This window comes from Cobetia sp. (genome assembly GCF_983723665.1).
In genome coordinates, this window is sequence record NZ_CFDJES010000001.1 from 1 (window position 1) to 53952 (window position 53952).

39 protein-coding genes and 3 tRNA genes are annotated in these 53952 nt (G+C 63.1%); 16 read left to right on the forward strand and 26 right to left on the reverse strand.

Going from position 1 to position 53952, the window contains the following annotated elements; genetic code table 11:
* Positions 1-147 precede the first annotated feature (147 nt).
* Complete coding sequence (locus tag AC4FAH_RS00005) at positions 148-3078, forward strand: sensor domain-containing diguanylate cyclase (protein ID WP_153636575.1); 2931 nt, start codon at positions 148-150, stop codon at positions 3076-3078.
* 107 nt (positions 3079-3185) lie between these two features.
* Here the strand turns inward: AC4FAH_RS00005 and AC4FAH_RS00010 are convergent, their stop codons facing one another.
* Complete coding sequence (locus AC4FAH_RS00010; protein WP_234368090.1) at positions 3186-3467, reverse strand: hypothetical protein; 282 nt, start codon at positions 3465-3467, stop codon at positions 3186-3188.
* A gap of 273 nt (positions 3468-3740) precedes the next feature.
* On the opposite strand from AC4FAH_RS00010, the gene AC4FAH_RS00015 reads away from it, so the two are divergent.
* From AC4FAH_RS00015 to AC4FAH_RS00030, 4 genes are all read left to right on the forward strand, one after another.
* Complete coding sequence (locus tag AC4FAH_RS00015; RefSeq protein WP_153636576.1) at positions 3741-5075, forward strand: MATE family efflux transporter; 1335 nt, start codon at positions 3741-3743, stop codon at positions 5073-5075.
* 168 nt (positions 5076-5243) lie between these two features.
* On the forward strand, positions 5244-6554 hold the full coding sequence (locus AC4FAH_RS00020) for a short-chain fatty acid transporter (protein WP_153636577.1): 1311 nt from the start codon (positions 5244-5246) through the stop codon (positions 6552-6554).
* A gap of 272 nt (positions 6555-6826) precedes the next feature.
* Positions 6827-7351: an acyl-CoA thioesterase gene (locus AC4FAH_RS00025; RefSeq protein ID WP_043332919.1), complete on the forward strand. Its 525-nt coding sequence runs from the start codon at positions 6827-6829 to the stop codon at positions 7349-7351.
* A 114-nt stretch (positions 7352-7465) separates the two neighbouring features.
* Entirely contained in the window at positions 7466-8797 is a 1332-nt protein-coding gene (locus AC4FAH_RS00030; protein ID WP_490245533.1) for a methylated-DNA--[protein]-cysteine S-methyltransferase, read from the forward strand.
* A 13-nt stretch (positions 8798-8810) separates the two neighbouring features.
* On the opposite strand, the gene AC4FAH_RS00035 is transcribed toward AC4FAH_RS00030, so the two are convergent.
* On the reverse strand, positions 8811-10259 hold the full coding sequence (locus tag AC4FAH_RS00035; protein WP_490245534.1) for an aminotransferase-like domain-containing protein: 1449 nt from the start codon (positions 10257-10259) through the stop codon (positions 8811-8813).
* A gap of 157 nt (positions 10260-10416) precedes the next feature.
* Here AC4FAH_RS00035 and AC4FAH_RS00040 point away from each other — a divergent pair, with 157 nt between their 5' ends.
* The 6 genes from AC4FAH_RS00040 to AC4FAH_RS00065 all read left to right on the forward strand — a co-directional run bounded on the left by AC4FAH_RS00040 (position 10417) and on the right by AC4FAH_RS00065 (position 14467).
* Positions 10417-11019, forward strand: a complete 603-nt coding sequence (locus AC4FAH_RS00040) for a LysE family translocator (protein WP_043332923.1) — start codon at positions 10417-10419, stop codon at positions 11017-11019.
* A 133-nt stretch (positions 11020-11152) separates the two neighbouring features.
* Positions 11153-11758, forward strand: coding sequence for a glutathione S-transferase family protein (locus tag AC4FAH_RS00045; protein ID WP_288990044.1), 606 nt, complete (start codon positions 11153-11155; stop codon positions 11756-11758).
* A 44-nt stretch (positions 11759-11802) separates the two neighbouring features.
* Positions 11803-12246, forward strand: a complete 444-nt coding sequence (locus AC4FAH_RS00050; RefSeq protein WP_107335943.1) for a GNAT family N-acetyltransferase — start codon at positions 11803-11805, stop codon at positions 12244-12246.
* Between the two features lie 66 nt (positions 12247-12312).
* Entirely contained in the window at positions 12313-12717 is a 405-nt protein-coding gene (locus AC4FAH_RS00055; protein ID WP_043332928.1) for a DoxX family protein, read from the forward strand.
* Positions 12717-13301, forward strand: coding sequence for a DNA-3-methyladenine glycosylase I (locus AC4FAH_RS00060; RefSeq protein ID WP_153636582.1), 585 nt, complete (start codon positions 12717-12719; stop codon positions 13299-13301). Before AC4FAH_RS00055 ends, AC4FAH_RS00060 begins: the two co-directional genes overlap by 1 nt.
* A gap of 50 nt (positions 13302-13351) precedes the next feature.
* On the forward strand, positions 13352-14467 hold the full coding sequence (locus AC4FAH_RS00065; protein ID WP_153636583.1) for a metal-dependent hydrolase: 1116 nt from the start codon (positions 13352-13354) through the stop codon (positions 14465-14467).
* A gap of 85 nt (positions 14468-14552) precedes the next feature.
* On the opposite strand, the gene AC4FAH_RS00070 is transcribed toward AC4FAH_RS00065, so the two are convergent.
* The 3 genes from AC4FAH_RS00070 to AC4FAH_RS00080 all read right to left on the reverse strand — a co-directional run bounded on the left by AC4FAH_RS00070 (position 14553) and on the right by AC4FAH_RS00080 (position 18250).
* Positions 14553-15872, reverse strand: a complete 1320-nt coding sequence (locus tag AC4FAH_RS00070; protein WP_131432760.1) for a sodium ion-translocating decarboxylase subunit beta — start codon at positions 15870-15872, stop codon at positions 14553-14555.
* Positions 15873-15942: 70 nt separating this feature from the next.
* A complete protein-coding gene (gene oadA, locus AC4FAH_RS00075) occupies positions 15943-17778 on the reverse strand; it encodes a sodium-extruding oxaloacetate decarboxylase subunit alpha (RefSeq protein ID WP_287020546.1) in 1836 nt (611 codons plus the stop codon).
* A 205-nt stretch (positions 17779-17983) separates the two neighbouring features.
* Complete coding sequence (locus tag AC4FAH_RS00080; protein WP_153636585.1) at positions 17984-18250, reverse strand: OadG family protein; 267 nt, start codon at positions 18248-18250, stop codon at positions 17984-17986.
* Between the two features lie 256 nt (positions 18251-18506).
* Between AC4FAH_RS00080 and AC4FAH_RS00085 the strand changes: the two genes are divergently transcribed.
* Positions 18507-19565 (forward strand): tRNA dihydrouridine synthase, encoded by a 1059-nt coding sequence (locus tag AC4FAH_RS00085; RefSeq protein WP_153636994.1) that lies wholly within the window; start codon positions 18507-18509, stop codon positions 19563-19565.
* 294 nt (positions 19566-19859) lie between these two features.
* Here AC4FAH_RS00085 and AC4FAH_RS00090 read toward each other — a convergent pair.
* From AC4FAH_RS00090 to AC4FAH_RS00130, 9 genes are all read right to left on the reverse strand, one after another.
* A tRNA-Arg gene (locus tag AC4FAH_RS00090) sits at positions 19860-19936 on the reverse strand.
* A gap of 96 nt (positions 19937-20032) precedes the next feature.
* Positions 20033-20109 (reverse strand) — tRNA-Arg (locus AC4FAH_RS00095).
* A gap of 22 nt (positions 20110-20131) precedes the next feature.
* Positions 20132-20224, reverse strand: a tRNA-Ser gene (locus AC4FAH_RS00100).
* A 462-nt stretch (positions 20225-20686) separates the two neighbouring features.
* Positions 20687-20878 (reverse strand): carbon storage regulator CsrA, encoded by a 192-nt coding sequence (gene csrA, locus AC4FAH_RS00105; protein WP_043332937.1) that lies wholly within the window; start codon positions 20876-20878, stop codon positions 20687-20689.
* Between the two features lie 358 nt (positions 20879-21236).
* A complete protein-coding gene (locus AC4FAH_RS00110; protein WP_043332939.1) occupies positions 21237-22484 on the reverse strand; it encodes an aspartate kinase in 1248 nt (415 codons plus the stop codon).
* Positions 22485-22593: 109 nt separating this feature from the next.
* Entirely contained in the window at positions 22594-25197 is a 2604-nt protein-coding gene (gene alaS, locus AC4FAH_RS00115; RefSeq protein WP_153636586.1) for an alanine--tRNA ligase, read from the reverse strand.
* A gap of 242 nt (positions 25198-25439) precedes the next feature.
* Positions 25440-26084 carry a regulatory protein RecX gene (locus AC4FAH_RS00120; protein WP_463079452.1) on the reverse strand — a complete coding sequence of 215 codons (645 nt, stop codon included), beginning with the start codon at positions 26082-26084 and terminating at the stop codon, positions 25440-25442.
* Positions 26085-26256: 172 nt separating this feature from the next.
* Positions 26257-27324 (reverse strand): recombinase RecA, encoded by a 1068-nt coding sequence (gene recA / locus AC4FAH_RS00125; RefSeq protein ID WP_043332943.1) that lies wholly within the window; start codon positions 27322-27324, stop codon positions 26257-26259.
* A 215-nt stretch (positions 27325-27539) separates the two neighbouring features.
* Positions 27540-28076 (reverse strand): CinA family protein, encoded by a 537-nt coding sequence (locus tag AC4FAH_RS00130; protein WP_404813635.1) that lies wholly within the window; start codon positions 28074-28076, stop codon positions 27540-27542.
* Between the two features lie 166 nt (positions 28077-28242).
* Between AC4FAH_RS00130 and mutS the strand changes: the two genes are divergently transcribed.
* The gene (gene mutS, locus AC4FAH_RS00135; protein WP_153636588.1) at positions 28243-30822 is read left to right on the forward strand and encodes a DNA mismatch repair protein MutS; all 2580 of its coding nucleotides are present in this window, start codon (positions 28243-28245) and stop codon (positions 30820-30822) included.
* Between the two features lie 279 nt (positions 30823-31101).
* On the forward strand, positions 31102-31425 hold the full coding sequence (gene fdxA, locus AC4FAH_RS00140) for a ferredoxin FdxA (protein ID WP_043333067.1): 324 nt from the start codon (positions 31102-31104) through the stop codon (positions 31423-31425).
* A 1262-nt stretch (positions 31426-32687) separates the two neighbouring features.
* Here the strand turns inward: fdxA and eno are convergent.
* The 12 genes from eno to pilM all read right to left on the reverse strand — a co-directional run bounded on the left by eno (position 32688) and on the right by pilM (position 50106).
* A complete protein-coding gene (eno, locus tag AC4FAH_RS00145) occupies positions 32688-33977 on the reverse strand; it encodes a phosphopyruvate hydratase (protein WP_043332946.1) in 1290 nt (429 codons plus the stop codon).
* Between the two features lie 102 nt (positions 33978-34079).
* Positions 34080-34931, reverse strand: a complete 852-nt coding sequence (gene kdsA, locus AC4FAH_RS00150; RefSeq protein ID WP_153636589.1) for a 3-deoxy-8-phosphooctulonate synthase — start codon at positions 34929-34931, stop codon at positions 34080-34082.
* 131 nt (positions 34932-35062) lie between these two features.
* The gene (pyrG, locus tag AC4FAH_RS00155) at positions 35063-36703 is read right to left on the reverse strand and encodes a CTP synthase (RefSeq protein ID WP_043332948.1); all 1641 of its coding nucleotides are present in this window, start codon (positions 36701-36703) and stop codon (positions 35063-35065) included.
* Between the two features lie 194 nt (positions 36704-36897).
* A complete protein-coding gene (locus AC4FAH_RS00160) occupies positions 36898-38313 on the reverse strand; it encodes an FAD-dependent oxidoreductase (RefSeq protein ID WP_043332950.1) in 1416 nt (471 codons plus the stop codon).
* A gap of 77 nt (positions 38314-38390) precedes the next feature.
* Positions 38391-42842, reverse strand: a complete 4452-nt coding sequence (gltB, locus tag AC4FAH_RS00165) for a glutamate synthase large subunit (RefSeq protein WP_054556504.1) — start codon at positions 42840-42842, stop codon at positions 38391-38393.
* A gap of 507 nt (positions 42843-43349) precedes the next feature.
* A complete protein-coding gene (gene aroB / locus AC4FAH_RS00170; RefSeq protein ID WP_054556505.1) occupies positions 43350-44456 on the reverse strand; it encodes a 3-dehydroquinate synthase in 1107 nt (368 codons plus the stop codon).
* 69 nt (positions 44457-44525) lie between these two features.
* Entirely contained in the window at positions 44526-45068 is a 543-nt protein-coding gene (gene aroK / locus AC4FAH_RS00175) for a shikimate kinase AroK (protein WP_054556506.1), read from the reverse strand.
* On the reverse strand, positions 45068-47125 hold the full coding sequence (locus AC4FAH_RS00180; RefSeq protein ID WP_153636590.1) for a type IV pilus secretin PilQ: 2058 nt from the start codon (positions 47123-47125) through the stop codon (positions 45068-45070). The genes aroK and AC4FAH_RS00180 overlap by 1 nt, the downstream gene beginning before the upstream one ends.
* Positions 47126-47277: 152 nt before the next feature.
* Positions 47278-47829 carry a pilus assembly protein PilP gene (locus AC4FAH_RS00185; protein WP_107335934.1) on the reverse strand — a complete coding sequence of 184 codons (552 nt, stop codon included), beginning with the start codon at positions 47827-47829 and terminating at the stop codon, positions 47278-47280.
* On the reverse strand, positions 47826-48458 hold the full coding sequence (locus tag AC4FAH_RS00190; protein ID WP_153636591.1) for a type IV pilus inner membrane component PilO: 633 nt from the start codon (positions 48456-48458) through the stop codon (positions 47826-47828). The genes AC4FAH_RS00185 and AC4FAH_RS00190 overlap by 4 nt, the downstream gene beginning before the upstream one ends.
* The gene (locus AC4FAH_RS00195) at positions 48455-49045 is read right to left on the reverse strand and encodes a PilN domain-containing protein (RefSeq protein ID WP_153636592.1); all 591 of its coding nucleotides are present in this window, start codon (positions 49043-49045) and stop codon (positions 48455-48457) included. Before AC4FAH_RS00195 ends, AC4FAH_RS00190 begins: the two co-directional genes overlap by 4 nt.
* Positions 49042-50106, reverse strand: coding sequence for a type IV pilus assembly protein PilM (pilM, locus tag AC4FAH_RS00200; RefSeq protein ID WP_107335932.1), 1065 nt, complete (start codon positions 50104-50106; stop codon positions 49042-49044). The genes AC4FAH_RS00195 and pilM overlap by 4 nt, the downstream gene beginning before the upstream one ends.
* 248 nt (positions 50107-50354) lie before the next feature.
* On the opposite strand from pilM, the gene AC4FAH_RS00205 reads away from it, so the two are divergent.
* Both AC4FAH_RS00205 and AC4FAH_RS00210 read left to right on the forward strand, forming a co-directional pair.
* Complete coding sequence (locus AC4FAH_RS00205; protein WP_287020549.1) at positions 50355-52871, forward strand: penicillin-binding protein 1A; 2517 nt, start codon at positions 50355-50357, stop codon at positions 52869-52871.
* A gap of 224 nt (positions 52872-53095) precedes the next feature.
* Positions 53096-53857, forward strand: a complete 762-nt coding sequence (locus AC4FAH_RS00210; RefSeq protein ID WP_043332961.1) for a DUF481 domain-containing protein — start codon at positions 53096-53098, stop codon at positions 53855-53857.
* Positions 53858-53952 lie beyond the last annotated feature (95 nt).

Below are 53952 nucleotides of genomic sequence, written 5' to 3' on the forward strand. Positions count from 1 at the left end.
AACCTGCTCTCGGCCCCTGCCTAAACGGCTACGCAATTAATACCAAACGCTACGCCAGGTTATTTTCTGTTAGGGCAATGTAAACAATCTATTCTATCCTGTAGTGATAAAGTCACTGTCGTACCCTTTCACGCGCACGGATTGCCCATGTCCTCTCGCTCTCTCTCTACCGTTCTCAAGCGCCCCTTCCTGGGGACACGCACACAGCTGCCCAATGCCGGCACGGGGATGCTGCTTGTCATGCTGGCGATCATGGTGGTCTTGATCGTGGTGCCGCGTCCGCAGCTGTTCAGCTCGGTCGGACAGTACCTCGTCCCGCATTCACTGCTGGAAATGGGCGCGATACTGGTCGCTCTGATGTCTGCCGTCTCCATCTTCCAGGGGCACCGTCGGACGCTGCCGACCAGCTTTCTGGTCATGGGGTGCGCCTTCATGCTCTCCGCCTTCTTCGACATGGTGCATATCTTCAGCTATGACGGCATGCCCGACTTCGTCAGCGAAGCCTCCGTCAGCAAGGCCATCCATTTCTGGCTGGCAGGGCGGACCGCCTTCATCATCGCGCTGCTGGCCCCCTGCCTGCTGACGGCCCGCCCCGTACCGCGCCGCTATCTGCCCGTGGCCTTTGGCTTGACGCTCGCCATCGGGCTGGCGGTGAGCTGGATAGGCCTCTTTCATCTCGACTTCCTGCCAGAGACCTTCATCGTCGGCAGCGGTTTGACCGCCTGGAAGATCGGCTACGAGTGGGCCCTGGCGCTGAGCGCTGTGCTGGCCGCGGTACTTCTGCTCGGCGCGCGCCGACTGCCTGAAGGCACCAATGCCGGCTGGCTGGCGGTCGCGGCGCTGGCCACGGGGATTTCCGAGCTGTGCTTCACGCTCTATGCCACTGCCTTCGATGTCTTCAATCTGCTCGGCCATCTGTACAAGGTGGTGGCCTACGCGATGATCTATCACGCCATCTATTCATCGCGCATGGTCTACCCCTATCAGCAGCTGCAGAAGATGAGTGACGCCCTGGGCGAGGCCGAACAACGCTGGCAGTTCGCGCTGGAAGGCTCAGGCGCCGGCGTCTGGGACTGGAAGCAGGATACCGATCACGTCTTCTACTCTCCGCAGTGGAAGGCGACGCTCGGCTTCCAGGAACACGAGATCGGCAGCAGCTTCGATGAATGGAAGTCACGCATCCACCCGGATGACATGCCGCGCACCCTCGACGACCTGAAACAGCACTTTGAAGGCCACAGCGCAGAATATCGCAACGAGCACCGCATGCTGACGCGCAACGGTGAATGGAAGTGGATTCTCGATCAGGGACGCGTGGTGGAACGTGCCGAGGATGGCAGGCCCCTGCGCATGATCGGTACTCACAGCGATATCGACTGGATCAAGGAGCAGCAGCAACGCCTGATCAGCAGCCGTGCCCGCCTGCGCTCCATCTATCACTCCGCCCCGGTGGGCATCATCGTCGCCGACCGGGATGGCACCATCGCGGATGCCAACTCGGCCATGCATGCCCTGCTGGGCAAGAGTGATGCCGAGCTTTTCCAGCAATCGCTGTGGGGGCTGTTCTCACTGGACGAGATCAGTCGCATGAAGCGTGCCTGGGGCCAGCTGCAGCGCGAAGGCGGCAGCTTCCAGGACGAATACCACATGCAGACCGACACGGGGCAGATGTTCTGGGCGGAAGTCACCCTCACACCGCTGGAGGGCGAGGAGCGCACCCTGGTATTGATCAACAATATCGAGGACCGCCGTCGCGCCATCGAGTTGCTCGAGGAGAACGCGACCCTGTATCAGGAAGTCTTCAGCACCGGCAACGCCATCAAGCTGCTGATCGACCCGGAGCTTGCCGAGATCATCGATGCCAACCCGGTCGCCGCCGACTTCTATGGCTACAGCATCGGCGAGATGTGCGGCATGCCACTGGGCCGTATCAACGTGCTGGCCAGCCAGTCGCTCTCCAAGCGCATCCGTGCGGTCGTCAACCGTACCGACAACCACTTCGAGGCCAGCCATCAGCTTGCCAACGGTGAATTGCGTGATGTCGAGATCTTTACCGGCCCGGTGGACCTGAACGGCCGCACCCTGCTGTTCTCCATCGTTCACGACATCACCGATCGCAAGCGTGCCCAGCGCGACCTGCAGGCCGCCAACCTCAAGCTGTCGCGACTCTCCGAGAGCCGCAGCCAGATCCATCACCTCGCGGAATGCCTGCTGACCTGCTCCCAGCTCGATGAGATCATCACCCAGCTCAATGTTCGTCTGCCCAGCCTGTTCGCCGGCTGCGAAGGCAACGTGACCCTGCATGACCCGAATGACATCAATCAGACGATGCATATCAACTGGGGGTCACCGCCCACCGACGCTCGTCACCTCAAGCAGACGCTGACGGTCGGGGATGGCCAGGTGGGGGAATTCGTGCTGCTGATCCCGCCGGAAGAGGACAGCCTGGAGCGCCTGCAGCCCCTGGCGGAAGATGTCAGCCACCTGGTGATGCTGGCACTGGCCGACCTGCAGCTGAAGCGGGGTCTGGCACATGAGGCGCGCAAGGATACGCTGACGCGCCTCTTCAATCGTCGTCACCTCGATGAGGTGCTGCCCCAGAAACTGGCCGAGGCCAGCATCGGCAACCCGCTGTCCCTGGTGGTGCTGGATCTCGACCATTTCAAGCAGGTCAACGACACCTACGGACACGAGATGGGCGATCAGGTCCTCACGCGCCTGGCCAACCTGATACGTGAGTCGCTGCGCAGCTCCGATGAAGCCTGTCGCTACGGTGGCGAAGAGTTCGTGATCCTGATTCCCGGTGCCAGCGCAGCGGTGTCACGCGCACGTGTCGAAGCCATTCTCGAAGCCTTCCACGAAGAAGTCTTCGAGCATGAGACGCTGGGGCCGCTGACCGGCTTGAGCTTCTCCGCCGGGGTCGCCAACGCGCCGCATGACAGCCAGGCCACCGACGCGCTGTTCAACATGGCCGACAATGCGCTCTACCAGGCGAAACGCGCCGGACGCAAACGCGTGCTGTGCTTCAACTCACTGCCGCCTGCAGCCGATAACCACGCCAGGCAAACCGCGCACTAACAGCCGCTTTCACCACCCTTCAGATACGACAACGCCGACCCTCAAGGTCGGCGTTGTCGTGTCCAGCCATGAGCGGCGCGTGCTCACCAGCCGCGATCAGGACATCCTCAATCCCAATCGACACGCGTGGTCTTGCAGCCGAGGCAGCGAGCGAAGGTCGCCTGCGCCGGAGTCGCGACCAGTACGCGCGCCGTCTCATCGATATTCTGCCCCATGGCCGCGAAGGGAGCCGACACGACAAAGATGGCAGCACCGACGACGGTCGTGGCCAGCAACAGTGGACGCCCGATAAGGGCATCGGCCACCATCATGCCTGCGCTGGGTGTGTCGTCACCCTGCTCGCTGGGCAGCTCGATGGCCTGCACCGGCGTCGCCAGCACCAGCGTCATGCCAGCTGCTGCAAGCCCAGTGCGCAATCGCGTGCTTCGCTGAAGAATCGTGCGTTTCATAGTCAGTTCCCTTGCGTCCGGACGCTCCATGCGTCCCTGTTATGGGTCTTCGCGCCAGTGGAGCTCTCTGCTGGCGCATGGCAGGCCTTGCCATCAAGTCACCAGAACTAGATTAGCGCTCCAGCGCCATTACGCCCAGCCCTGCCAGGCCTTATCCTGATCAACGCGACCGCTCCCGGCTGACGTTACCTTCACCCCTCATTCGGACCCAACATGCCCGCACCTTCCCTGAAGACCGCCACACTGCCTTCCGCCGATCGCCATATGTGGCGCCTGGCCTGGCCCATCATCCTTTCCAACATTTCCGTGCCGTTGCTGGGGCTGGTGGATACCGCCGTGGTCGGGCATCTCGAGGATGCGGTGTATCTGGGCGCGGTCACGCTGGGCGCGGTCCTCTTCAGCTTTCTGTACTGGGGCTTCGGGTTCCTGCGCATGGGCACGACAGGCATGACGGCACAGGCCCATGGCCGTGAAGACCACGATGGCCTGCGTACCTTGCTGGGCCAGGGCATCGGGCTGGCACTCGCCATAGGGCTGGTGTTGATCATCGCCGGCTCGCCGCTGATCACCCTGGGACTATCGCTGATGGAGGCCAGCGAGACCACGCGCGCCCTGGCCCATGACTACGCCAGCATCCGGCTGTGGTCGGCGCCGGCGGTGCTGATCAACTACGTGATTCTGGGCTGGTTCCTGGGGCTTGGTAATTCGCGCGTCACGCTCGGCATCCTCGTGCTGACCAATGGCGTCAACATCCTGCTCGACCTGGCCTTCGTGCCCGGGCTGGGCATGACCAGCGATGGCGTGGCGCTGGCCAGCGTGATCGCCGACTACTGTGCGCTGGCCACGGGCCTGTGGCTGGTCGCCCGCCAGCTCAGACGCATGCCGGGGCGCAGTGACCGCGCAGCGCTGCTGTCTCTCCCCGCCTGGGGCGCGCTGATCCGCGTCAATCAGCATCTGTTCGTGCGCACCCTGTGCCTGCTGGGCGCGACGGCCTATTTCACCTCGCAGGGTGCCAGCTTCGGGGATGATGTTCTGGCGGCCAATGCGGTGTTGCTGCAGTTCGTGATGATGACGTCCTATGCACTGGATGGCTTCGCCCAGGCGGCGGAATCAGAGGTCGGGCGAGCCGTCGGCCAGAACGACTGGCAACGCTTCGCGCGCAGCGTGGGCGCGGCAACCCGCTTCTCCTTGATCACCGCGACAGCGGCCAGCGGCCTGCTCTGGCTCTGCGGGCCGGCGTTGATCCACCTGCTGACCGACATTCCCGAAGTCCGCGCCCTGGCCACCGTCTATCTGCCCTGGATGGTCGCCATGCCCCTGGTCGCGGTGTGGAGCTACCTGCTGGACGGCATCTTCATCGGCGCCACGGCGACGCGTGAAATGCGCAATACGCTGGTGGTGTCCCTGCTGGCCTTCATCGGCCTGTGGCCGCTGCTCGAAGGCTTCGGCAATCATGGACTGTGGCTGGCCTTCCTGCTGTTCACCAGCGTGCGCTCTGCCGTGCTCGGCGGCTACTACCTGCATCATCGCCGCCATCATTGGCGCTGATGCCATGCCAGTTGACGCCTCCAGCAGGTTGATGCAGCGCTGAAAGGCTTGCCGCTGGCATTGGCGTGCCACTCGACCATCGCGCGATATTCTCCTGATAGCGAATGGACTAATGTGAGCGTGCCAACCCGTTTCCCATACTGATAAAAAGCCAACAGGGACTCTCACATGCTGCAATCGCTATCACGGCCAGCCGTCAAGCTGGTTGAGCGCTATCTGCCTGACCCCTATATCTTCGTCTTGTTGCTGACCGTCGTTGCAGCGGCAGCCGCCATGCTCATCGAACAGCGCTCCCCCACCGAGGTGATGCGCTATTGGGGCGATGGCTTCTGGAATCTGCTGACCTTCTCGATGCAGATGCTGCTGGTGTTGATCTCAGGCTTCATGCTCGCCAACACCCCGCCGGTGAAGAAAGGCCTGGCCAGCATCGCCTCGCTGGCCAGAACGCCCGGCAGCGCCATCATGCTGGTCACCTTCGTGTCGCTGATCGCCAGCTGGATCAACTGGGGCTTCGGGCTGGTCATCGGGGCACTGTTCGCCAAGCAGCTGGCCAAAATGATCAAGGTCGATTACCGCCTGCTGATCGCCAGTGCCTACTCCGGTTTCGTGATCTGGCATGCGGGCATCTCGGGCTCGATTCCGCTGACCATCGCCACCGCGGGCCACTTCACCGAGGACAGCATCGGCATCGTGCCCACCTCGGACACCATCTTCGCCTTCTTCAATATCGCCATCGTCGCGGCGCTCTTGATCATCATGCCGCTGGTCAATCGCGCCATGATGCCCTTCGAGAAGGAAAGCGTGTACGTGGACCCGGCCCTGCTCGAGGAGAAGCACACCGAGATCAGCGACCAGCCTCGTCCCGCCGAGCGTCTCGAGAACTCGCCGATTCTCGCCTGGGTCGTCGGGCTGTTCGGCCTCGCCTGGCTGGTGGATCACTTCGTGATTCGTGGCGGCGGACTGAACCTGAACGTGATCAACTTCAGCTTCCTGTTCCTGGCCATCGTGCTGCATGGCACGCCGCGCAAGCTGCTGGACAGCCTGAATGAAGCCATCAAGGGTGGCGCAGGCATCGTCATCCAGTTCCCCTTCTACGCCGGCATCATGGCGATCATGGTGCAGTCGGGGCTGGCCGCCACGCTCTCCGAAGGCTTCGTGTCGATTGCCACCGCCGACAGCCTGCCGTTCTGGTCCTTCATCAGTGCCGGTATCGTCAATCTGTTCGTGCCCTCCGGTGGCGGTCAGTGGGCCGTGCAGGCACCGGTCATGATTCCCGCCGCCCAGGCATTGGGTGCCGACCTGTCACGCGTTGCCATGGCCGTCGCCTGGGGCGATGCCTGGACCAACATGCTGCAGCCCTTCTGGGCATTGCCGGTGCTAGCCATCGCCGGCCTCAAGGCCAAGGACATCATGGGCTTCTGTCTGGTGCAGCTGCTGGTGACCGGCATCATCATCTCGCTGGGTCTGACGCTGCTCTGATACCTGCCTGACGGCGGCGTCAGCTAGCCTTTTCAGCCAGCGATTCAGTAGCCTTACCGATAACCCCGCAAGCTTCCTTGCCCCCACAGGTGACTGTGGGGGCAAGGTCGTTTATAGATAGCTGATATGCCGCTCACGGGGTGCCAAGATGTCACGAATCCCGCAGACTAGCCATTATCCCTCTCTGCGCGGCAAGCCAGAGCCATTGCTTCACCTGAGAGCCCCTGACAGCTCCCACTCACCTGACAGGCCCGTGCCTGAAGGACGCCCCAATGAGCGAGAACCAGCCAGAACAGACCGCCCTCAACGAAGCTCTGCCCGGCCAGCATCAGTTGATCATGACCGAGCTGATGACCCCCGACATGGCCAACTTCAGCGGCAAGGTGCACGGTGGCGCCATCCTCAAGAAGCTGGATGAAGTCGCCTACGCCTGTGCCAGTCGCTACAGCGGCAGCTACGTCGTCACTCTCTCGGTCGATCAGGTGCGCTTCAAGCAGCCGATCCACGTCGGCGAGCTGGTGACCTTCCTGGCCTCGGTCAATCACGTCGGCCGCTCCTCGATGGAAATCGGCATCAAGGTGGTCGCCGAATCCATCCAGGGTCGCCTGATTCGCCATACCAACAGCTGCTATCTGACCATGGTCGCGGTCGACTCCAACGGCCAGCCGGTGCCGGTGCCGCCACTCAACCTGGAAACCCAGGAACAGAAGCTGCGCTTCCACAAGGCCGCCATCCGCAAGAAGCTGCGCAAGCAGGCCGAAGAAGAAGAGAAGCGCCAGGAATCCATCGAGTTCTGAGCGACTCCCGGCAAGCGCTGCGAGCGCAATCCTGACAGTCAGCACAAGATACGGAGTGCACCGCCCCGAGCGGATGGCGATACTGATCGTGAACCTTGCACAGCGAGATGAACGATGACATCAGTGTCCGGCGAAAAGACAGCGGCAGGCATGACGGCACCACCTGCCGCTGGCGACGCTCAAGGGTGCGATGAGGCCATCTGGCAGCGCCTGCTGGCGCGCCACCCGATCGCCGGGGAGGCACTGCGCTACGGCGTGATCACCACTGGCATCTTCTGTCGCATCGGCTGCCCATCCCCGGCGCCACGCCGCGACAACCTGCGCCTGTTTGCCGACGCCCACGCGGCGCGAGCCGCAGGCATGCGCGCCTGTCGGCGCTGTCATCCTGAGCAGTCCGAAAAGCCTGATCGCCCTCACGCCGACAAGCAGGCTCGCCATCCCGTCAGGGCCACGCCTGGAGCACCGACGATGCCGGAATCGAACACACCACTTTCACGCGCCTCCACTGCCGCCCGCTCGACATCTGTAGAAGCTGCCCCAGCCCCCGTCTCGCCCTGGCCGCTGGCGGTGTGTCGGCAGCTGGAGCGGGCCGTCGCCGCAGGCGAGCCCACCCCGACACTCGCAAGCCTGGCGGCGGAGCACGGGATAAGTGCCTCGCATCTTCAGCGCCGCTTCACGGCGCTGCTGGGCCTGTCACCTTCCGAGTACTCGGCGGGTCTGCGTCAGATGCAGTTCCATGCGCTGCTGGAGGAAGGCCATGGCGTGACCGAGGCGATCATCGCCGCCGGCTATCGCTCCAGCAGCCGCGCCTATGCGCGCAGGGACGGCATCACGCCCAGTGCCCGCCGCTCCGGCGGCAAGGGAGAAGACCTGCTGGCCCTGCATTGGCCGTGTCGCTTCGGGATACCGGAGCAGTCCTGCTGGCTGAGCGCAGGACTCAGCGCGCGTGGCGTGGTCGTCATTCAGCTCAGCGACAGTCGTGAGGCGGGCCAGCAGGCGCTGGAAGCACGCCTGCCCAAAGCCAATTGGCAGCAGATGGAGACAGAGACAGACGAGCAGGACGGCAACGCTCATGCGGCCAGTCGCCTGCTGCATGCCTCACTGGGGGCACGGTTGCTCGCCCTGTGTGAGCAACCGGAGACCAGTCATGCACTGCTGCTCGAACTGCCGCTGGATGTGCGTGGCACCGCCTTTCAATTGAGCGTCTGGCAGCGGCTCAACGCCACCGTGAGTGGCGATACCCTGACCTACCGCCAGCTGGCCGAGGCGCTCGAGCGACCGACCGCCAGCCGCGCCGTCGCCAATGCCTGTGGCGCCAATCCGCTGGCTCTGCTGACGCCTTGCCATCGTGTGGTACGCGGCGATGGCGGACTCGGCGGCTATCGCTGGGGCGTGCCGCTCAAGCAGGCCCGATTGGCGCAGGAGTCCGGCACCCGCCGGGAGTGAGAGCGGCGATGTGCTAGAGCGTCATGGGGCGCAGCGCAGGCGGCGCCTGCAGCTGCTCGCGCACGATTTCCAGCGCGTGGGTCAGCGCCTCACGGCTCTCGGCAGCGCTCAGGCACAGCCGGATGGCCTGCGGTGGCGGCTCATTGCCGACACAGAAGGGCTCGGCGCTGGTGACGTGCACCCCCCGCTCGGCCAATGACGCGACCATCGCCTGAATGCGCTGCCCTTCGGGCAACTCGAGCCACAGATCGAACGAGGACGGCCGCGCCGCCGGCGACCACTCCGCCAGCAGCGTGCGGGCCAGTCGCTGGCGCGCGCGCATCTCCTCCATCTGCCACTCCACCAGCTGTGTCGCGTTGCCGCTGGTCAGCCAGGCACAGACCGTCTCCATCAACAGCGGCGCCACCATCCAGCTGTGGCTGCGCAGCACTGCGCCGATGCGGGTCAGTACCTCCACCGGCGCCCGCAATACGCCCAGGCGCAGGCCGCCAGCCAGCAACTTGGAGGTGCTGAAGACATACAGGGTGCGCTCCGGCGCCATCTGATAGAGCCGCGTACCGCACTCCTCGTCGGGCAGATATTGCACCCCATCTTCCAGAATCCAGAAGTCATGCTGGCGTGCGAGGGCGACCAGGGCCTCGCGCCGTGCATGAGACAACTGCGCCGCGCCCGGATTGTTCTGCTCGGCCATCACATAGACCATTCTGGGTGCCTGCTGACGACACAGCCGCGCCAGTGCCTCGACATCCATGCCGTCATCATCCAGCGGCACCCGCAACAGCTTGAGGCCACGTTCGGCGCTGGCGACGATCAAGCCGGGATAGGTCAGCGCGCCGGTGACCACGGCATCTCCGGGCGCCAGCAGCGCCGACAGCGCCAGCGTGATGCCATTCTGGCCGCCCTGGGTCAGCATCAGCTCCTCGGGGTCGACCGGCATGCCGAGCTCGCCCATCCAGCTCGCCAGCAACTGCCGGTGGCTGACGTCCCCGAATTCATTCTGATACTCGACACTGCGCAGCAAGGCCTCGGGTGACTGGCTGATCGCGGTCAGCGCCGCCGCCATTCCCTGCTGCCGCGCGGGGTGAGGCGGTGGCAGGCTCATGGTGAGATCGATCACGCCGGATGCCGGCAGCGCGCCCTCCTGTTCTGGCGCCAATCCATAGGCCTTGCTGGCACGCAGGGCATGCCCGAAGCTGCTGAAGGACCCATGCGCGCTTCGGGTGGCGCCGTTGATGTAGGTGCCGCTCCCGACACGCGCCGACACCAGGCCACTCCGCTCGGCCTCGGCGTAGCCTCGCGTCACCGTGCCGATGGTCACGCCCAGCGCATCCGCCAGCCGCCGTTGAGGCGGCAGTCGCTCGCCTTCCTTGAGTTGGCCCGCGGCGATATCGAGGCGGATGGCCTCCGCCAGCGCACGGTAACGCGGCATGGCGGGGTCCAGGGTCGGAATCCACATTGTCATGGTGACAAAAAACCTGTTGACGGTAATTGTCATCAGATTATGCTCAAAACATGCCGCCAACAAGCCACAAAACACAGGAATGTGCCGGCATCCGAAAATTGAATCCATACAATCAGACACGCCACCTCGACAACGCCCACCACGCTGAAGGACACCCATGGAATCCCTCGCCTTTCTGGCCCCCGCCACGCTTTTCATGCTGTCGATGACCCTGACACCCGGCCCCAACAACGTGATGTTGACGGCCTCGGGGGCCAACTATGGTTACTGGCGCACCCTACCGCATATCTTCGGCATCCTGATCGGCTGCCTGGTGCTGTTCATCGCCATCGCGCTGGGGCTGGGGCTGGTCTTCGAGCGTTATCCCATCGTGCAGACGCTGCTGAAGGTGCTGGGCAGTGCCTACCTGCTCTACCTAGCCTGGAAGATCGCCACCGCTCCGCCCCCTGACTTCGCCAGCCAGCAGGATGCGCGTCCGATGACCTTCCTCGCGGCGTGCCTGTTCCAGTTCGCCAATCCCAAGGCCTGGGTGATGGGCATGGCGCTGATGGCAAGCTTTCTGCCCGAGGAAGGCCCGGCACTGCTCAACGCCGTATTGCTGGCAGGCTTCGCGGAACTGGTCGCGCTGCCGTGCATCTCGCTGTGGGCGGGCTTCGGGACCGCCATCGGGCGTCTGCTGAATACCGAGCGCGCCTGGAAGATCTTCAACCGCGTGATGGGCGTGCTGACCGCTTCCTGCGTGGTGATGATCCTCGGCTGATCCACAGCCTGCGCCTGGAGCACGCGAATGACACCGGAGCGTCGAACACTGTTCGAATAATCACTGTTCATGCAGGCGAGGTTGGTTAGACTGTCGAGACGCCAATTCCACGCTCGCACAGGACGCTCCCTGCATGCTGACACTCTACGGTGATCGCCGCTCCGGCAACTGCTACAAGGTCGAGCTGCTGCTGCACCTGCTCGAACGCCATCATCACTACATCGAGGTCGATATTCTGGCCGGCGACACCCGCACGCCGGAATTCCTGACCCGCAACGTCAATGGCAAGATTCCGCTGCTGGAGCTGCATCGCGGCGAGACACTGTCAGAGTCGAATGCCATCCTGAATTACCTCGCCGATGGCAGCGACTACCTGCCGAGCGACCCCTTCCTGCGCGCCAAGGTGCTGCAGTGGCAGTTCTTCGAGCAGTACAGCCATGAGCCGTACATCGCCACCGCCCGCTTCATCAATCGCTACCTTGGCCTCACCGATGAGCGCCGCGCCGAGTACGCCGCCAAGCAGGATGGCGGCAAGCGTGCCCTGCGCGTGATGGAGCACCATCTCGCCGAGCATGACTGGCTGGTCGGGGACCGATTCACGATCGCCGACATTTCCCTTTATGCTTATACGCATGTTGCCGATGAAGGCGGCTTCGCGCTGGATGACTATCCCGCCATTCAGGCGTGGCTGGCAAGTGTCGCGGCGCAGCCGGGGCATTTCGATATCCCGCGGGACTGATAGGATATGGCATCCCCGACGACCGCCGCTTGCCAGGACACACGATGCCAACCTTGACCTATCGCCCGATGACACCGGAAGACCACCCTGCCTTCATCGCCATGATGGAGGCGACTCCGGGCGTGGTCATCCGCGATGCCGACCGCCATGCCCCTGTCGCCCGCTATCTGGCGCGCAATCCCGGCATGAGCCACCTGGCCTTTCTCGATGAGCGCCTGGTCGGCTGCGCCATGGCGGGCCATGACGGCAAGCGCGGCTACCTTCAGCATGTGATGACGGCGCCGGACATGCGTGGCCAGGGCATAGCCAGCACGCTGGTCGACCGCTGTCTGGCAGCCTTGGCCAGCGAAGGCATCGACAAGGTGCATCTGGATACCCTGCACGACAACCATGACGCTCATCGCTTCTGGGAGCGCCTTGGCTGGTCCAACCGCAATGCCGAGATCGTGCGCTTCTCGCGCATTCTGGTGGACAACCCCAACGCCTGAGACAGCCGCCTTCTATCCCGACGACCGCTGAGCAAGCCCGACGACCGCTGAGCAAGGAGCTCTACCGTGCAATTTCTCGAAAATGACGACCTCGGCAAGCTGATACTGCGCCTGATGCTGGGCCTGCTGTTGCTGTTTCATGGCCTCTCGAAATTGCTCGGTGATGGCGGCACGCTGAGCTGGATCGCCGGCGAGCTCGAGAATCTGGGCATCCCGGGCGTGGTGGCCTATGGCGTCTACATTGGCGAGATCATCGCGCCCATCATGCTGGTGCTCGGCGTGCACTCGCGCATCGCCGGTCTGATCGTGGTCGCCAACATGCTGTTCGCCTTTGCCGTGGCGCACATGGGCCAGCTGTTGAGCCTGTCGCCCTCCGGCGGCTGGGCGCTGGAGCTGCAAGGCTTCTTCCTCGCCAGCGCCCTGGCCATCGTCTTTCTCGGCAGCGGCCGCTTCGCGGTACAGGAGGACTGATGGCCGACGTCGTCACCGCCAGCACCTATTGCGAGAATGCTCCCCGGCACCCGATTCATGGCCCATATCATGATCATGAATACGGCTTTCCGGTCAGCGATGACCGGGTGCTGTTCGAACGCTTCGTGCTCGAGATCAATCAGGCCGGCCTCTCCTGGCTGACGGTGCTCAAGAAGCGCGCGGCCTTCCGCGAGGCCTTCGAGGATTACGATATCGCGCGCATCGCCGCCTACGGGGACGAGGACCGCGCGCGCCTGCTCAGCAATGCCGGCATCATTCGCAACCGACTCAAGATCAATGCCGTGATCCACAACGCAGGCGTGGTGATGCAGCTCAAGGACTCCCACGGCAGCTTCAGTGCCTGGCTGGATGCCCACCATCCACAACCGCTGTCAGCCTGGGTCAAGCTGTTCAAGAAGACCTTCCGCTTCACCGGCCCCGAGATCGTCAACGAGCTGCTGATGAGCTGCGGCTATCTGCCCGGCTGTCATCGTGATGACTGTCCGGTGCAGGCACGCGTGCTGGATGCCGGCCCGCGCTGGGCCGAGCCGGGCGCCCTGGCGGCGATCCGCGCAGATGACTGACGCCTGCTCCCACGCCTCCCGCTCTCTTCTTCCTCACAGGTAGCCCACGCATGGACTCCCTCACCCAGATCTGTCTCGGGGCCGTCGTTGGCGGCGCCGTCATGACGCCGGCCATTCGCCGCCTGCCCGGCCCGAAACGCGGCGCGGCCATCCGCTATGCGCTGCTCGGCGGTGCGGCACTCGGCACCCTGCCCGACCTCGACGTGATGATCGACTACGGCGACGCGGTCGCCAATTACACCCATCACCGTGGCTTCAGCCATTCCCTGCCGGTGCTGGCGCTTTTGGGCATCGTGCTCGGCTGGCTGCTGGCGCGCCTGCCACGTCTGGCGAGCCTCGGCCGTGGGCGGCTGATCGCCTACTGCGTGCTGTGCCTGGTCACCCACCCGCTGCTGGACAGCTTCACCACCTACGGCACCCAGCTGCTGTGGCCGTGGCCCAGCCGTCCCATCAGTCTGGCCAGCATCTTCATCATCGACCCGCTCTACACCCTGCCGCTGCTGATCACCGGCCTGTGGGTGGCGATTCGTGGTCGCACCGGGCATCTGTTGAGCGCGGGCCTCATGCTCTCGAGCCTCTATCTGGGCTGGGGACTGGCCGCCAAGAGCTGGGTCGAACATCGCGTGGCGCCGCTGCTGGCCAGCCAGGGCTTCGCCGACGCTCCGCGCATGGTGCAGCCGACTCCCTTCAACAGCCTGCTGTGGCGTGTCAGCGCAACCACGCCGCAGGCGGATCACGAATGGATGGTCAGCGTGTTCGACTCCGACGCGCAGCTGGCGTCTCTCGCACGCCGTGATTATCCGCGCCATCCGACGCTGGATGCCGAGGTCGCGAAGCTGGAGGACGGCCAGCGTCTGCGCTGGTTCGCGGCGCCCTATCTGCGTGCGAGCCGCGAGCGGACCCCAGAGGGCGAGACGCTGCTGGCAGTGACCGATACACGCCTGGGCTCACCCGGCTATCACCCCTTCCGCTTTGCCCTCGCACGCCAGAGCGCCCAAGGGGAATGGCAAGGGCTCGAGGACAGCCAGCGGCTGCCCAGCCGGCCTGTCGATCGCGCCGCCCTGCTAAGCCTCTGGCAGGCCGTCCACGACCCGCAGACGCGCATGCAGCCGAATCAGCGCACCGTCTCTGCCACGCCCTCAAATCCCTCGGCCGAGACAAGATAAAGCGCCGCTGATGAAGGCCCGAGATACGACAACGCCCGCCATGGTAGCCATGGCGGGCGTTGTCGTATCAGTGCTGCAAAGACGATCAGCCGAGGTACTTGATCATCACCCCCGCGGCAACCGCCGAGCCGATCACGCCGGCCACGTTCGGCCCCATGGCATGCATCAGCAGGAAGTTATGCGGGTTGTACTCGAGCCCGACCTTGTTGGAGACACGTGCCGCCATCGGCACCGCCGAGACACCGGCCGACCCGATCAGCGGATTGATCGGTGTCTTGGAGACCTTGTTCATCAGCTTGGCCATCAGTACCCCGCAGGCCGTGCCGATACCGAAGGCAACCACGCCGAGGGCCAGAATGCCCAGCGTCTCCACCGCCAGGAACTTGTCGGCCTGCAGCTTGGAGCCCACTGACAGTCCCAGGAAGATGGTGGTGATGTTGATCAGTGCGTTCTGGGCGGTATCCGACAGACGCTCCACCACACCACACTCGCGCATCAGGTTACCGAAGCAGAACATGCCCAGCAGCGGTGCGGCGTCCGGCAGCAGCATCGCCACCATGATCAGCAGCACCAGCGGGAACAGGATCTTCTCGGTCTTGGACACCGGCCGCAGCTGGGTCATGACCAGGCTGCGCTCCTTGGCGGTGGTCAGCGCGCGCATGATCGGCGGCTGGATCATCGGCACCAGTGCCATGTAGGAGTAGGACGCCACGGCGATCGCGCCCAGCAGCTCCGGCGCCAGCAGACTGGCGACGTAGATGGAGGTCGGACCGTCCGCACCGCCGATGATGCCGATGGCCGCCGACTGTTGCAGGCTGAAGTCCATCAGGCCCATCGAGGTCATCGCCACCGCGCCCAGCAGGGTCGCGAAGATGCCGAACTGCGCCGCCGCGCCGAGGAACAGGGTCTTGGGATTGGCCAGCAGCGGGCCGAAGTCCGTCATCGCGCCCACGCCCATGAAGATCACCAGCGGCGCGATGCCGGAAGCGATCGCCACACTGTAGAAGCTGTAGAGCATGCCGTTGGAGAAGCCGCCATCCAGCGCCATGTTGCTGGCCTGCTGCTTGAGCGCGGCGGGAATCTCGCCATGCAGCGCCTGCTCCACCGCGTGGCGCGCCTCATCCAGCGGCAGGCTGGCGATGTTGACGTTGAGCAGATTGGCCATCGAAGCCAACAGCTCCGGCTTGCCGAGATGGGCCGCCTGCTCGGCGGCAGACAGCGCCAGCCCGGCTTCCGGGATGTTGGCCAGAATGCCGCCGAAGCCGATCGGCACCAGCAGCAGGGGTTCGAAGTTCTTGCGGATCGCCAGATAAAGCAGGCCAAGGCCGATGACGATCATCGCCAGCTGGCCGAAGCTCATGTTGTAGAGCCCCGAGCCGTGCCAGAGGTTGAGTATCTTGTCCATGTCGTGTCGCCTTGCAGAGGAGCATCACCGACCGGCCCGCCGTGCATGACGACGGGCCGGACACACCGGCTCAGAGGGTGATCAGAACGTCGCCGACACTGACACTGTCGCCTTCCTTGACCTTCACCGCGGAGACGGTACCGGCCTGGTGGGCACGGATCTCGGTCTCCATCTTCATCGCCTCGAGGATGATGACCACATCGCCTTCGGCCACGCTGTCACCGACACTGACATTGACCTTGAAGATGTTGCCCGCCAGCGGCGCACTCACCGGCTCACCGGAGGCGGCCTGTGCGGCAGGTGCCGCCGCTGCGGCTGCCGGAGCAGGCGCCGCTGGCGCACTGGCCTGCACCTGGGTGATGTCTCCGCCTTCGGCGACCTCGACCACATACTGCTTGCCGTTGACGTTCAGGGTGTAGGTCTGCGGACCGCTGGACGCGGCTTGAGCACTGACGGCTGGAGCATTGGAGACCGGCGCACTTGCAGCCTTGGACGCCTTGTCATCGACAGCCTGCGGGGCGGGCTCGAAGGCATCCGGGTTGCCACGGTTGCGCAGGAACTTGAGGCCGATCTGCGGGAACAGCGCGTAGGTCAGCACGTCATCGGTCTCGCGCTCGCCGCCTTCCAGGGTGATGCCCTCTTCACTGGCCTTGCCCTTGAGCTCCTCACGCAGACGCTCCATCTCCGGCGTCAGGTTGTCGGCCGGGCGGCAGGTGATCGGCTCGCCGCCTTCCAGCACGCGGAACTGAAGCTCGCTGTCGAAGGGCGCCGGCGCCGCGCCATATTCGCCCTTGAGCAGCGCCTGCACTTCCTTGGAGATCGACTTGTAGCGCTCGCCCATCATCACGTTCATCACCGACTGGGTGCCGACGATCTGTGAGGTCGGGGTCACCAGCGGGATATAGCCCAGGTCCTTGCGTACACGCGGAATCTCGGCGAGCACGTCATCCAGCTTGTCACCGGCGCCCTGCTCCTTGAGCTGGCTTTCCATGTTGGTGAGCATGCCACCCGGCACCTGCGCGACCAGGATGCGCGAGTCGATACCGCGCAGGCTGCCTTCGAAAGCCGCGTATTTCTTGCGCACTTCGCGGAAATAGCCGGCGATATCCTCGAGTTTCTCGAGATCGAGCCCGGTATCGCGCTCGGTTCCCGCCAGCATCGCGACCACGGATTCCGTCGGGCTATGGCCGTAGGTCATCGACATGGAAGAGATGGAGGTGTCGACGTTGTCGATGCCCGCCTCGATGGCCTTGAGGGCCGTGGCGGTGGAAAGCCCGGTGGTGGCGTGGCACTGCATGTGGATCGGGATCGACAGGCTCGCCTTGAGGCGCGAGACCAGTTCAAAGGCGGTGTACGGCGTCAGCAGGCCTGCCATGTCCTTGATCGCCAGTGACTGGGCACCCATGGACTCGATCTTCTGTGCCAGCTCGACCCACATCTCCAGGGTGTGCACGGGGCTGACGGTGTAGGAGATGGTGCCCTGGGCATGCTTGCCCTGATCCAGCACCGCCTTGAGCGGACGCTCGAGGTTGCGCGGGTCATTCATGGCATCGAAGACACGGAAGACATCGACACCGCTGGTCGCGGCACGCTTGACGAAGGTATCCACCACATCATCGGCGTAATGACGATAGCCGAGCAGGTTCTGGGCGCGCAGCAGCATCTGCTGCTGGGTCTTGGGCATCGCTTCCTTCAAGGCACGAATGCGCGCCCAGGGGTCTTCGCCCAGGTAGCGAATGCAGGCGTCGAAGGTCGCGCCGCCCCAGCTCTCCAGCGACCAGAAGCCGATGTCGTCCAGCTTGGCGGCGATCGGCAGCATGTCATCGAGGCGCATGCGCGTGGCCAACAGTGACTGATGCGCGTCGCGCAGTACCACATCCGTGATGCCCAGCGGTTGCTTGTCCATGAGTGATCCCTTGTTCTTTATATTGTGGATATCGAGTTCTGCGCGCGCTGCAGGCAGCCTGTTGCGTCAGCCTGCAACACAGAATATTGCACTCGGGGGGAGGTCTACCCACCGTACTGCTCGTGATAGAATCGCCGCCTGCTATTCTCGGCAGTGGTCAGACGCTCGGCAGAGCCCAGACGCTATAGGCGAAGCTGCGAAAGCGTCAGTGCCGGTGCTGGTCCTGCCGGAAGCGGTGAATCGCCGCGGCCATGACGGCCGTCAGTTCGCTGTCGTCCTCTGCCGCAGGTGCCGGGGCAGCCGGCGCCCGCGCAGCACCTGGCGCAGCGGGCACTGGTGCAGGCGCGAAGCGATCCACCAGCCTGGCCATCGCCATCATGGCGACCACCAGCAGACTTAGAAACACGAACACGAACCCCATCCCGAACACCATCAGGTTCAAGCCTTCACCGAGCAGATCATTCTCTTGCATGCCAGTGTCCTCGAGTCTTTCTCGTTATCGAGCCGCACTACGGCGCAGCGCCTGCGCTGAACGCCAATGTCTTCGGTCACGCCGGACACGGCACGACGGATAGGCTCCGCCGCCGATAGCCTCTGTCGGTATGCCCATGCAGCTGCATTCAATGCTTGTTGGTCGCTCTAAAGTGCCTGATTCCACGGCAATTGCAATGACACCATCGTTGACCCCACAGGCCCTCGCGCGGGCCGGCCGCATCGGCATCGCGCCGATGGAAGGCGTGATAGATGACATCACGCGCGAATGTCTCACCGGCCTTGGCGGCTACGACTGGTGCGTGACGGAATTCGTGCGCGTGACCCACGTCAAGTTACCGCCGCGCGTCTTCAAGCGCATCTGTCCGGAGCTGCTCGACGCCTCCCCGACACAGACGGCACAGACACGACACGAGACCCCGGTCGCCCTGCAGCTGCTGGGGGCCGACCCCGAGGCACTGGGCATCAATGCCCGGGTCGCTGCGCGTCTGGGTGCGCCAAGCGTCGATATCAATTTCGGCTGCCCGGCCAAGACCGTCAACCGACATGATGGTGGCGCGGCACTGCTGCGCTCGCCGGAACGCGTCTTCCGCGCAGTGGAAGGCGTGCGCAAGGCACTCGAGGGCACGGGCGTACCGGTCACCGCCAAGATTCGTCTCGGCTTCAATGATCGGCGCCTGGCGCTGGCCTGCGCTCAGGCAGCCGAGGCAGGCGGTGCGACCCAGCTGGTGGTGCATGGGCGAACCAAACAGGAAGGCTATCGCCCACCTGCGCACTGGGAATGGATCGGCAAGATCACCTCCGAGCTCTCCATTCCGGTGGTCGCCAATGGCGATATCTGGGATATGCACTGCTACTGGCGGGCGCGCTCCCTGTCCGGCTGTCGCGATGTCATGCTGGGGCGTGCCGCCCTGGCTGACCCCTTCCTGGCGGCGCGCATCAAGCATTGGCAGGCGACCGGAGAGCTGCTGCCCGAGACGGACTGGACGCAGCGTGCGCAGGTGCTGCTCTCCCATGCTGAGCGCTGCGCCCACCTCCCCGACAAGGTGATGGTGCCGCTGCTCAAGCAGTGGATGAACATGATGCGCCAGAGCGGCAACGCGGAAGCCGAAAGCCGTTTCCAGGCCATCAAGCGCCACAAGGGGCGCGCCGAGTTCTTCACCGGCCTGGTGGCCGGCACTGCGCTGGAGCTGGCGCCAAGCCTTCTGACGTCGGTGACTCGCATGCCGGAACCGACTCAGACATCGGGATCGCCCCAGGCATCGGAAACGGAAGCCGCGACCACCCCGGCCTGAGCCTGAACCTGAACATCAGCACCGACCAACACCCGATCCGTTCGCTGCCCCGATCAGTGAACCAAAAAAAGGGCGCCCCTCGCGAAAAGGGCGCCCTGGCGATCGTCCGCCCGAAGGCGTGACATCACAGTCAAGGAAAGCGGTAGAACACTCAGATCGTCAGCAATGCGGGGATCGGGGCCGTGCAGGCGGCGATCACTCGGCACTGATCTTGCCTCATAGCCTGGCTTCTTTCATTGCCTGACTTTTCTTCAGACGAAGAAAAACCCGCTTCAGTGAAGCGGGTTTTTCAATTGGCGCGCCCTGGAGGATTCGAACCTCCGACCGCCTGATTCGTAGTCAGGTACTCTATCCAGCTGAGCTAAGGGCGCATAAACCTTGAAATCTGTGGCCTGAGCATTTCAAATGACTTCAGGACTTTATCGTGCGAGTACTGCGTCTTTCCAACTTCATGTCTTGCGTTGCAGTGGCGCGCCCTGGAGGATTCGAACCTCCGACCGCCTGATTCGTAGTCAGGTACTCTATCCAGCTGAGCTAAGGGCGCATCTTACTGCATTTGTACCTAATGGCGGAGAGAGAGGGATTCGAACCCTCGATAGGGCTATAAACCCTATACTCCCTTAGCAGGGGAGCGCCTTCAGCCACTCGGCCACCTCTCCTCATCAGGTACGGCGCATATCTTACTCATTTGATTGGGCTTTGTCCAGCCCCTGTGTCGATTTTTTGGCTTCGATGCTGAACATCTCATCACCACTCGACAACAGGCTCGAGGCTGCGCGCCCCCAAGCAATCTCCCCGCATGAACCAGAACATGACGATGGCTAGCCTGTCGTCGCGTCTCGTTCGAGGGAGCGGGCATATTACCGAACCAGAATCGGCTTGTCTCCCCCTTTTTGAGAAAAAAGCCAAATTTTTCCCTTACGGAACACAGACTTGAACAAGCTACCCTCTCATCACCCCGCATGAGCCGCTGCTCATGGAGTAAGTACGCCGTTGTTCATGAAGTAGGCGGGCCACCCTCGCCTGCGCCAGGCCCACACACGCGAACGCCAGCCATGGGGACAATGGCTGGCGTTCATCGGGTCGTGCAGGGTCGTGCGACGTGCAGGCGCAGCATGCCGTCAGGCGATGGCATCGCCATTGTCTTCTTTCTCACGCTGGATGCGCTGATAGATCTCTTCTCGATGGACGGCAACGTCCTTGGGCGCGTTCACACCGATACGCACCTGATTACCTTTCACTCCGAGAACGGTGACAGTGATGTCGTCTCCGATCATCAGAGTTTCACCCACTCTACGGGTCAGGATGAGCATGACTGATCTCCTTGTCAGAAATTCAAAACAGCTGGGACTTCAACGGGATGTGGAGGCGGCGATCGACCGGGACAAGTCGACCACCCTGATGCATGAAGCTCGAATTATGCGCTATGCATGCTCCGACGGCCAATGCCATACCTTCATCACACCCGATAGACACGTTGAATGAAAGCGCCCGATGCACAGACTGACATTCAGAAGAATGACAGAAAATGCATCGGGCGCTATCGACTTCACGTGCCGCACGTCTGCCAGACCAACATCCCCGGCCTGGGCACCGACGCTTCACGACTTGGCCAAGTCATTGATTGTCGGTGTCTTTACGACTTCCTTGCTGCACGCTCCGTGGTGAGACTCAGGCAGTCTCGTCGCTGATCGCTTCTGCATCCAGCCCGAAAGCGGTGTGCAGGGAGCGAACCGCCAGCTCCATGAATTTCTCGTCGATCAGGACGGAAATCTTGATCTCTGAAGTGGAGACCATGCGGATATTGATGCCTTCTTCCGCCAGTACGCGGAACATCTTGGAGGCGACACCGGCGTGAGAACGCATGCCGACACCGACCAGCGAGACCTTGGCGATGTTGTCATCACCGCGCATCTCACCACCACCGACGGACGGAATCACCGTCTCGGTCAGGATGCGCTGGGTCGCCTTGAAGTCGGTCTTGGCGACGGTGAAGGAGAAGTCAGTGGTATTGCCGTCCGGAGAGACGTTCTGGACGATCATGTCGATTTCGATGTTGGAATCGGCGATCGGGCCCAGAATCTTGGAAGCGACACCCGGGATATCCGGCGTGTTGAGCAGAGTCAGCTTGGCTTCGTTGACATTGAAGGCGATGCCGGAGATCAGCGGTTCTTCCATGTTGTCTTCTTCCTCAGCGACGATCAGGGTACCCGGGCCATCCTCGAAGGAAGACAGCACACGCAGGGGAACATTGTACTTGCCGGCGAATTCCACCGAACGGATCTGCAGGATCTTGGAGCCCAGGCTCGCCATTTCCAGCATTTCCTCGACGGTCACCGTTTCCAGACGACGTGCCTTGGAGCACACGCGCGGGTCAGTGGTATAGACACCATCGACATCGGTGTAGATCTGGCACTCATCCGCCTTCAGTGCGGCAGCCAGGGCGACACCGGTGGTGTCAGAGCCACCACGACCCAGCGTCGTGATGTTGCCCTCTTCATCGACACCCTGGAAGCCTGCCACCACGACCACCTTGCCATCGTCGAGGTCTTCACGCAGGTCATCGGTATCGATGTGCTGGATACGCGCCTTGGTGTGCGCGCTATCGGTGCGGATTCCCACCTGCGCCCCTGTGTAGGAGGTCGCGTCGACGCCGATCTTCTGCAGCGCCATGGCCAGCAGGGAAATGGTGACCTGCTCGCCAGTGGAGACCAGCATGTCCATCTCGCGCGGTGTCGGGTCATCATTGATCTCGCTGGCGAGACCGATCAGTCGGTTGGTCTCGCCACTCATGGCAGAGACGACCACGACAATCTGATGGCCTTCATCGCGGAATCGCTTGACCTTCTCGGCGACGGCCTTGATCCGCTCCACCGAGCCGACCGAAGTGCCTCCGAACTTCTGAACGTATAGCGCCATGTGCGTTTCCGTTATCCGTGTCCGTTTGCGTTGTCCCCACATGAAGCTCATGTGAGCCCAAAAAGAGGCCGGGTCTCCCCAAGAGGAGCCCGGCCTTCATCTTGTACTGTCAGCCCAGCTGGGCGTCTACCCATGATGGCACACCGGCCAGTGCGCCCGGAAGCGAGGCGGCGTCACTGCCACCGGCCTGGGCCATGTCAGCACGACCGCCACCCTTGCCACCGACCTGCTCGGCCACGTGGCGCACCAGGTCACCCGCCTTGACGCGCGAGGTCAGGTCGTCGGTGACACCGGCGATCAGGCTGACCTTGTCACCGTCCGCGACGCCGAGCACCAGGATGCCGGAGCCGAGCTTGGACTTGAGGTCATCCATCAGGCCACGCAGCTCCTTGCCGGAGACGCCTTCGACCTGCTTGGCCAGCACCTTGATGCCCTGGACATTGGCGATGTCGCTGAGCATGTCGCTGGCCGAAGCGGACGCCAGCTTGGCCTTGAGGCGTTCAAGCTCCTTCTCGAGGCCGCGGTTGCGCTCCAGCAGGCTGCCGACGCGCTCCTCGACCTGCTCCGGCTTGGCCTTGAGACGCTCACCGAGGCGAGCCAGAGTCGCTTCCTGCGCGAGCAGGAAGTCACGCGCGGCGCGACCGGTGATGGCCTCGATACGACGCACGCCGGACGCGATGCCGGTCTCGGCGAGAATGTGCATCTGGCCGATGTCGCCGCTGCGCTTGACGTGAGTCCCGCCGCACAGCTCGATGGAGAAGGCATCCTGACCGATGGTCAGCACGCGGACTTCCTCACCATACTTGGCATCGAAGAGTGCCGCTGCGCCGCGCGCCTTGGCCTCATCGAGACTCATGAACTCGATGGTGGTCTCGGCGTTGGCCAGGATCTGCGCGTTGACGATGCGCTCGACCTCGGACAGCTGCTCGGCCGTCATCGCCTCAAAGTGGCTGAAGTCGAAGCGCAGACGCTCGGCCGTGACCAGCGAGCCCTTCTGCTGAACGTGCTCACCCAGCACCAGACGCAGCGCTTCGTGCAGCAGGTGCGTGGCGGAGTGGTTGCGCACGGAAGCCGCGCGCAGCTCGGCATCGACCTGCGGACGCACCTTGTCACCGACCTTGAGAGCGCCTTCGATCAGCACACCGTGGTGCAGGTGATGGCCGGTCTGCTTCTGGGTATCGCTGACCTGGAAGCGGCCACCATCCAGATGCAGATAACCGGTGTCACCGGCCTGGCCGCCTGACTCGCCGTAGAACGGGGTGGTATCGAGCACCACGATGCCCTTGGTGTCCACCTCGAGCTGCTCGACGGCATTGCCTTCGGCGTCGAACAGCGAGGTGACGGTGGCTTCCCCTTCCAGCTGGTCGTAACCGGTGAAGACGGTCTCGCCTTCCAGCACCAGGTTGGCGGAGTAGTCGCCGCCGAAGTTGCTGGCGGCACGGGCGCGATCACGCTGTGCTTCCAGGGCCGCCTGGAAACCTGCCTCATCGAGGATCAGCTCGCGCTCGCGGCAGATGTCGGCGGTCAGGTCATACGGGAAGCCGTAGGTGTCGTAGAGCTTGAAGATGGTCTCGCCGTCGAGGGTATTGCCCTCGAGGTCAGCGATGGCTTCTTCCAGAAGCTTCATGCCATGTTCCAGCGTACGCGCGAACTGCTCTTCTTCCTTGAGCAGCACACGTTCGATCTGCTCGCGTGCGGCGCGCAGTTCCGGATAGGCATCGCCCATCTCGCTGTCGAGAGCCGCGACCAGCTTGTAGAAGAAGCTGCCACGCGCCCCCAGCTTGTGACCGTGACGCACGGCGCGACGGATGATGCGACGCAGCACGTAGCCACGGCCTTCGTTGGAGGGCAGCACGCCATCGGCGATCAGGAAGGCACACGAGCGGATGTGGTCAGCCACCACGCGCAGTGACGGCGTGGCGATGTTGTCGTGACCGATGATCTCGGCCGCGGCGGCCAGCAGATTCTGGAACAGATCGATCTCGTAGTTGGAGTGCACGCCCTGCATCACGGCCGCGACACGCTCCAGGCCCATGCCGGTATCGATGGACGGCTTGGGCAGCGGGTGCAGCGTGCCCTCGGCGTCACGGTCGAACTGCATGAAGACCAGGTTCCAGATCTCGATGTAGCGATCGCCATCCTCGTCCGGGCTGCCCGGCGGGCCACCGGCGACATCTTCGCCGTGGTCATAGAAGATCTCGGAGGACGGGCCGCACGGGCCGGTGTCGCCCATCTGCCAGAAGTTGTCCTCGTCGAGACGCGAGAAGCGGTTCTGATCGATGCCGACCTCGTTGAACCAGATGTCACGGGCTTCATCATCGCTGACGTGCACGGTGACCCACAGCTTCTCCTTCGGCAGGCCGAGTTCTTCGGTCAGAAACTTCCAGGCAAACTGGATGGCTTCGCGCTTGAAGTAGTCGCCGAAGCTGAAGTTGCCCAGCATCTCGAAGAAGGTGTGGTGACGGGCGGTATAGCCGACGTTGTCCAGGTCATTGTGCTTGCCACCGGCGCGCACGCAGCGCTGCGCAGAGGTCGCACGGCTGTAGCCACGCGGATCACGGCCCAGGAAGACATCCTTGAAGGGCACCATGCCGGCGTTGGTGAACAGCAGGGTCGGGTCGTTGTTCGGCACCAGGGAGCTGGTGGGAACGATGGTATGGCCCTGCTTCTCGAAATAGGTCAGGAAGGCGTTTCTGATTTCTGCGCTTTTCATAGAGGTTCCGTAGCGATGTGCGTAAAGACGCTCCGGGGGTCTTCTGCATGACTTCCGCATGGTTTCTGCATATTCATCCATGTGGGTATGCATGGAGGTGCAATGAAAAGCATGAAAGAAGGCGCCTGCCCCGTGCCGTCGCAAGACGACCTAGTATAACGCCTGTTCGCGCAAGCTAAAGGGGGGGAAATGTCCTGAAGCGCCGGTTTGCGCGTCATGAGAGCCAAACAGTCGCCCGCCAGCTAGCCTTCCTCCCCCTCATCACTCCAGGCGGACTCCATGGCATAGCGCAGCTGCTCATAGTCGAAGCCACGCTGGAGCAGAAATCGCTCGCGCCGTGCGCGCTCCTTGTGTCCCTCGCCGGGGCCGGTAAAGCGCCTGGCCAGCGTATCGCGCGCCAGTTCGAAGAAATCCACCGCCTCGACATGACCGAAGGCATCCGGCGTCGGGTCACTGGCGGCACGCATCACGGCATTGAGCGTCTCGCTATCGATACCACGCTGGCGCAGCTCCTGCTGGATACGCCTCGGCCCCTGCCCGCGCAGCACTCGCGTCCGCAGGAAGCTGGCGGCAAAGCGCTCATCGGATTGCAGGCCCTCCTCGGCCATGCGCTCCAGCACCTCCTCGATCAGCAGCTCGACCTCATCGCGACTCAAGGCCGCCTGTGCGCCCTCCTCGCCCGCGGCTTGCCGCTGTGCCAACTCGTCATCGCTGACCGCCCGCAGGTAGTCACGCTCCTTGAGATAGTCGTGCAGCTCGCGGCGGCTATGTTCGCGGCGCGCCAGACGCGCGATGGCATCATTGCGCGCACGCCGTTGCGGCGTCATCGCGCCTGAGTCGAGCGGTTGATACTCAGGCCCACCCATTTCAGCGCTGTCATCGTGCATGGTCATGCTCCCCGGGGTTGAGCAGAAGGACATCGATGGACGTGAACGCAAGGCGCCCGCCTCCGAGTCATCGGGGCGGGCGCCTTGGGATCATCGCACCGGGTCGGAAACGACACGGTGCGATGACGCCAGCCTGGCGGCTGGCGCTCTTGCTCTTTCTTCTGGACGAACCTCAGTCGAGATCGATATCCAGGTCGTCTTCACTCTCGGCGGCCGCGGTCTCTTTCGGCTCTTCCTTGGCTTCCGGCGCTGCCAGCAACTGGGCACGGATCTGGGTTTCAATCTCCTCCATGATGGCGGGATTGTCTTCCAGGTACTGGGCGGAATTGGCCTTGCCCTGACCGATCTTGCTGCCCTGATAGCTGTACCAGGCGCCTGACTTGCCGACCAGACCACACTGCACGCCCAGATCGATCACCTCACCGGCGTGATAGATGCCCTTGCCGTAGAGAATCTGGAACTCGGCCTGACGGAACGGCGGCGCGACCTTGTTCTTGACGACCTTGACGCGGGTCTCGTTACCGGTGACTTCATCACCGGACTTCACGGAACCGGTGCGACGGATATCCAGACGCACACTGGAGTAGAACTTCAGTGCGTTACCGCCAGTCGTGGTTTCGGGGCTACCGAACATCACGCCGATCTTCATGCGGATCTGGTTGATGAACACCACCATGCAGTTGGCGTTCTTGATGTGACCGGTCACCTTGCGCAGCGCCTGGGACATCAGACGCGCCTGCAGGCCGACGTGGGAGTCGCCCATCTCGCCTTCGATCTCGGCACGCGGCGTCAGTGCCGCCACGGAGTCGACGATGATGACGTCAACGCCGCCGGAGCGTACCAGCATGTCGACGATCTCGAGCGCCTGCTCACCGGTGTCCGGCTGGGAGACCAGCATCTCGTCCAGATTGACGCCCAGCTTCTCGGCGTAGGACGGATCCAGTGCGTGCTCGGCATCGATGAAGGCACAGACCTTGCCCTGCTTCTGCGCCTGGGCGATGACCGAGAGGGTCAGTGTCGTCTTGCCCGAGGATTCCGGGCCATAGATCTCGACCACGCGCCCGAAGGGCAGGCCGCCGATGCCGAGTGCGATATCCAGCCCCAGAGAACCGGTGGAAACCGACGGGATGGCCACACGCGGGGCATCGCCCATGCGCATGACGGCGCCCTTGCCGAACTGGCGCTCGATCTGGGACAGCGCCGCGTTCAGCGCCTTGGTACGATTGTCGTCCTTTGCCATGTGGCCTCCTGTCGAACGGCGGAGCCACACGGGCTGCCACCTGGAATAGAGAATTCTATCACTGAGAGCTGAGCAGACACCGTCAGACTAGCGGCTGAGGTGTCGTGGCAAAACCCTGTATACATGGACAGTATAATGCCGCAAGTTGCGTCACTCTGCCAGTCCGGTGATGCGCTTTTTCAGGCAGCACCCTCAACGCGGGGCTTGCATCGGGCTCATGCGTCTTCGGTGCCGATCTGCAAGGCCTCCACGCGCTCGATCAAGCCCTGCAATGCCTCCCGCACCGCGGCGTCGCGCACGGCCTGCCGGTCGCCGGGAAAGTGACAGCAGCGTGCCTGCTGGCGCGCCTCGCTCCCCCACGCCAGCCATACGGTGCCGACGGGCTTCTCGTCACTTCCCCCGCCGGGGCCGGCCACACCGCTGATCGCCACCCCCAGCTCAGCGCCACTTTCGCGACAGGCGCCCCGCACCATCTCGCACACGACCGCCTCTGAGACGGCACCGAATGTTTCAAGCGATGTCTCACTGACCCCCAGCAGGCGCTGCTTGGTGGCATTGGAATAGGTCACGTAGCCCGCATCGAAATAGCTGGAGCTACCGGCAATCGCCGTGATCGCCGCACTCACCCCGCCCCCGGTGCACGACTCGGCGGTGGTGATGCGCACGCCGCGCGCGACTGCCAACGCCTGCAACTGCTCAGCCAGGGCATTCGCGCACGCAGCCTCGGGGGTCGTACCAGTCAATCGGCTCACGAACTTTCTCCTTGTGGAGGTCATCGGGTGAAAAGGGCAGCGAGCATGAGACATCACAGGCATTGGAGCCGGCCGCGCCAGTCCGTAGAATATCGCGCATCCCGCATGCCGTGCTCTCGCATGTGTGCTTTTTCCCATTGCAGTGCAGTCAAGGAAGTCCATGGCCATGGCCAAGAACAGCGCGCCCCAGATGACGCCGATGATGACGCAGTACATGAAGATCAAACGCGAGCACCCCGGCGTGCTGCTGTTCTATCGCATGGGCGACTTCTATGAACTGTTTCATGAGGACGCCAAGCGCGCAGCACAACTGCTCGATATCACGCTGACGGCGCGCGGCAGCTCCGGCGGTTCCCCGATCCCCATGGCAGGGGTGCCCTACCACAGCGCCGAAGGCTATCTGGCACGCCTGGTCAAGATGGGCGAATCGGTAGCCATCTGTGAGCAGATCGGTGACCCGGCGACCAGCAAGGGGCCTGTCGAGCGCAAGGTGGTACGTATCGTCACCCCGGGAACGCTGCATGATGAGGCGCTGCTGGATGCCAGCCGCGACAACCTGCTGGTGGCGCTGCATCGTGATGGCGAGACCTGGGGCCTGGCCGCTCTCGAGCTCTCCTCCGGTCGCTTCAGCGTGCTCGAGGTCAATGGTGATGACGAGCTGCTGGCCGAGATCCAGCGTCTGTCGCCTGCCGAAGTCATGGTCGGCGAAAGCCGTACCCTCCCCGCCAGCCTGGCCTCGCGCCCGGGCCTGACCCGCCAGAGCGATTGGCACTTCGATCACGAGACTGCCTTGCGCCTGCTGTGCGATCAGTTCGGCGTCCAGGACCTCAACGGCTTCGGCTGCAGCCACCTGACGCGCGCCGTCACGGCAGCCGGTGCCCTGCTCGACTACGCTCGCGACACCCAGCGTACCGGCCTGCCCCACGTGACCGCGCTGGCCGTCGAGAGCCGCGATGACTCGGTGGTGATCGATGCCGCCAGCCGTCGCAACCTCGAGATCGACACCAACCTGGGCGGCACCAGCGACAACACGCTGGCCAGCGTGCTGGACGTCACCGCGACCGCGATGGGTTCACGCCTGCTCAAGCGCTGGCTCAACCGCCCGCTGCGCGATCAGCTCCAGATCGGCCAGCGTCAGGCGGCGGTGCAACGTCTGCTGGATGGCGACTACCCCTTCGAGCTGCAAGGCCTGCTCAAGCGCATCGGCGATGTGGAGCGTATCCTCGCCCGTGTCGCGCTGCGCAGCGCACGCCCCCGTGACATGGCACGCCTGCGCGATGGCCTCAACACTCTGCCCGAGCTGCGCGCCGTGCTCGCCAGCGTCGAAAAAGGCAGCGCCATCGATGACCTGCGCGATGCCATCCGCCTGTTCCCGGCACTTTCCGCGATGCTCAGCGAGGCGCTGGTCGAGAATCCGCCGGTGGTGCTGCGCGATGGTGGCGTGATCGCCGATGGCTACGACGATGAGCTGGACGAGTATCGCGGCCTGTCCGAGAACGCCGGCCAGTATCTGGTCGCACTCGAGACCCGCGAGCGCGAGCGCACCGGCCTGAGCAACCTCAAGGTCGGCTACAACCGCGTGCATGGCTACTTCATCGAGCTGCCGCGCTCGCAATCGGCCGAGGCCCCGCCGGAATACATCCGTCGCCAGACCCTCAAGAATGCCGAGCGCTTCATCATCCCCGAGCTCAAGGAGTTCGAGGACAAGGCGCTGTCTGCCAAGTCCAAGTCACTGGCGCGCGAGAAGCTGCTGTACGAGCACCTGCTGGATGACCTGAATACCGAACTGGATGGCCTGCAGCAGACGGCCCGCGCACTGGCGTCACTGGATGTGCTGACCGCCTTCGCCGATCGCGCTGCCTCGCTCGATTTCGTGCGCCCCGAACTCAGCGAGACCCCGGGCATCGATATCGAAGGCGGACGCCACCCGGTGGTCGAGCATGTCAGCGATCATCCCTTCGTTCCCAACGATGTGCGCTTCGATGATGCGCGGCGCATGCTGGTGATCACCGGCCCCAACATGGGCGGTAAATCCACCTACATGCGCCAGACGGCACTGATCGCTCTGCTCGCGCATACCGGCAGCTTCGTGCCGGCGTCGCGCGCCTGCATCGGCCCGCTGGACCGCATCTTCACGCGCATCGGCTCCTCGGATGACCTGGCCGGCGGCCGCTCGACCTTCATGGTCGAGATGACCGAGACCGCCAGCATCCTGCATAACGCCACTGATGAGAGCCTGGTGTTGATGGATGAAATCGGCCGCGGCACCTCGACCTTCGATGGCCTGTCACTGGCATGGGCCAGCGCCGAGCATCTGGCGCGCACGCGTGCCTTCACCCTGTTCGCGACCCATTACTTCGAGATGACGGCGCTGCCCGAGCATGCCGATGCCGTCGCCAACGTGCACCTGACGGCCGCTGAGCACGGCGATGGCATCGTCTTCATGCACCGTGTCGAGGAAGGCCCTGCCAGCCAGAGCTATGGCCTGCAGGTGGCCCAGCTGGCCGGGGTGCCGCAGAGCGTCATCCTGCGCGCGCGCGAGAAGCTGACCAGCCTGGAGCAGCAGGAAGTCGATCGTCCGCAGGTGGCGCGCGAGGATGCGCTGGGCCAGCCGGTACCGCAGCAGAATGACCTGTTCGCGGCACCGCCGCATCCGGTTGTCGAGGCCCTCAATGGCCTAGACCCGGATGATCTGAGCCCCAAGCGAGCGCTGGAGCTGATCTACGAATGGCACCGTCAGCGCTGAGCGCCGTCACACCGAGCCAGCGTTGGCGTGCCCGGCCCGAGAATGAGTGGCAAGGCCCGAGAATGCGCGGCAAGGCTCGACAGCAACCTTCGGGCATAGCACCATTCCAAAACGATCCGCCCCTGCTGATTGCGGGGGCGGCAGAGCGCCACTAGAATAACGCCTTATAACATCTGCGCCGCTTATAACCTGAAGACCATGATGTCGCCGAGATGACACATGGTGGGCGCCTGGACCACGACCTACGAGAGAGACGCCAATCCGCGTCAGGAGACCTGCATGGCATTCATCGTCACCGAGAACTGCATTCGCTGCAAATACACCGACTGCGTGGAAGTCTGCCCGGTGGATTGCTTCTACGAAGGCCCGAACTTCCTGGTGATCAACCCGGATGAGTGCATTGACTGCGCGCTGTGTGAGCCGGAATGCCCCGCCGAAGCCATCTTCTCCGAAGATGAAGTGCCGGAGAACCAGAAGGAATTCATCGAGCTGAATGCCGATCTGGCCGAAGTCTGGCCGAACATCAGCGAGAAGAAGGACGCCATGGAAGACGCCGAGAAGTGGGATGGTGTCGATGGCAAGCTTGAGTATCTGGAGCAGTAAGCCCCTCAAGCAACCCGCATCTCACGTGGCAAGCGGCTTGCCCGCCCTGACCGGGCAAGCCCGGGTCTCACGACAGAAACGGCAGCGATTCCCTCGGGAGCCGCTGCCGTTTCTGTCTCTGATGCTTGAAGTCGGTGCCTGAAGTCGGAGACTCAAGCTCATGTCAGGAGCTCAGCCCCCTGACATCCGGGCATAAAAAAGGGCGACCCCGTAAGGTCGCCCGCTCCAAGCGTGTCCCTGTCGATCCATCCTGGATCGCACTCCTGAGTGCTGTCCCTGCCCTTCACGACATCCTGTCATTCGGGGCGCACCGTCACGCGTGGCGGGCATTGCAGCACTGCTCGCGCAGCTGTCCCACCGCAATGCCCGTTAGTGCAGATATTTGCCTGTCCTGCTGTCCTGCCCATGCATTGCCCGGCGTCCTGCCTGTACCGCTCCCTGCCTGTGCAGCTGACAGCCTCACGACATTCCTTGTCCGACCATCCTTGTCGTGGCTTCCTGCCACTTGATGCTGCCGCTTTCTGCCCCATCATTCCTGACGCGGATGATGTCCCGTCATCCGTCACTTCCTGTGAAGGGCAAGCTTCCTGACTGCATATCAGAGCCTGGGGCTCTTCGACACTCCGTGTCGTTATCGTGCTTCCTGCCTGTGTGGCGCTTCCCATCGCCGACGGATCATCCTGATCCTGACACACTCCGGTGTCATGCCCGCTATCCTTGCTTCCCTAGCATTTCTCGCCTGACTCCTTCAAGCGAAGATATGCAGCTCTCTGCTACCGACGTCCATGTCAGGTCCTTTTCCGCCGAGCGTCCTGCTCAGCGGGGCGAAACGTCCTGTCTCGCCATCAAGTCTTTTCTGATCATCCCGTTGGCATCCTGCCGAGACTGCGGTGTCCCGCCGCACCCTCACGTCCATGCAGCCATTCTGGGCAGCATTCGCCGGCGAGGCAACTAGCCAAACCGCTTAACCCGCTATATCTGAACAGGCCGTCAAAGAAAATATCATCAATAAAATCAAATAGATATTGAAGAACATACGTTCATGTCCGCAGGCGACTCGCAGCCAGTGTCTCGATTGTCCTGCGGGATTTGTAAGAGATGGCTTACACGAAATCAGTGCCTGAAAGCGGCCTGTTTCCTGCATCCCCCTCAAACGCACTCAATCATCGCCTGCAATGCACAACGGGGCCGTGCCAGAAGGCACGACCCCGTTGCAAGTTACCTCTGCGATGCTGGGCGCTGAGCCCTCACATCACAGGCGATTACTGACCCTTGATCTCTTTCAGGCCGTTGTAAGCCACGTCACCCAGCTGCTGCTCGATCACCAGCAGACGGTTGTACTTGGCGACACGGTCAGAGCGGCACAGAGAGCCGGTCTTGATCTGGCCAGCACAGGTACCGACGGCGAGGTCAGCGATGGTGGTGTCTTCGGTCTCGCCACTGCGGTGGGAGATGACCGCGGTGAAGCCGGCGGCCTGCGCCATCTTGATCGCATCCAGGGTCTCGGACAGTGAGCCGATCTGGTTGAACTTGATCAGGATGGAGTTGCCGATGCCTTCATCGATACCACGGCTCAGGATGCGCGTATTGGTGACGAACAGATCGTCGCCGACCAGCTGCACCTTGTCGCCCAACTCGTCGGTCAGCATCTTCCAGCCTTCCCAGTCGGACTCATCCATGCCGTCTTCGATGGAGACGATCGGATATTCCGCGGCCAGGCCGGCCAGATAGTCGACGAAACCACGTGCGTCGAAGCTCTTGCCTTCGCCGGACAGGTTGTACTGACCGTCCTTGTAGAACTCGGAAGACGCGCAATCCAGCGCCAGGGTCACATCGGTGCCCAGGGTGTAGCCTGCATCGCTGACGGCCTGCTTGATGACGGCCAGTGCTTCGGAGTTGGACGCCAGGTTCGGTGCAAAGCCACCTTCATCACCCACGGAGGTGCTCAGCTCGCGACCCTGCAGCACCTTCTTCAGCGCGTGGAAGATCTCGGCGCCGGTGCGCAGTGCTTCACGGAAGGTCGGCGCGCCGACCGGCTGGACCATGAACTCCTGGATGTCGACATTGTTGTCGGCATGTTCACCGCCGTTGATGATGTTCATCATCGGCACCGGCATGGAGTACTGGCCTGGCTGGCCGTAAAGCTCAGCGATGTGAGCGTAGAGCTCGATGCCCTTGGCCTGCGCTGCCGCCTTGGCAGCCGCCAGAGAGACGGCAAGAATCGCGTTGGCACCCAGCGATTCCTTGTTCTCGGTACCGTCCAGCGCCAGCATGGCATCGTCCAGCGCGCGCTGGTCGAGTGCATCCATGCCCACGAGGCGCTCGCGGATCGCGCCATTGACGGCTTCGACTGCCTTCAGCACGCCCTTGCCCAGATAACGGCTCTTGTCGCCATCACGCAATTCCAGCGCTTCACGCGAACCGGTGGAGGCACCGGAAGGAGCGCAGGCACTGGCGCGTTGGCCACCCTCCAGCACGACCTCGGCCTGTACGGTCGGGTTACCACGGGAATCGAGCACCTCAAGGGCGCGGATTTCGACGATATTGGCCATCTTGTGTCGTCCTCTACACGGGGGATTGAAACACCACGACGGGCATCTTGCCCATAGTGCAAAAAGGCCGCTCACACAGGGGTGAACGGCCAGTAGTCCTGCTCAACGAATGTCCAGCGGCGCGAAGCCCTTGACCAGTGCATCCAGCGATTGCAGCTGGCGCAGGAAGGGTTCGAGCTGATCCAGCGGCAAGGCGCAGGGGCCGTCACACTTGGCGTTGTCCGGGTCCGGATGCGCTTCGAGGAACAGACCCGCCAGCCCCAATGCGACACCGGAGCGTGCCAGATCGAAGACCTGCTCACGACGGCCGCCAGCGGAATCGGCTCGCCCGCCCGGGCGCTGCAGCGAGTGGGTGACATCGAACAATACCGGCAGGCCGCTATCCTTCATCTCGGCCATGCCGAGCATGTCGACCACCAGGTTGTTGTAACCGAAGCTGGAGCCACGCTCGCACAGCAGAATCCGGTCATTGCCCGCTTCACCGCACTTGGCGACGACATGGCGCATCTCGTGCGGCGCGAGGAACTGCGGCTTCTTGACGTTGATGACGGCGCCGGTGCGCGCCATGGCCACGACCAGGTCCGTCTGCCGCGCCAGGAAGGCCGGCAGCTGGATGACATCGGCCACTTCCGCCACGGCTGCCGCCTGATGCGGCTCATGCACGTCCGTGATGATCGGCACACCGAAGCGCGACTTGATCTCGGCCAGAATCTCGAGCCCCTTCTCCATCCCGGGACCACGGTAGGAGTGCATGGAGCTGCGATTGGCCTTGTCGAAGCTGGCCTTGAAGACGTACGGCATGCCCAGGCGTGTCGTCACTTCGACATACTGCTCGGCGACTTCCAGCGCCAGCTCCCGCGATTCGAGCACGTTCATGCCACCGAAAAGCGTCATCGGACGATCGTTGGCGACTTGCAGACCCGCAAATTCGATCATGCGTTGTTCGTTGCTCATCTCTGCACCGTCCATCAAATCGTTGTCCATCGGCAGTCTGCCTGATGATGCTCTGGCGAACATCAAGACATGCAACCACCGCGGAGAAGACCTACGGGCGCCACCCGAGGTGGCGCCCGCTCAACACCCTATCACTCGCCGCGAGTACGCGCCGCCTTGTGATTGAGCGCGGCATTCACGAAGCCGGTGAACAGCGGATGGCCATCACGCGGCGTGGAGGTGAATTCCGGGTGGAACTGACATGCCACGAACCACGGGTGATCCGGCAGCTCGACCATCTCGACCAGAGAGTTGTCGACGCTGCGACCGGAGAAGATCAGGCCCGCTTCTTCAAGGGCCGGCACGAACTGGTCGTTGACCTCATAGCGGTGACGGTGACGCTCGACGATCTCGTCGCTGCCATAGGCCTGATGCGCCTTGGAGCCGTTGAGCAGGCTGCAGGCCTGGCCGCCGAGGCGCATAGTGCCGCCCAGATCAGACGCCGCGTCGCGGGTCTCGATCTTGCCTTCCGGCGTCAGCCACTCGGTGATCAGACCGACCACCGGGTGCTGGGTGTCATGGGTGAACTCGGTGGAGTTGGCATCGCTCCAGCCTGCCACGTTACGCGCGAACTCGATGACGGCAACCTGCATGCCCAGGCAGATGCCCAGATACGGCACCTTGTTCTCACGCGCGAAGCGCGCAGTGGCGATCTTGCCTTCCACGCCACGCTCGCCGAAGCCGCCCGGTACCAGCACCGCGTCCTTGCCGATCAGACGGTCGGTGCCGTTGCGCTCGATTTCCTCGGAGTCGATGAAGTCGACGTTGACCTTCACACGCCCCTGGATACCGGCGTGGATCAGCGCCTCGTTCAGCGACTTGTAGGCGTCGAGCAGCTCCATGTACTTGCCGACCATCGCGATGTTGATGGTCTTGAGCGGGTTGAGCTTGGCGTCGAGCACCGCGACCCACTCGGACATGTCGGCCTCTTTGGCCTCCAGGCGGAACTTGTCGCAGACGATCTCGTCGAGGCCGGCTTCGTGGAGCATCAACGGAATGCGATAGATGGTGTCGGCATCCTGCAGGGAGACGACGGCACGCTCTTCGACGTTGGTGAACAGCGAGATCTTGCGACGCTCGCTTTCCTCGATCTCGACTTCGCTGCGGCAGATCAGGATATCCGGCTGGATACCGATGGAGCGCAGCTCCTTGACGCTGTGCTGGGTCGGCTTGGTCTTGGTCTCGCCGGCCGTCTTGATGTACGGCACCAGCGTCAGGTGCATGAAGAGTGCACGCTCGCCACCCAGCTGCGCACGCAGCTGACGGATGGACTCCAGGAACGGCAGCGACTCGATGTCACCCACGGTACCGCCGATCTCGACCAGTGCGACGTCATAGCCTTCACCGCCGGCGATCACGCGACGCTTGATCTCGTCGGTGATGTGCGGGATGACCTGCACCGTTCCGCCGAGGTAGTCACCGCGGCGCTCCTTGCGCAGCACGTGCTCGTAGACGCGACCGGTGGTGAAGTTGTTGCCCTGGGTCATGCGCGAGCGGATGAAACGCTCGTAGTGACCGAGGTCGAGGTCGGTTTCCGCGCCATCTTCGGTGACAAAGACTTCGCCGTGCTGGAACGGGCTCATGGTGCCCGGATCGACGTTGATGTACGGATCCAGCTTGAGGATGGTGACCTTGAGGCCACGGGCCTCGAGAATAGCCGCCAGCGAAGCGGATGCGATGCCCTTGCCAAGCGAGGACACAACGCCGCCCGTCACGAAGATAAATCGTGTCATGGAAACCTGCCGAAAACGTGAGCTGTAGGAGAGATCCGGGGGAACGGATCAGGATGGGTCGCCAGTCTAGCGGAAAGGCTGCTCCGGCTCAATTTGAATGCCACCACCTGCCCATCTCGCGTCGCCATCCGATGCACCCGCCATAACGCATCAGACCCGCCGTGGCGGGCCTGATGCGTGACGTCACATGACCCTTACACTTCCAGGAAATCAAGAATCCCTTCAGCGGCACGGCGACCTTCATCGATGGCGGTCACCACCAGATCGGAGCCGCGCACCATGTCACCGCCAGCGAACACCTTGGCATTGGTGGTCTGGAAGGCATGACGCTCGGCGCTGGTCGCGATGCGGCCACGCTCATCGACGGCGATGTCGAAGTCGGCGAACCACGGCGCAGGGCTTGCCTGGAAGCCGAAGGCCACGACCACGGCATCCGCCGGCAGAATCTCTTCAGAGCCCGGCACCACTTCCGGACGCTGACGACCATTGGCATCCGGCTCACCCAGACGGGTGCGCACGACCTTGACGCCTTCGACCTTGCCATCGCCGACCACTGCCACCGGCTGACGGTTGAAGAGGAAATCGACGCCCTCTTCGCGGGCATTGGTCACCTCACGACGTGAGCCCGGCATGTTGGCCTCGTCACGACGGTAGGCACAGGTCACGCTTTCCGCGCCCTGGCGGATGGAGGTGCGGTTGCAGTCCATCGCGGTATCACCGCCGCCGAGCACCACGACCTTCTTGCCTTCCATGGAGACGTAATCCGCCGGGTCCTTCTCGAAGCCCAGGCAGTGATTGACGTTGGCGATCAGGAAGTCGAGCGCCTTGTGCACGCCCGGCAGATCCTCGCCCGGGAAGCCGCCACTCATGGCGTTGTAGGTACCCATACCGAGGAAGACGGCATCGTATTCCTCGAGCAGCGCATCGAAGGTCACATCACGCCCGACCTCGACGTTGAGACGGAACTCCATGCCCATCTCTTCGAAGATCTCGCGGCGGCGCGTCATCACGCCCTTCTCGAGCTTGAACTCCGGGATACCGAAGGTCAGCAGACCGCCGATTTCCGGATGGCGATCATAGATCACCGGACGCACGCCATTGCGCACCAGGATATCGGCGGCACCGAGACCCGCCGGGCCTGCACCGATGATGGCGACGCGCTTGTCGGTCCAGCTGACCTTGGACATGTCGGGGCGCCAGCCCATCGCGAAGGCGGTGTCGGTGATGTACTTCTCCACCGAGCCGATGGTGACGGCACCGAAGCCGTCATTCAGGGTGCAGTCGCCCTCGCAGAGACGGTCCTGCGGGCAGACGCGACCACAGACTTCCGGCAGCGAGTTGGTCTGGTGCGAAAGCTCGGCGGCTTCAAGGATATTGCCCTCGGAGACCAGCTTCAGCCAGTTGGGAATGTAGTTGTGTACCGGGCACTTCCACTCACAGTAGGGGTTGCCACAGCCCAGGCAGCGATGTGCCTGGCTGGCGGCTTCTACCGGCTTGAACTCGGCATAGATCTCGTTGAACTCACGTGCGCGCACGCGAGCATCTTTCTTCTGCGGGTCCTGACGACCCACATCGATGAACTGGAAGTCGTTGGCGAGCTGATTGGCCATGATGAATCCTCCTTCAAAATCCGGGCACCGTCGCGGTGCGGGCCCTCACCCGAGGCATGCTGGGGTGAGGGGTGCGATCACTCCGGCTGACGCCGTGACTGGTCCAGCAGGCCGTTGAGGCTTGCCGCCTTCGGCTTGACCAACCAGAAGTGACGCACGAAGTCAGGGAAATCACGCAGGATGTCGCGCCCGCGCTCGGAGCCGGTCTCGGCCACATATTCCTCGATGACTTCGCGCAGATGGCGACGATAGGCCTCCATGGCTTCGGTATTGATGCGGTGGATTTCCACCAGCTCGTGGTTGTACTTGTCGACGAAGTCGCGATTCTCGTCCAGCACGTAGGCGAAGCCGCCGGTCATGCCCGCACCGAAGTTGACGCCTGTCTCGCCCAGCACGCACACCAGACCGCCGGTCATGTACTCACAGCAGTGATCACCCGCGCCTTCGATCACGGCGTGCGCACCGGAGTTACGCACCCCGAAGCGCTCGCCGGCGGTGCCCGCGGCATACAGCCTGCCGCCGGTCGCCCCGTACAGGCAGGTGTTGCCGATGATGGCGGTCTTGTGGCTCTCGAAGCGCGAACCACGCGGCGGCACGATGGTCAGCTTGCCGCCGTTCATGCCCTTGCCGACATAGTCGTTGGCGTCGCCTTCCAGATGCATCTCGAGTCCGTGCGCGTTCCAGACACCGAAGCTCTGGCCTGCCACACCGGTCAGGCTGACCTTGAGCGGCGAGCCCGCCAATCCGGCCTCGCCATAGCGCTTGGCGATTTCACCCGAGACACGCGCGCCCACCGAGCGATCGCAGTTGGTGACATGGAAGCTGAACTCGCCACCGCTGCGGCTGTCGATCGCAGATTCCATCGCGGCCAGCATCTCGAGGTTCTTGGCACCGGGATCATGCGGCTCGTTGCGGCTGACCTGGCAGAACTGCGGCGCGTCCTTGGGCACGAAGTCATTGCCCAGCAACGGCGTGAGGTCGAGACGACGCTGCGCGTTGGTCTCACCTTCCAGCACTTCGAGCAGATCGGTACGACCGATCAGGTCGGTGATCTGACGCACGCCCAGCAGCGCCATCAGCTCGCGCACTTCCTCGGCGATGAAGCGGAAGTAGTGCTTGACCATCTCGACGGTGCCGCGGAAATGCTCGTCACGCAGCGCCTGGTGCTGGGTCGCGACACCGGTGGCACAGTTGTTCAGGTGACAGATACGCAGGTACTTGCAGCCCAGTGCGACCATCGGCGCGGTACCGAAGCCGAAGCTCTCGGCGCCCAGGATCGCGGCCTTGACCACGTCCAGGCCGGTCTTGAGGCCACCATCCGTCTGCAGACGAATCTTGTGCCGCAGCTGGTTGATGCGCAGCGCCTGATGCACCTCGGGCAGCCCCAGTTCCCACGGGGAACCGGCGTGCTTGATCGAGGTGATCGGGCTGGCCGCGGTGCCACCGTCATAGCCGGAGACGGTAATCAGGTCGGCGTACGCCTTGGCGACACCGGTGGCGATGGTGCCGATCCCCGGCTCGGAGACCAGCTTGACCGAGACCTGCGCCGACGGATTGACCTGCTTGAGATCGAAGATCAGCTGCGCCAGATCCTCGATGGAATAGATATCGTGGTGCGGCGGCGGCGAGATCAGTGTCACCCCCGGCACGGCGTAGCGCAGACGTGCGATCAGGTCGTTGACCTTGCCGCCCGGCAGCTGACCGCCCTCACCGGGCTTGGCGCCCTGTGCGACCTTGATCTGCAGTACCTCGGCATTGACCAGGTACGCCGGCGTGACACCGAAGCGACCGGAGGCGATCTGCTTGATCTTGGAGGAGCGCACGGTGCCGTAACGCGCCGGGTCCTCACCGCCCTCACCGGAGTTGGAGCGCCCACCGGCCTCGTTCATGGCCTGGGCCAGCGCTTCATGTGCCTCGGGAGACAGTGCACCAAGCGACATGCCGGCGCTGTCGAAGCGCGGCAGCAGTGACTCGACGGACTCGACTTCCTCGATCGGCAGCGGCTCGGCGACCGGCTTGAGGGTCAGCAGGTCACGAATGGTCGCCACCGGACGCTCGTTGACCAGGCGCGCGAATTCCTTCCACTTGCCGTAGTCACCCTGCTGCACGGCCTGCTGCAGCTTCACCACCACATCCGGGTTGTAGGCGTGGTATTCGCCACCATGCACGTACTTGACCAGTCCGCCCTGCTTGATGCGCTTGCGCGGCAGCCAGGCTTCACGGGCCAGCAGTTCCTGCTGGAACTGCAGCTCGGCAAAGCCGGCGCCTTCGATGCGCGAGGCCATGCCGGTAAAGCACATGTCCATGACTTCACTGTTGAGACCGACCGCCTCGAACAGCTGCGAGCCACGGTAGGAGCCGATGTGCGAGATGCCCATCTTGGACAGGATCTTGTAGAGGCCCTTCTGCATGCCCTTGCGATAGTTCTCGCGGGCATCTGCCGGGTTGCCGGACAGCTCGCCGGTGCGATGCATGTCAGCCATCACCTGATAGGCAAGGTACGGGTAGACCGCCGTGGCGCCCACCCCGAACAGCACTGCCATCTGGTGCGCGTCACGCGCATAGCCGGTCTCGATCACCAGGTTGACGCGCGGGCGCAGGGCCAGCGCACCGAGGTGATGATGGATGGCGCCGGTCGCCAGTGCGGCGTGGATCGGCAGCTGCCCCTTCTTCAAGCCACAGTCGCTGAGTACCAGGATCACCTTGCCATTGCGCGCCGCTTCCTCGGCCTGCTGACAGAGGCCCTTGAGCGCCTGCTTGAGGGAGTCCTGCGCCGGATCGTAGTGCAGCTTGAGCGTCTGCGAGGTGAAGGCCGGATCTTCGTGATTGACCAGCGCATTGAACTTGCGCGGTGACAGCACCGGCGTGGTCAGGATCAGGCGATGCGCGTGCTCCGGCGTCGCGTCGAAGATGTTGAGCTCGGCGCCACAGCAGGTCTCCAGCGACATCACAATCGCTTCGCGCAGCGGATCGATCGGCGGGTTGGTGACCTGGGCAAACTTCTGACGGAAGTAGTCGGTCAGCACGCGGTTCTGGCGCGACAGCACGGCCATCGGCGTGTCATCGCCCATGGAGCCGACCGCCTCCTGACCGCTCTCGGCCAGCGGGCGCAGCAGCTGATCGCGCTCCTCGAAGCTGACCTGGAACATCTTCTGGTAGACGTCCAGCTGATCGGCATCCATCGGCTGGAAACGCGCCAGCTCGGTCAGTGCCGACTCGAGATAGTTGGCGTTCTCACGCAGCCAGCGCTTGTAGGGATGCGCGCCCTTGAGGCGCTCACTGACCTGATCGGTGTGCAGCACTTCACCGGTCTCGGTATCGACACCCAGCACCTGACCCGGCCCGACGCGCCCCTTGGCGACGACATCTTCCGGCTTGTAATCGTAGGTGCCGATCTCGGAGGCCAGGGTGATGAAACCATTGCGCGTGATGACCCAACGCGCCGGACGCAGGCCGTTGCGGTCCAGCATGCACACGGCGTGGCGACCGTCGGTGAGCACGATGCCCGCCGGGCCGTCCCAGGCCTCCATGTGCATGGAGTTGTATTCATAGAAGGCACGCAGATCGGAGTCCATCTGCTCGACGTTCTGCCACGCCGGCGGCACCATCATGCGGATGGCGCGATAGATATCCATGCCACCGGTCAGCAGGACTTCCAGCATGTTGTCCATGCTGGAGGAATCGGAGCCGACAGTGTTGACGATCTCGTCCAGCTCGGCGATCTCGGGCAGCTGCTCGGAGACGAAGTTCTCCTTGCGCGCGTTGGCCCAGCCGCGGTTGGCCTCGATGGTGTTGATCTCGCCATTGTGGGCGAGGAAGCGGAACGGCTGGGCCAGCGGCCAGCGCGGCGCGGTGTTGGTCGAGAAGCGCTGGTGGAAGACACAGATCGCGGTCTCGAGGCGCGGGTCGCCCAGGTCCTTGTAGAAGCGCGGAAGGTCTTCCGGCATCACCAGACCCTTGAAGGAGATGACCTTGCCGGAAAGCGAGCAGACGTAGAAGTCCTCTTCACTCTTCAGCGCCTGCTCGGCATAACGGCGCGCCATGAACAGATCGACATTGAAGGCGATGTCGGTGCGCTCGTCGGCGGCACCGACGAAGACCTGACGGATGCGCGGCAGGCAGTCGCGGGCCATCGGGCCGCACACGCTGTCATCCACCGGCATGTCGCGCCAGCCCAGCACCTCGAGATTGCGCGCGCTCAGCGCCGACTCGAAGGCGTCACGCGCGGACTGTTCACGCGCGTCATCATCGGGCAGGAAAAGCGTGCCGACGGCATAGCGAGCGCCCAGTTCCAGCCCGAGGGTTTCTCGAGCGATCTGGCGCATGAAGCCGTCCGGCATCTTGAGCAGCAGGCCACAGCCATCGCCGGTCTTGCCGTCAGCGGCAATCCCGCCACGGTGGGTCATGCAGGTCAGGGATTCAATGGCGGTCTGCAGCAATTCGTGGCTCGCCTGCCCTTCCATATGGGCGATCAGACCGAAGCCGCAGTTGTCGCGGAACTCTCCCGGATGGTGGAGACCTTTGTTCATGGGGCGTGCCTCACGGAGAAATCATGTGTCCAGATGCTTTTTTTCAAGCATTTTCCCGGTTATAGTTATCGGTTATCTTTATTTTTATACCTGCCGATAGTGGCGCCATCAGTGTCGCTACACGACGCCAGATTTCCCTCGAGCATATCCCCCAGCTTCCCGCCTGCGCAATTCTCCACAGGTCGCCCATCGACCAAAAAAACCTGACAAAACCGAAGGTTAGAAGAACCTTCAACCAAAAAACCCTGTAGGCTCAAGCGCTTAGCGGGTAGACATGCCCCATGAATTTCGCCTTGCAACTTTAGTATTGGTTAAATAAAAAACAGCGTTTTTATTCGATTTACCCCATACCGATTACGCATACGGCATACCAATTCAGGAATCACGCTCCACCAATGACTCCGTCACGGCGCGCTGACACCCGCCAAAAGAAAAGCCGCCACCCAGAGGGTGACGGCTTGCGTGGTCGTGCAGCGCCCATGAACCAGCCGTTGGCTGGCCGGGATGTCAGCGAGAGCTGCGCGGCCAGTGCTCCAGCATGTCGGCCAGCACACCGGCTGGCGCCTCTTCGGTAATCACCGCTCGGCCGATACGCTCAAGCAGGATCAGGCGCAGACGGCCATCGACATTCTTCTTGTCCAGCTGCATGTGCTTGAGGAAGTCCTCGACGCCCATGTCTTCCGGAGCCGCCAGCGGCAAGCCTGCCTTGGCGATGATGTGCGAGACACGCTCCACATCCGCACTCGACAGCCAGCCCATGCGCGCCGAAAGCTCAGCCGCCATCAGCATGCCGGTGCCGACGGCTTCGCCGTGCAGCCAGACGCCATAGCCCTGGTCCGTCTCGATGGCATGCCCGAAGGTGTGCCCCAGATTGAGCAGCGCACGCACGCCCTGCTCGGTCTCGTCCTGCGCCACGACATCCGCCTTGATGGCACAGCTGCGGCGAATGGCTTCACCGAGCAGGGTCTCATCCAGCGCCATCAAGGCCGTCATGTTGTCTTCCAGCCAGCTCAGGAAGCTTTCATCCCACAGCAGACCATACTTGATGACCTCGGCCATGCCCGCTGACAGCTCACGCTGTGGCAATGTCTTGAGACTTGCGGTATCGATCAGCACCAGACGCGGCTGCCAGAAGGCGCCCAGCATGTTCTTGCCACGCGGATGGTTGACGCCGGTCTTGCCGCCCACCGAGGAATCCACCTGCGACAGCAGCGTGGTCGGCACCTGAATGAAGGCCGCGCCCCGCTGATAGCAGGCCGCCGCGAAGCCGGTCATGTCACCGATCACGCCACCACCGAGGGCGATCAAGGTGCAGCGGCGATTGAAGCCGGCCTCGAGCAGGGCATCCCAGATCAGGCCGATGCTGGCCATGTGCTTGGTCTGCTCACCGTCGTCGAGAATGACCTCGCGGATATCGAGCCCCTCGCCCAACGAGGCCTTCAGTGCGTCCAGATACAGCGGTGCCACCACGGTGTTGGTGACGATCATCACCTGACGCCCCGCAAGGTGCTCACGAATCAGATCACCACGTGCGGTCAGGCCCGGCCCGATATGAATGGGGTAACTACGCTCGCCGAGCGCGACATCAAGACGATGAGCAGGTGCCAGGGACATCAGAATTCTCCTTGGGCGAAACAGATGACAGCGACTGATGCCCGCCAGGGCCACCAGGCGCTGATGAGACTAGCCAGGGGCGTGCAACGGGTCCGCCAGCGCCTTGATGCGGCGACGGATCTCGTTGGTGACCGCCCGAGGACTGCGCCGATCGGTACGCACGATGATATCGGCCGTCTCGCGGTAGAGCGGGTCACGCAACTCGAACAGGCGCTTGAGCACCCGCCCGGGGTCATCCTGCTGCAACAGCGGACGATTGCGATCACGGCCGGCTCGCTTGAGCTGCTGTTCGACAGGCGCGTAGAGATACACGACAGTGCCGCGTTCGCGCAGTACGCGCCGATTGGCCTCCGCCATGATGGCGCCGCCACCGGTGGCCATCACGACTTCCCTGAGCGAGGTCAGCTCATCGATGACAGCCTGCTCACGCTCACGAAAGCCGGACTCGCCCTCGACGTCGAAAATCCACGGAATGCTGGCTCCGCAGCGGTCTTCAATCACATGGTCGCTATCGCAAAATTCACGATGCAAGTCGGCCGCCAGCAGGCGGCCGATAGTGCTCTTGCCGGCCCCCATGGGGCCGACAAGGAATACGTTGGGAATCACATGCATCAGCGCACCGCCAGGCCGTCCTCGATGATCTTCGGGGTAATGAATACCAGCAATTCTACCTTCTCGTTGGACTCTTCGGTATAGCGGAACAGATTCCCGATCACCGGCAGGTCCCCGAGGAAGGGCGTCTTGAAGACGCTGCGAATCTGCTCGGAGGTCAGAATGCCACCCAGCACCACGGTTTCGCCATCATTGACCAGCACCTGCGTCTCGATTTCATTGGTATCGATGGCCGGTTCGCCATTGAAGCTGTCATCGGAGACATCGTCATTGTTGATCAACAGATCCATGATGATGCGGTTGTCAGGCGTGATCTGCGGCGTCACTTCCAGCGCCAGCACCGCTTCCTTGAACTCGATGTTGGTCGCACCGCTGGAGGTCGCCTCCTCGTAGGGAATTTCCTGCCCCTGCTTGATGACGGCCTTCTTCTGGTTGGCGGTGATGATCTTGGGCTGGGAGATGGTCTGGCTCTTGCCTTCGCTTTCCAGCGCCGAGAGCTCCAGGTCCAGCAGGATATCGCCGGACAGGTAACCGAAACTGAAGGTGCTTCCCGGACTGCTGTCATCACCCAGATCTACGCTCAGACCACCGTTGCTGGTCGTACCGGTCGACGCGCCTTCCAGGCCGAACTTGCCGTTGCTGCTGTTGGAAAGCCCCCAGTTGACACCGATCTCGCTGGAGACGCTGCTGCGCGCGATGACGATGCGCGCCTCGATCTGCACCTGACGCACCGGGATATCGAGATATTCCAGCGTGCCGCGAATGGACTCGAGCGTATCGCGGGTATCCTGGATCAGCATGGTGTTGGTGCGCTCATCGACCATCACGCGTCCCCGCTCGGACAGCAGACCGATACCGCCTTCACCGCGCAGCAACGCCGCCAGGTCCGCCGCCTTGGCATAACGCACCTGGATGTATTCGGTGGTCATCGGCGCCAGCTCCTTGACCTGCTGGTTCGCCTCGAGCTCCTTGCGCTCCAGTGCCGCCAGCTCTTCCGCCGGCGCGACCATCAGCACGTTACCCATGCGACGACTGGCCAGACCGTTGGACTTGAGCACCAGATCCAGCGCCTGATCCCAGGGCACTTCCTTCAGGTTCAGGGTCACGTTGCCGGTGACGTTGTCACTGGCGACCAGATTGAGCCCCGTGAAGTCAGCGATGATCTGCAGCACGGAGCGCACTTCGATGTTCTGGAAGTTGAGCGAGATCTTCTTGCCGGTGTAGGGGAACTTGTCCTTGATGCGCTCCGCCTGCTCTTCGCGCGTCAGCGGCTTGACCTCGAGCACCAGCTCGTTGCCTGCCTGGGTGGCCAGCTGGGTGTAGTAGCCACTGGCATCCACCACCATGCGCACGCCATCACGGGTACGCTGCGGATCGATACGCGTCACCGGCGTGGCGAAATCGCCGACATCCAGCACCTGATTCATCTCCGGCGGCAGCTTCACGCCCTTGATGTCGACGTAGATCTTGCGCCCGCGCTCGGTGACGCGCGACTCGACGTTGGAGCGGTTGAAGTTGATCACGACGCGACCTTCACCGTCCGTGCCACGACGGAAATCGATGCCACTGACGGCCGGCTCGCTGGCCACTTCCAGGGCACGATTGTCCGGCGGCACGTTGGCGGCGTTCGCCTGGGAGGCAGCCGCAGGCTGAGCGCCCGGCGCACCGCCCTGCTCGCCGATGATGACGTAGAGGCTGTTGCCCTCGGTGCGCGTGACGTACGGCTTGGACTGGTTGAGCTTCATGACCAGACGCGTGCGCGAGCCGGCCTCCAGCGCCACCAGTTCGTCCACGCCGCTGAGCCCCAGATCGAAGCGACGCTTGTCGAGCTGACTGCTGGTATCCAGGAGGTCGATGGTGATGCGCGGCGGCGTCTCGATACGGTAGCCCTTGACCTCCGGCACTCCGCCGACGAAGTCGAGCTTGAGCTCCATACGGTCGCCCCCGAGGGCGGTGAAGTTGAGGTCCTGCAGCGACGATGCAGCCATCGCCACATTCGCCATCAGGCTACCGACTGCCGCCAGCCCCAGCAGACTCATTCGTTGCAATCGCGTCATGTTCCCTAGTCCCCTGTCTCGCCGTGGCTCCGTTCAACCGTCGGGCTGATCGCGCCTTATTCTTATCGAAGCGTTATGGTGTCGGTCGCCAACTCTTGCGGGTCGACCGTTCGTCTTCCGTGACAATATGGCTACTGCCAACGCCAGTGATCTCAACCACCTTGCGACACGGGCTCTTTCAGCGCCATGGCGCGAGACCGCTCTATCCAACCGCCCTGACCATTGGGCACGATTTCCACCATATCGATCTGCGTATCACCGATACGGGTGATCCTGCCGAAGTTGCTGCCCATATGGTTGCCGACCCGCACACGCTGGACTTCCTGCTCCGGCGTCAGAATCAACGCCGAACGCGCGCCATCGACATCCAGCGTCCCGACCATGCTGAGCTGCTCCATCGGCCAGGCTTCCAGTGGTTCACGAGGGCGATCGAGGTCCGGTCGCACACCGTTGTCGACGGCCGTCAGCTCCTCTTCGGGCTCCGGCAGGCGTGACTGGAAAGGACTGCGCGCATCCGCCATGTCATAGGTGACGGGATGATACTCGGGTTGCGGCGGCAACTCCTGCACCTTGCCGGAAGGACGCCCCCTCAAGGACTCGAGCTCCCCTTCCAGCGCGCCCAGCTGCGGATCCCCACAACCCGCCAGCAGAGTGACCAGCAACGCACTTCCCATCACGGTGTTTCGACGTGTCATCAGGCTCATTGCTTGCCTCCTGACGTTGCCGGGGTCTGGCGATAATTGTAGGTCTTGGCCAGTAGCGACAGCTCGAGATCATCGCTGTTGGCGACCGGCGTCAGCACGAAATCATGCAGCGTCACGATGCGTGAAAGCCCCGCGACACCGGAAATGAAGGCGGCGATACGATGATAGTCGCCGCGCACCTTGATATCGAAAGGTTGTTCGACGTAGAAGTTGCGATTCTCCGCCGGCTTCAGACGAATGTACTCGACCGCCAGCTGGTTGTTGATCGCCGTCTCGCTGATGTCATCCAGCAGCGCCGGGACTTCCGCGTCGGTGGGCAGCATTTCCAGCAGCTGCCCCATGCGGGACTCCAGCTCCACCATCTGCTCGCGCATGGCCGGCAGGTTGGCGGCCTTGAACGCCTTGCTCTCGAATTGCTGAAGCAGCTGATTTTCCTGGGCACGCAGACGCTCGAGGTCTTCTGCCTTGGGCGCCGCAAGGAACCAATGGGACGCCCAGAACAGGGCGCCCAGCACGATAAGCGCCAGCACGGCCTGCAGCGTGACCGGCCAGATACCGGCTTCCTTCAGGTCAAGATCACGAAAATCCGTCGACTTGAGGCGGCGGATTTCAGCATCGATGAAACTCATCGCCGACCTCCTTTCTTGTCATTTTCCGCATCGGCAGCGCTCAGCGCCGACCCCATCGGGCGCTCCGGAATCATGATGTTGAAGCTGCGCTGATCGTCGTCATTGCTCTGCACATCGGAGAGCGTCGGGGTGCCGAAGGAATCCGACAAGGCAATGGCGCGCATCAGGCCGGAGACCTGACGCGTGCTTTCCGCCGTGCCATTCGCCTTGAGCTGGCGCCCGCTGCGACTGATGCTCTGATACCAGGCGCCGTCCACCAGAGACGTCACCAGCTGATTGAAGACCCGTACCGTTTCCGGACGCGAGAACTGCAGACTGCGGATCAGCTCTATCTGGTCGAGCATCTGGGTGCGGCGTGCCTCGATGTCCTCGACTTCCTTGATGTCACGATTGAGGCGGGCCATTTCCTTCTCGATGAAGGCATGGCGCTGCTGCTGCGCCTCGAGCTGGCTCTGGTAATACTCGCTCATGCCATAGCCGCCACCGATACCGATGACAGCCGCCAGCGCCAGTATGCCCATGAAGCGCTTGCTGCGCTTCTCACGCCGGTCTTCACGCCAGGAAAGCAGGTTGATCTCGATGGTCATGAGCGCTTCCTCATCGCAAGACCGCAGGCCGTGAGCATCGCCGGGGCATCGCCCGCCAGCGCCTGGATGTCGACGCGCGGATTGACGCTCATGTGAGTGAAGGGGTTGGCCATGATCACTTCAAGCCCGGTGTGCTCCGCCAGGCCTTCACGCAGCCCGACGATGGCGGCCGTACCGCCCCCGAGCAGGATACGCTGCACCTCGCGGCGCTTGCCGGCGGTGTAATAGAGCTGCAGTGAGCGTGCGATCTGCTGGATGAGCGTCTCGCGGAACGGACCCAGCACTTCGCTGTCATAGGTATCCGGCAGACCGCCACGCTTCTTGGCCAGGCCCGCCTCATCATTGGAGAGATCGAAGCGATTCATGATCTCGTCCGTCAGCTGACGCCCACCGAAGACGGCGTCGCGACTGTAGACGATGCGGCCATTCTGGATGACGTGGAAGGCGGTCATCGTCGCACCGATATCGACGACGGCAACACACTCTTCGTTGTCGTAGGTCGGCGGCAACTGATGACGCAGCTCGCCGAAGGCGCGCTCGAGGGAGAAGGTCTCGACATCGACGGCAGCTGGCTCGAGGCCGGCCTGGGACAGTGCCGAGGTCAGCTGATCGACGTCCAGGCTGCGACACGCCACCAGCAGCAGATCCTGCTGATCGGGATTGCGCGGATTGACGCCCAGATGCTGGAAGTCGAACGCGACATCGTTCAGCGGAAAGGGAAAGTGCTTCTCGGACTCGAGCGCGATGCGCTGCTCGATCTCGTCATCGGCGAGATTGGCCGGGAAGCTCAATGTCTTGGTGATGGCAGCGCTCGCGGGAACCGCGACCACGGCACGCTTCGAGCGCGGCTGTGCCTGCTCGACCGCGCGCTTGATGGCCAGCACGACTTCGTCCATGTCCCGTATACGTCGCTCGACGACTGCGCCTTCCTTGAGTGGACGCACCGCATAGCTATCGATCTGGTATCGATTTCCTTGCCTGGACAGCTCCAGGAGCTTCACCGTGGCCGACGTGATATCGACCCCGATGAGTCCCTTGCCGGCGGATTTGAGTCCCAGCAATTGGCGTTCCCCTGCTCTGATGACGATCTTGCCAGACTGGCTGGCCGCCGGTTCCCTGACGACGTTGCCGCGACACCCTCTATCATTCCAGGATGTTACATTATGTTTCCCAGAATAACACAACAGACGCGCAAGTCAGGGTTCAACGCTGGCCGCATCTGAACCCGCTACTTATAATGCCCCAGCAATGGAATTGCCAATCCCCGCGCAGCCACTCGCTTTTCTTACCCACGGACCCTGTCTTGCCCATGAAGCTATTGAGACGACTACTTTCGCCAGTGTTCTGGCTGCTGCTATCACTATGTGTCGCGGGACTTCTGGCCATCGTTGGCGCTTCGCTGTACTTCTCGCCGGGCCTGCCCGACGTCCATCAGCTTCAGGATACCAAGCTGCAGACGCCGCTGCGCATCTATACCCGCGATGGCAAGCTGATCGGCGAATACGGTGACCAGCGCCGCATCCCGGTCACCTACGACGAGATCCCCGAGACCTTCGTCGACGCCCTCCTCGCCGCCGAGGACAGCAACTTCTTCTCCCACCCGGGCATCGACCCCAAGGGGCTGGCGCGCGCGGCCGTGCAGCTGGCCTCCAGCGGCAGCATCCAGTCCGGTGGCAGCACCATCACCATGCAGGTGGCGCGCAACTATCTGCTGACGCTGGACCAGACCTTCACGCGCAAGATTCGCGAGATTCTGCTGTCGCTGCAGATGGAAGAGATCCTCTCCAAGCAGGAGATCATGGAGCTCTACGTCAACAAGATCTTCCTAGGCCATCGCGCCTACGGGATCGCCGCCGCTGCGCGCACCTACTACGACAAGTCCCTGGATGAGCTGACCCTGGCCGAGCAGGCCATGCTGGCCGGCCTGCCCAAGGCGCCGTCAAGCTTCAACCCGCTGACCAACCCGCAGCGCGCACTGATCCGTCGCAACTGGATCCTGCTGCGCATGAAGGAGCTGGGTTACATCGAGCCGCAGGCCTATGACGAAGCCGTCAAGGCACCGATCACCGCGGCACGCCACTATTCCAGACCGGAAGTGCAGGCACCCTACGTCGCGGAAATGGCACGCAGCTTCGCCGTCGACCGCTTCGGCGACAAGGCCTACACCGACAACGTCCGCATCACCACGACGCTGGACAGCTCGCTGCAGCCAATGGCACGTGATGCGCTGACCAAGGGGCTGATCGCCTACGATACCCGCCACGGTTGGCGCGGGGTCGAGGAATCCGACATCGCCGCCTCCCTGGCGGAAGCCCAGGACCAGACCGATCAGGCCGGCCTCGAGGAAGAACTCTCCAAGTCACCGGAAGTGCTGGAAACCGCCAAGCAGGCGGCCCAGAAGAGCGAGAAGCGCATCGCCGGCATCGACCGTGATGTCTCGAACTGGCTGAAAGTGCTCGACCGCACCCCGGATTACGGCCCACTGAAGGCCGCCATCGTGGTCGAAAGCACCGGCAAGCAGATGAAGGCACTGCTGGCCGACGCCACGGTCGTGACCCTCGATTGGGACGGCCTGAAGTGGGCGCGTGAGTACAAGAGCGCCAAATGGCGTGGTGGCGTGCCGGGGTCGGCCGCCGAGATCGCCAAGGCCGGTGATCTGGTACGCGTGATCAAGCAGGACGACGGCTACCGCCTGGGCCAGCTGCCGGACGCGCAATCCGCCATCGTCTCGCTGGACCCGGAAAGTGGCGCCATCCTCGCCCTGCAAGGTGGCTTCAGCTATTCCGCCAGCAAGTTCAACCGCGCCATCCAGGCACGCCGTCAGGCAGGCTCGATCTTCAAGCCGTTCGTCTATCTGTCCGGGCTCGAGCAGGCCGGCATGTCACCGGCGACCATCATCAACAACGCCCCCGTCGTGCTTCAGGATGGCGGCAAGGTGTGGCGTCCGGAAAATGCCGGCGGCAAGTTCACCGGCCCGACCCGTATCCGCGTTGGCCTGTATCGCTCGCTGAACCTGGTCTCCGTGCGTCTGCTGCAGACGGTCGGCCTCGACAAGACCCTCGACTTCCTGGTCAAGCTGGGCTTCCAGCGTGACGAGCTGCCCAATGGCCTGTCACTGGCCCTGGGCAGCGCCTCGCTGACCCCGCTGGAGATGGCACGCGGCTATGCCGTGCTCTCCAATGGCGGCTTCCGTGTCGAGCCCTGGTACATCGATACCATCACGCGTGGCGATGACGAGACCGACTATGAAGCGCATCCGCCGGTTGCCTGCGCCAACTGTGCGCCGGGCATGGTCACCGTCAATCGTGACGGTCGCCAGTACCCGCTGGCCGAGCGTGTCGCCTCCCCTGAAGCCATGTATCTGATCCGTGACATGATGCAGGATGTCATCAAGCGCGGTACTGGCCGTGGCGCCCTGGCGCTGGGTCGTGATGACCTGGCCGGCAAGACCGGCACCACCAACGACCAGCGTGATGCCTGGTTCTCCGGCTTCAACAGCAAGCTGGTGGCCACGGTCTGGGTCGGCAAGGACTCCAACGACACCCTGGCCGAGTATGGCGCCCAGGCCGCCCTGCCCATCTGGGTCGACTACATGCGCGGCGCCCTCAAGGGCATGCCGTCCTCCACCATGGAGCGTCCGGAAAACATCGTGACGGCGACCATCGACCCGGACTCTGGCAAGCGCCTGCGCAGCGGTCAGTCCGGCGGCATCAGTGAGCTGTTCCGCAAGGATAATCTGCCGCCCTACAAGGAACGCACCATCCGCAAGGAGCTGGAGCAGGAAAGCGGCTCGGAAGGTACCGGAACTTTCGAGGCCATCTTCTGATCTGATCTCCAGACCTCGCCTGCCAGCCTCATCGGCAGGGGGAGAGCCCAAGGAAGAGCGGCCGCTGGTCGCTCTTCTGCCATCTGAGCATTCGCAAGGCTCCCCCGTATCGCGATCCACTGGTAGCGTCCGGATGACGCGCCAGGCCGCCTCGCTCAGCAAGCGTCATCTCGCAAGCCACATTCCCGATGATGATGTCATGCCTCAAACATGCCGGAGTTCGCATGCTTCACCCATTGCCCACACTGCGCAGGACCGCGTTTCTGTGCCTGGCCCTGCTTCCCCTCGACACGGCTGTCGCAGACGACCTCTTCTATGCACCGCCACCCGCCAGCGAGGACTCTGAGCCCTTCAGCGGCCAGGCCGAGCTGGGCTTCACCAAGCTGTCGGGCAACTCGAACAGCGAGACCCTGCTGGGCAAGACCAGCCTCTCCTGGCACCTGAAGCCCTGGACCCACACCTTCCGTGTGGAGGCCAAACATGTCTCCAGCAGTGGCGAGACCACGACCGACAAGTACCTGGTCGGCCAGCGCGAGCGCTATGACCTCAGCGATGATCACTACGCCTTCGGGCTGCTGCGCTGGGAGAAGGAGCGCTTCTCCGGCTACAACCACCAGGTCACCTCCATCGTCGGTGAGGGCATCACGATACTGGATGGCCCCGAGCACAACCTCTCCCTCGAGGCCGGGCCGGGCTATCGCTTCGATGACATCACGGCGGGGGATCACGAGAACTACCTGCTGGGCTATGGCGCGATGGACTACCGCTGGCAGCTGTCCGACACCTCCAAGTTCGAGCAGCAGTTCTCGGCGGAGGCCACGCGCGAGAACGTGATCAGTCGCAGCTATACCGCGCTGACGGTCGCCATCAATGCAAGCCTCGCTCTCAAGCTCTCGCACGAGATCGAGAACAACACCAACCCGCCCGACGAGTCGGATGCCAAGACCGACACCACCACGGCGGCCTCCATCCTCTACAGCTTCTGAGCACAGGCCTGACGCCTGCCTGCCCAGGTGCCAGTCGCTGATGGCTCATGGCTCGCGGTTCATGACTGAAAGCAGCCACCAACAAAAAGCCCTCG

Coding starts and splice junctions, on each gene's coding strand:
- AC4FAH_RS00005 (WP_153636575.1), top strand. CDS start 148: ATGTCCTCTCGCTCTCTCTCTACCGTTCTCAAGCGCCCCTTCCTGGGG.
- AC4FAH_RS00010 (WP_234368090.1), bottom strand. CDS start 3,467: ATGACGCTGGTGCTGGCGACGCCGGTGCAGGCCATCGAGCTGCCCAGC.
- AC4FAH_RS00015 (WP_153636576.1), top strand. CDS start 3,741: ATGCCCGCACCTTCCCTGAAGACCGCCACACTGCCTTCCGCCGATCGC.
- AC4FAH_RS00020 (WP_153636577.1), top strand. CDS start 5,244: ATGCTGCAATCGCTATCACGGCCAGCCGTCAAGCTGGTTGAGCGCTAT.
- AC4FAH_RS00025 (WP_043332919.1), top strand. CDS start 6,827: ATGAGCGAGAACCAGCCAGAACAGACCGCCCTCAACGAAGCTCTGCCC.
- AC4FAH_RS00030 (WP_490245533.1), top strand. CDS start 7,466: ATGACATCAGTGTCCGGCGAAAAGACAGCGGCAGGCATGACGGCACCA.
- AC4FAH_RS00035 (WP_490245534.1), bottom strand. CDS start 10,259: ATGACAATGTGGATTCCGACCCTGGACCCCGCCATGCCGCGTTACCGT.
- AC4FAH_RS00040 (WP_043332923.1), top strand. CDS start 10,417: ATGGAATCCCTCGCCTTTCTGGCCCCCGCCACGCTTTTCATGCTGTCG.
- AC4FAH_RS00045 (WP_288990044.1), top strand. CDS start 11,153: ATGCTGACACTCTACGGTGATCGCCGCTCCGGCAACTGCTACAAGGTC.
- AC4FAH_RS00050 (WP_107335943.1), top strand. CDS start 11,803: ATGCCAACCTTGACCTATCGCCCGATGACACCGGAAGACCACCCTGCC.
- AC4FAH_RS00060 (WP_153636582.1), top strand. CDS start 12,717: ATGGCCGACGTCGTCACCGCCAGCACCTATTGCGAGAATGCTCCCCGG.
- AC4FAH_RS00065 (WP_153636583.1), top strand. CDS start 13,352: ATGGACTCCCTCACCCAGATCTGTCTCGGGGCCGTCGTTGGCGGCGCC.
- AC4FAH_RS00070 (WP_131432760.1), bottom strand. CDS start 15,872: ATGGACAAGATACTCAACCTCTGGCACGGCTCGGGGCTCTACAACATG.
- oadA (WP_287020546.1), bottom strand. CDS start 17,778: ATGGACAAGCAACCGCTGGGCATCACGGATGTGGTACTGCGCGACGCG.
- AC4FAH_RS00080 (WP_153636585.1), bottom strand. CDS start 18,250: ATGCAAGAGAATGATCTGCTCGGTGAAGGCTTGAACCTGATGGTGTTC.
- AC4FAH_RS00085 (WP_153636994.1), top strand. CDS start 18,507: ATGGAAGGCGTGATAGATGACATCACGCGCGAATGTCTCACCGGCCTT.
- csrA (WP_043332937.1), bottom strand. CDS start 20,878: ATGCTCATCCTGACCCGTAGAGTGGGTGAAACTCTGATGATCGGAGAC.
- AC4FAH_RS00110 (WP_043332939.1), bottom strand. CDS start 22,484: ATGGCGCTATACGTTCAGAAGTTCGGAGGCACTTCGGTCGGCTCGGTG.
- alaS (WP_153636586.1), bottom strand. CDS start 25,197: ATGAAAAGCGCAGAAATCAGAAACGCCTTCCTGACCTATTTCGAGAAG.
- AC4FAH_RS00120 (WP_463079452.1), bottom strand. CDS start 26,084: ATGCACGATGACAGCGCTGAAATGGGTGGGCCTGAGTATCAACCGCTC.
- recA (WP_043332943.1), bottom strand. CDS start 27,324: ATGGCAAAGGACGACAATCGTACCAAGGCGCTGAACGCGGCGCTGTCC.
- mutS (WP_153636588.1), top strand. CDS start 28,243: ATGGCCAAGAACAGCGCGCCCCAGATGACGCCGATGATGACGCAGTAC.
- fdxA (WP_043333067.1), top strand. CDS start 31,102: ATGGCATTCATCGTCACCGAGAACTGCATTCGCTGCAAATACACCGAC.
- eno (WP_043332946.1), bottom strand. CDS start 33,977: ATGGCCAATATCGTCGAAATCCGCGCCCTTGAGGTGCTCGATTCCCGT.
- kdsA (WP_153636589.1), bottom strand. CDS start 34,931: ATGAGCAACGAACAACGCATGATCGAATTTGCGGGTCTGCAAGTCGCC.
- pyrG (WP_043332948.1), bottom strand. CDS start 36,703: ATGACACGATTTATCTTCGTGACGGGCGGCGTTGTGTCCTCGCTTGGC.
- AC4FAH_RS00160 (WP_043332950.1), bottom strand. CDS start 38,313: ATGGCCAATCAGCTCGCCAACGACTTCCAGTTCATCGATGTGGGTCGT.
- gltB (WP_054556504.1), bottom strand. CDS start 42,842: ATGAACAAAGGTCTCCACCATCCGGGAGAGTTCCGCGACAACTGCGGC.
- aroB (WP_054556505.1), bottom strand. CDS start 44,456: ATGTCCCTGGCACCTGCTCATCGTCTTGATGTCGCGCTCGGCGAGCGT.
- aroK (WP_054556506.1), bottom strand. CDS start 45,068: ATGCATGTGATTCCCAACGTATTCCTTGTCGGCCCCATGGGGGCCGGC.
- AC4FAH_RS00180 (WP_153636590.1), bottom strand. CDS start 47,125: ATGACGCGATTGCAACGAATGAGTCTGCTGGGGCTGGCGGCAGTCGGT.
- AC4FAH_RS00185 (WP_107335934.1), bottom strand. CDS start 47,829: ATGAGCCTGATGACACGTCGAAACACCGTGATGGGAAGTGCGTTGCTG.
- AC4FAH_RS00190 (WP_153636591.1), bottom strand. CDS start 48,458: ATGAGTTTCATCGATGCTGAAATCCGCCGCCTCAAGTCGACGGATTTT.
- AC4FAH_RS00195 (WP_153636592.1), bottom strand. CDS start 49,045: ATGACCATCGAGATCAACCTGCTTTCCTGGCGTGAAGACCGGCGTGAG.
- AC4FAH_RS00205 (WP_287020549.1), top strand. CDS start 50,355: ATGAAGCTATTGAGACGACTACTTTCGCCAGTGTTCTGGCTGCTGCTA.
- AC4FAH_RS00210 (WP_043332961.1), top strand. CDS start 53,096: ATGCTTCACCCATTGCCCACACTGCGCAGGACCGCGTTTCTGTGCCTG.